This window comes from Flavobacterium denitrificans DSM 15936 (assembly GCF_000425445.1).
In the GTDB taxonomy this organism is placed as follows: domain Bacteria; phylum Bacteroidota; class Bacteroidia; order Flavobacteriales; family Flavobacteriaceae; genus Flavobacterium; species Flavobacterium denitrificans.
Genome location: NZ_AUDL01000016.1, coordinates 57,672 through 98,919, shown reverse-complemented (window position 1 = coordinate 98,919; position 41,248 = coordinate 57,672). Strand labels below are relative to the sequence as shown.

At 33.4% G+C, this 41,248-nt stretch carries 37 protein-coding genes and 1 pseudogene (1 of these 38 running past the window's edge); 33 read left to right on the top strand and 5 right to left on the bottom strand.

Annotation, left to right across the window (positions count from 1 at the left end):
• Positions 1–342 precede the first annotated feature (342 nt).
• The 9 genes from H600_RS0111110 to uvrB all read left to right on the top strand — a co-directional run bounded on the left by H600_RS0111110 (position 343) and on the right by uvrB (position 10,893).
• Positions 343–678 (top strand): helix-turn-helix transcriptional regulator, encoded by a 336-nt coding sequence (locus H600_RS0111110; RefSeq protein WP_245176553.1) that lies wholly within the window; start codon positions 343–345, stop codon positions 676–678.
• On the top strand, positions 675–3,791 hold the full coding sequence (locus H600_RS23110; RefSeq protein ID WP_209320123.1) for an N-6 DNA methylase: 3,117 nt from the start codon (positions 675–677) through the stop codon (positions 3,789–3,791). Before H600_RS0111110 ends, H600_RS23110 begins: the two co-directional genes overlap by 4 nt.
• Positions 3,792–4,084: 293 nt before the next feature.
• Positions 4,085–4,720, top strand: coding sequence for a hypothetical protein (locus tag H600_RS0111100; protein WP_026728851.1), 636 nt, complete (start codon positions 4,085–4,087; stop codon positions 4,718–4,720).
• Positions 4,721–4,921: 201 nt separating this feature from the next.
• Positions 4,922–5,503 carry a hypothetical protein gene (locus tag H600_RS0111095; protein ID WP_026728850.1) on the top strand — a complete coding sequence of 194 codons (582 nt, stop codon included), beginning with the start codon at positions 4,922–4,924 and terminating at the stop codon, positions 5,501–5,503.
• 169 nt (positions 5,504–5,672) lie between these two features.
• A complete protein-coding gene (locus H600_RS0111085) occupies positions 5,673–6,467 on the top strand; it encodes a hypothetical protein (RefSeq protein ID WP_026728849.1) in 795 nt (264 codons plus the stop codon).
• 96 nt (positions 6,468–6,563) lie between these two features.
• A complete protein-coding gene (gene rlmF, locus H600_RS0111075) occupies positions 6,564–7,514 on the top strand; it encodes a 23S rRNA (adenine(1618)-N(6))-methyltransferase RlmF (protein WP_026728848.1) in 951 nt (316 codons plus the stop codon).
• Positions 7,515–7,594: 80 nt separating this feature from the next.
• Positions 7,595–7,831: a hypothetical protein gene (locus H600_RS0111070; protein ID WP_026728847.1), complete on the top strand. Its 237-nt coding sequence runs from the start codon at positions 7,595–7,597 to the stop codon at positions 7,829–7,831.
• Positions 7,832–7,909: 78 nt separating this feature from the next.
• Positions 7,910–8,884, top strand: a complete 975-nt coding sequence (locus H600_RS0111065; protein ID WP_026728846.1) for an alpha/beta fold hydrolase — start codon at positions 7,910–7,912, stop codon at positions 8,882–8,884.
• Positions 8,885–8,901: 17 nt separating this feature from the next.
• On the top strand, positions 8,902–10,893 hold the full coding sequence (gene uvrB, locus H600_RS0111060; protein WP_026728845.1) for an excinuclease ABC subunit UvrB: 1,992 nt from the start codon (positions 8,902–8,904) through the stop codon (positions 10,891–10,893).
• Here the strand turns inward: uvrB and H600_RS0111055 are convergent.
• Complete coding sequence (locus H600_RS0111055; protein WP_026728844.1) at positions 10,890–11,291, bottom strand: TerB family tellurite resistance protein; 402 nt, start codon at positions 11,289–11,291, stop codon at positions 10,890–10,892. The two genes, uvrB and H600_RS0111055, sit on opposite strands and share 4 nt — an antisense overlap.
• Before the next feature lie 53 nt (positions 11,292–11,344).
• Between H600_RS0111055 and H600_RS0111050 the strand changes: the two genes are divergently transcribed.
• From H600_RS0111050 to H600_RS0111035, 4 genes are all read left to right on the top strand, one after another.
• The gene (locus H600_RS0111050; protein ID WP_026728843.1) at positions 11,345–12,148 is read left to right on the top strand and encodes an alpha/beta hydrolase; all 804 of its coding nucleotides are present in this window, start codon (positions 11,345–11,347) and stop codon (positions 12,146–12,148) included.
• Between the two features lie 30 nt (positions 12,149–12,178).
• Complete coding sequence (locus H600_RS0111045; protein WP_026728842.1) at positions 12,179–13,189, top strand: dipeptide epimerase; 1,011 nt, start codon at positions 12,179–12,181, stop codon at positions 13,187–13,189.
• A 1-nt stretch (position 13,190) separates the two neighbouring features.
• Positions 13,191–14,225: an aminotransferase class I/II-fold pyridoxal phosphate-dependent enzyme gene (locus H600_RS0111040; protein WP_026728841.1), complete on the top strand. Its 1,035-nt coding sequence runs from the start codon at positions 13,191–13,193 to the stop codon at positions 14,223–14,225.
• 110 nt (positions 14,226–14,335) lie between these two features.
• Positions 14,336–14,800: a DUF1456 family protein gene (locus tag H600_RS0111035; protein ID WP_026728840.1), complete on the top strand. Its 465-nt coding sequence runs from the start codon at positions 14,336–14,338 to the stop codon at positions 14,798–14,800.
• Between the two features lie 365 nt (positions 14,801–15,165).
• Here H600_RS0111035 and sucC read toward each other — a convergent pair whose 3' ends face one another.
• Positions 15,166–16,359, bottom strand: a complete 1,194-nt coding sequence (sucC, locus tag H600_RS0111025) for an ADP-forming succinate--CoA ligase subunit beta (protein WP_012024229.1) — start codon at positions 16,357–16,359, stop codon at positions 15,166–15,168.
• Positions 16,360–16,776: 417 nt separating this feature from the next.
• On the opposite strand from sucC, the gene gltB reads away from it, so the two are divergent.
• The 6 genes and pseudogenes from gltB (at position 16,777) to H600_RS0110995 (ending at position 27,146) form a co-directional block, all read left to right on the top strand.
• Positions 16,777–21,291, top strand: a complete 4,515-nt coding sequence (gene gltB / locus H600_RS0111020) for a glutamate synthase large subunit (RefSeq protein ID WP_026728839.1) — start codon at positions 16,777–16,779, stop codon at positions 21,289–21,291.
• Positions 21,292–21,384: 93 nt separating this feature from the next.
• Positions 21,385–22,839 (top strand): glutamate synthase subunit beta, encoded by a 1,455-nt coding sequence (locus tag H600_RS0111015; RefSeq protein WP_026728838.1) that lies wholly within the window; start codon positions 21,385–21,387, stop codon positions 22,837–22,839.
• 694 nt (positions 22,840–23,533) lie between these two features.
• Positions 23,534–24,760 (top strand): annotated as a pseudogene (gene lysA / locus H600_RS0111010) (diaminopimelate decarboxylase); the annotation flags it as partial.
• A gap of 129 nt (positions 24,761–24,889) precedes the next feature.
• On the top strand, positions 24,890–25,357 hold the full coding sequence (locus H600_RS0111005) for a DUF6934 family protein (RefSeq protein WP_026728836.1): 468 nt from the start codon (positions 24,890–24,892) through the stop codon (positions 25,355–25,357).
• The gene (locus H600_RS22870) at positions 25,354–25,509 is read left to right on the top strand and encodes a hypothetical protein (protein ID WP_157509904.1); all 156 of its coding nucleotides are present in this window, start codon (positions 25,354–25,356) and stop codon (positions 25,507–25,509) included. Before H600_RS0111005 ends, H600_RS22870 begins: the two co-directional genes overlap by 4 nt.
• Positions 25,510–25,640: 131 nt before the next feature.
• Positions 25,641–27,146 (top strand): hypothetical protein, encoded by a 1,506-nt coding sequence (locus H600_RS0110995; RefSeq protein ID WP_026728835.1) that lies wholly within the window; start codon positions 25,641–25,643, stop codon positions 27,144–27,146.
• Between the two features lie 133 nt (positions 27,147–27,279).
• Here H600_RS0110995 and H600_RS0110990 read toward each other — a convergent pair whose 3' ends face one another.
• A complete protein-coding gene (locus tag H600_RS0110990) occupies positions 27,280–28,488 on the bottom strand; it encodes an MFS transporter (protein ID WP_026728834.1) in 1,209 nt (402 codons plus the stop codon).
• A gap of 100 nt (positions 28,489–28,588) precedes the next feature.
• Between H600_RS0110990 and H600_RS0110985 the strand changes: the two genes are divergently transcribed.
• The 13 genes from H600_RS0110985 to H600_RS0110920 all read left to right on the top strand — a co-directional run bounded on the left by H600_RS0110985 (position 28,589) and on the right by H600_RS0110920 (position 36,697).
• Positions 28,589–29,407: an AraC family transcriptional regulator gene (locus H600_RS0110985; protein ID WP_026728833.1), complete on the top strand. Its 819-nt coding sequence runs from the start codon at positions 28,589–28,591 to the stop codon at positions 29,405–29,407.
• 68 nt (positions 29,408–29,475) lie between these two features.
• Positions 29,476–29,925, top strand: a complete 450-nt coding sequence (locus tag H600_RS0110980) for a hypothetical protein (protein ID WP_026728832.1) — start codon at positions 29,476–29,478, stop codon at positions 29,923–29,925.
• Positions 29,926–29,981: 56 nt separating this feature from the next.
• Positions 29,982–30,347, top strand: coding sequence for a hypothetical protein (locus tag H600_RS0110975; RefSeq protein WP_026728831.1), 366 nt, complete (start codon positions 29,982–29,984; stop codon positions 30,345–30,347).
• Positions 30,344–30,727, top strand: a complete 384-nt coding sequence (locus tag H600_RS0110970) for a hypothetical protein (RefSeq protein ID WP_026728830.1) — start codon at positions 30,344–30,346, stop codon at positions 30,725–30,727. The genes H600_RS0110975 and H600_RS0110970 overlap by 4 nt, the downstream gene beginning before the upstream one ends.
• Positions 30,728–30,766: 39 nt before the next feature.
• Positions 30,767–31,252, top strand: a complete 486-nt coding sequence (locus H600_RS0110965; RefSeq protein WP_026728829.1) for a hypothetical protein — start codon at positions 30,767–30,769, stop codon at positions 31,250–31,252.
• A gap of 43 nt (positions 31,253–31,295) precedes the next feature.
• Positions 31,296–31,667, top strand: coding sequence for a DUF5071 domain-containing protein (locus H600_RS0110960; RefSeq protein WP_026728828.1), 372 nt, complete (start codon positions 31,296–31,298; stop codon positions 31,665–31,667).
• 14 nt (positions 31,668–31,681) lie between these two features.
• Entirely contained in the window at positions 31,682–32,842 is a 1,161-nt protein-coding gene (locus H600_RS0110955; protein WP_026728827.1) for an acetyltransferase domain-containing protein, read from the top strand.
• Positions 32,843–32,871: 29 nt separating this feature from the next.
• Complete coding sequence (locus H600_RS0110950; RefSeq protein WP_026728826.1) at positions 32,872–33,339, top strand: hypothetical protein; 468 nt, start codon at positions 32,872–32,874, stop codon at positions 33,337–33,339.
• An 82-nt stretch (positions 33,340–33,421) separates the two neighbouring features.
• Positions 33,422–33,787 carry a hypothetical protein gene (locus tag H600_RS0110945; RefSeq protein WP_026728825.1) on the top strand — a complete coding sequence of 122 codons (366 nt, stop codon included), beginning with the start codon at positions 33,422–33,424 and terminating at the stop codon, positions 33,785–33,787.
• A 212-nt stretch (positions 33,788–33,999) separates the two neighbouring features.
• Positions 34,000–35,187 (top strand): hypothetical protein, encoded by a 1,188-nt coding sequence (locus H600_RS0110940; protein ID WP_026728824.1) that lies wholly within the window; start codon positions 34,000–34,002, stop codon positions 35,185–35,187.
• Positions 35,188–35,342: 155 nt separating this feature from the next.
• A complete protein-coding gene (locus H600_RS0110930) occupies positions 35,343–35,669 on the top strand; it encodes an ArsR/SmtB family transcription factor (protein WP_026728823.1) in 327 nt (108 codons plus the stop codon).
• The gene (locus H600_RS0110925; protein WP_026728822.1) at positions 35,659–36,159 is read left to right on the top strand and encodes an SRPBCC family protein; all 501 of its coding nucleotides are present in this window, start codon (positions 35,659–35,661) and stop codon (positions 36,157–36,159) included. Before H600_RS0110930 ends, H600_RS0110925 begins: the two co-directional genes overlap by 11 nt.
• A gap of 34 nt (positions 36,160–36,193) precedes the next feature.
• Positions 36,194–36,697, top strand: a complete 504-nt coding sequence (locus H600_RS0110920; RefSeq protein WP_026728821.1) for an SRPBCC family protein — start codon at positions 36,194–36,196, stop codon at positions 36,695–36,697.
• Positions 36,698–36,806: 109 nt separating this feature from the next.
• Here H600_RS0110920 and H600_RS0110915 read toward each other — a convergent pair whose 3' ends face one another.
• Complete coding sequence (locus H600_RS0110915) at positions 36,807–38,342, bottom strand: YifB family Mg chelatase-like AAA ATPase (RefSeq protein ID WP_026728820.1); 1,536 nt, start codon at positions 38,340–38,342, stop codon at positions 36,807–36,809.
• 78 nt (positions 38,343–38,420) lie between these two features.
• Positions 38,421–39,398 carry a Gfo/Idh/MocA family protein gene (locus H600_RS0110910; protein ID WP_026728819.1) on the bottom strand — a complete coding sequence of 326 codons (978 nt, stop codon included), beginning with the start codon at positions 39,396–39,398 and terminating at the stop codon, positions 38,421–38,423.
• 132 nt (positions 39,399–39,530) lie between these two features.
• Between H600_RS0110910 and H600_RS0110905 the strand changes: the two genes are divergently transcribed.
• A protein-coding gene (locus H600_RS0110905) for an amidohydrolase family protein (protein WP_026728818.1) crosses the window boundary here: on the top strand, positions 39,531–41,248 show its 5' portion. It continues 1,282 nt past the right edge of the window; only the first 1,718 of its 3,000 coding nucleotides appear in the window; it begins with the start codon at positions 39,531–39,533; the stop codon falls past the right edge of the window.

The window sequence follows — 41,248 nt, the reverse complement described above, 5'->3', positions numbered from 1 at the left end:
TTTTAGTGGAATTATCGTTTTAATTTGTATTTTCGTTTAGCCGAAAATACTCTCTTTCATAAGTTGCAAACTGCTTGTGGCGCGAGAACGTTATGCCTCATTGTAAAACCCAGACGGACAATGACAAAATTTCGACAGAAAATAAAAAATAATTGTCAACGCCCATAAAATTAAAAGGGGTTCAAGCCAACATCAAAAAATAGCGCTTTTGCACACATTTAATTTTATCCAAATGCACCAAATCCCACCCACCACCCTGACACTTTTTAAACAAATCATAGTGGATTATTTAAAAACTTTGTTAAATTTGCGAATTATGGGTCAAGCTAAAAAAATGCAGATATGAAAATGGCAAGTTTTGGACATTTTATAAAAGAAGAAAGAGATAAACACGGTTGGACACAAACCGAATTTGGTGCTAAAATTGGCATCAACGCTTTTGCTATTAGTAAAATTGAAAATGGGGCTCAAAAATTCAGTAAAACTAAACTGAAAGAACTTGCAGAACTTTTTGAAATGGAATTTCAGAAAGTAAATGACCTATTTTATGCTGATAAATTTGCTGTTGAAGCATATAAAAACCATTGTTCTGAAAATGTATTTGTAGTTGCAGACGACAATGTCAAATACCTAAAAAACATAAATGCTAAACAAGCTAAAATAACTTTTGACCAATGAGCGAAGAATTATTACAAAGAGATTTAATCAAAAATTGCGAAAAGCTTGGTAAATGGGATTTCTATAATATCGGTGCAACCTCTGTAAAGGCGTTAAAAGAACACGGTATTATTCGTAATGTAAATTACGGAGCTGAAGAAAGAAAAAAAGTTGATGGCTTAATAGTTCAAAAGAAAAATGTAATTGCAGTAATTGAATATAAAAAGCCTTCTGAATTTAAAACAGCCGTACAGAAAAATAAGGCAATAAAACAAGAATTAGAAGTTGCTAAAAAACTTGATGCACACATAATTATTGCAACTGATACGAAAGAAACAATTTGGGTAAATGTTTTAACAGGTAATAAAATTAAAGACGAAAGTGGAAAAGAAATAAAAACCAACTTTGACCCAAAAGACGAAAAACTCCCTGAATTTATTGAAAAAATTATATTTTCAATAAACGAACTAAATGACCAAATTAAACCAAAGCAATTAGTAAATCCAACTGACTTGGCGAAACAGATTTGGCAAGACATTTGGTCGGTAAGTGGTGCAACACCTGAAAACTGTCTTTATACATTTGTTGAACTTTTCATTTTTAAATATCTAAGCGATTTAGGCGTGTTGCAAGGAATGTTTAATTTCAATACGCTTTACGCAAGTTTTAGCGGAAATACAGAGGATGAAGTTTTAGAAACTTATGCAAGTGTTGTTCGTCCTAAAATTAAAACGCTGTTTCCTGAAAATCCAGCCGACAAAACAACCATCATCAACGGAACTATTTTTGTAAGTAAAGACCAAAAAGCAGTAAAAGGATATAGCACAGTTTTTAAAAAGGTATTAACCAAGTTTAAGGACTACGGAAAACTTGAGCATATCGATTACGATTTTAAAAGCCAACTTTTTGAAAGTTTCTTAAAGGAAAGTATTAGCAAAAAAAATTGGGGACAATTCTTTACACCTTTAAAAGTAGTTAGAGCCGTTGTTGAAATGGCAAAAGACGACATAAAAGTAGGTGCGAAAATTTGTGACCCAGCTTGTGGCGTTGGGAAATTCTTATTAGAACCTGTAATTACTAAACTTGACCAATTCTACGAAATTAAGAAAGGAAAATTAATTCCAAAAATTACCATTCACGGTTACGACAAAGGTTTTGACAAAGACGAACAAAAAACAATCATATTGGCTAAAGCCAATATGTTAATTTATTTTTCTGATATTATCAAAGAAAACCCAGGAATTACAACCGAATTTGCTCAACTTTTCAATGATAGTTTTCTACTTAAAACAAATTCTATTTTAGGAACTCTTTCTGAACCAGTTGAAAACGAGTATGACCTTATCGTAACAAATCCGCCTTATGTAACAAGTGGAAGCAGTAATTTAAAAGAAGAAATAAAAAAAGACGGAACTCTTGTAAACTATTACAAAATCAATGCTATCGGTGTTGAGGGTTTGTTTATGGAGTGGATTATTCGGGCTTTAAAACCAAACGGAAAAGCATTTGTTGTTGTGCCTGATGGAATTTTTAATCGTCAAAACGATAAAAACTTAAGACAATTCATAATAGACGAATGTTATATTGATGGTATTGTTTCATTACCATTAAACACTTTTTTTACAACAAATAAAAAAACTTATATTCTTTGCTTAACTAAAAAAGCCAACAAAAAAGAAGTTCAAACAGACCCAGTTTTCACCTATTTGGTAAGTGAAATGGGAGAAAGTAGAGATGTTTATAGATTTGATATTGACCAAGACGATTTAAGTGAAGCTGTTACTTTATATTCATTTTTCAAAGGTAATAAAGCAAGTTTTGCAAAAATCAATACCGATAAAAGATGTAAAATATTTCCATTTACAGATTTCACAAGTTCATTAGAAAATTCTTGGATAATAGATAAATGGTGGAGTGAAGATGAAAAAATTGAACTTGGTATTAGTGAAAAGAAAGATAAATTAGGATTGCTTGACTTTTCTTCTTTGGTTGAAGATATGTCAATTTCTTTAAAGACTTTTCAAGAAGGCATTAAAGAATTGTCTGAAAAAAAAAAGTCTGAACTAAATAAAAAAACTTATAAACTCAAAGAGCTTTTTGATATTGAAAAAGGGAAATCTCTTTATACCAAAAATTTCGGTAATCTAAATAAAGGAGATAATCCTGTTTATTCTGCATCTAACAATGCACCTTTAACCTACATCAATACTAATGATTATGATGGTCAATTTCTAACTTGGGCAACAAATGGTTTTGCAGGTTATATGATGTTAATTGATGGCAAATTTTCAATTAATGGAGATAGAGGATTGCTGAAACCTAAATTACCAAATATAAATTTACTTTATGTAAAGAACATCGTTGAACCTAAACTAAGAGAATTAGCAAAAGGAAGAAAAGGCGAAAACGGCTCTGATGAATTTACAAAAGTTTATCCAAAAATGGTTGAAGAGGTTGAAATTGTTATGCCTATTGACGAAAAGGGAATTTTCGATATAGAAGCTCAAAAGGACGTTGTTGACAAAATATTATATATAGAAGATATTAAAAAATCTATCGACGAATATAAATCACAGATTGAAAATCTAATTATTGAAATAAAGGATAATTCCACTCTGAAAATCTTTAGTGTGGACAACCTTTTTGAAATATTAGGAGAAGATAACCTTACCAAAAAATTCATAGATAAAAATAAAGGCGAATACCCAGTCTACTCAGGTCAAATTGAAAACGGAGGTGTTTTTGGTTATATAAAATCATTTAAATATGATGAGATTTTACTTACTTGGGTAACTTATGGTAATTCTGGACACATTAAACTTAGAAGCGGAAAATTTAATATTGGTAGAAATAATTGCGGGTTAAGACCATTAACAAAAGATATTGATTTAGAATATGTAAAATATATAGCTGAACCGATTTTCATTGAAAATGTCAAAGGCGAAAAACAAAAAAGTCTACCTCAGAGCATTGTAAAAAAGTTACAAATTCCATTTCCAGTAAAACCAAATGGGACAATTGATTTAGTTGCTCAAAAAGAATTATCCAATAAACACAAAAAAATAGAACTTATTAAAAAAAGTATTTTAGACGAGCTAGACAGAATTTCAAAAACGGAAATAGACTTTGAATAGCCACTCTTTCAGTAGCACATTTACATTTTTAGCCAACATAAAATACCAAAAAAAAATGCAAAGGAGTTACCAATCCAACGCATCAAAGCAGAAGTTTTAACGGATAAACAGCAACCGAAAAAAACAACGAGGCATAACACACGCTACAACGGATTTAGGCAATTGGCTTAATGGGAAGTTGGTTTTGTATTTGGGAAGATTTGGCAAATTCGAAAAATGGTCTTAATTTAACCCTAAATCCGATGTAGTGCCAGAACATTAGCAGTGATTTTTGAGAAAACTTAATTGTACAAATGGAAAATAATATTGGAAGTTATTATATTGAAAGAACTTTGAATGGCGATTTAAGAATTGACTATAAAAGAAGCCAAAAAGATATCTTTTATATTTTAGTTTACTTTTTAATATCATTGCCAATTTTATTTTTTGATTTCAAGTTAGCTTGCTATTTATTAAATAGAAAAACTGACTTAAATGTAATAATTGGATATTTTTTTTCAACTGGATTATTACTAGCTGGATTATATTTTCTAATTGTTTCGATTGAAACTTTTATCAAGCCAACAAAAAGTGTATTTTTTATAAGCGAATCCAAAAAACAGTTAGTCATAAAGTTAAACTTATTCAGAAAGCTTCAATTTAATTTTATCGAAATCAAACAATTTCACTTAAGAGCCAACGATATCACATTTATTAACTATCATAGGGGAAAAACATATAAGAGACAGCTGTTCTTAATTCATATGAATATTGAATTACTGAATAGCAAAACTATAAAAATACATCAATTTGAAGGTTCACAGTTATTAATTTCGTTCTTTAAAAGTAAAAAAAATAAATCTTTAAAAGACATCAGTAAAAAAATAACCGCAGTTATTTCAAAAGAATGTGGCAAAGAATTTTATTGGAAAACAACTCAGAAAGAATAAAAAACCACTGCTAACGGCCACTACAACGGATTAGGAAAATTGGCTTAATGGAAAATTGGTTTTGTATTTGGGATGATTTGCTTCGCTTGTTCGCTATCACTCGGGTGGCAAATCCGAAGAATGGGTTTAATTTAATACCAAACCCGCTGTAGTAACAGAACGTTTGTGGTACCCCTCGCAACTAAACACTAAAAGATAATAATGACCAAAAGACAAGCAATCAAATATTCATTCCTTAACTCACTACTAATTATAATTGGTACTTTCATTGTTTATAAAGTTTGGTGGACACACGATGGTGCAAAATACTTAGGTCTTATTGGTTATTTCATTGTTGGTTTTGGCTCAATTCTTTTAAGTATTTCATTAACACGAATTATTGTTTCAACCAAAACAGACTTTGATTTCACAACGCTTTCTAACCCAAAAAAATATCAAATTCTAAAAGAAACAATTGGTTTCTCTAAGGTGAAAATTATAAATACAATTTACTGTTCTTTGTCATTAATAATATTTGGAAGTACTGCGTATGGTTTGTTTACTTTTCTAAATAAATATGAAAAAGAACAATTAAAAAACTTTGGGCGTTTACAAAAAGTGAGGATTTATGACATTCATTACAAAGGAAAAGGAGCTAAATTCGCATTTTTTGAATTTTACTTGAATGGTAAAAAATACACTAACGATTTAGATCCTAAAAATTACAAAGTTGGTGACAGTGCGACAATTATATTTTCAACTCATAATACTGATATTGTAAAATGGGCTGATGATGTTGAATGAATTAGAACCTAAAGAGCCAGCAACCAACAGCCACAACAACAATTGGCAAAATTTAATGATGGATTTGTATTTAAAAAATAGGTTTGTAACCAAAAGTTTTGGCTTTCTTTATACCAGCCTGCGTGTAGCGCCGGGACGTTAACTTTTATTTTACCACAAAACAATAAAAATGAATCAATTAAAAATATTTGACCAAACATTTACCGATAAAAAGAATTTTGTTTTTTTAATTCTATTTGAATTATTAATCAATCCTGAATTTGAAGAAATGATGCCTATTGAATATAATAAATTATTATCTGAATTTAATCAAAACATTAAGTATAACAGTTTTAGTAAATTAGATTTGAACATTGTTTTGAATCACGAAAATAAAGCTTCTTTCATAAAAATTTTTGAATCAATTAATTCTAATAGATTTAAGTTAACATCAAGCGACCTTAACCAAGTAATAAAATCAAAATTATTTTTAAATCAAGATTATAGAAGATTGGGGTCAATAATATATAAAGAACTTGATAATAAAATTTACGTCACAGATCTTTTTAATACAATTTTGAATGGTTTAAAATTCGAAACTTTTTATGAATTAAGTATCGTTGATGCAAACGAATTGTTAGACGAATGGGTTTCAATTAGAGAATCAGGACAATTAAGAATAAATTACAATATGACAGATTGGACTCCAATTGGGTCGAAAATAGAACTAAAAATAGAGAAGTTCAATGTTGATTTTTATAAATTTATTTGTTTAGCAACAGTCAGAAATTATAATTCGGAGGAAAGTTTTTTAATAAATGTATACGAAACAAATGTTCAGATAAAAGATGGATTTTTTTATCATTTTCATTTTCAAACAAATGCTTTTTTATATAAAAAACCAATTTACGAATTTGAAAATGATACATTTAAAACTATAATTGCTGATTATGAATTTGTATTCAAAAGAAAAAACAAAAACTAACAGCACTACAACGGATTTAGGCAATTGGCTTAATAGAAAGTTTTACAAAATATTTTCTAAAAAAGGAATGACTATCTTTGCTTGAAATCTATGAAAATGAAAGCAAACGACAATTCTCAAAAAGAAAATTTACACCCAAGAAATCTGCATCGTTCACGATATGACTTCGAACTTCTTATTTCAAATTGTCCCGAATTAAACGCTTTTGTTTCCATAAATAAATACGGAATCGAAACCATTGAATTCAGCAATCCGCTTGCTGTTAAAGCTTTAAACAAAGCTTTACTACAAACCTATTACGATATTCAAAATTGGGATATCCCTAAAAATTACCTATGCCCGCCAATTCCTGGACGCGCCGATTACATTCATTATATCGCCGATTTATTAGCCGAAACCAATAACGGAATTATTCCGAAAGGAAATTCAGTTTTAGGTTTAGATATCGGAACGGGTGCAAATTTGATCTATCCGATATTAGGAAATGCTGTTTATAACTGGAGTTTTGTTGGAACAGACATCGACAAAAAAGCAATTGAAAACTGCAGTAAAATAATAGAAAACAATCCAAAATTAAACGATTCTATAAGCTTACAGCAACAAACCGAATCTCGATTTATTTTCAAAAATATTATTATTCCCGAAGATAAATTCACTTTCACCATGTGTAATCCGCCATTTCATGCATCGGCACAAGAAGCAAACAAAAGCGCTTCAAGAAAAGTTTCTAATCTAAATCCAAAAGAAAAAAGAAGTACAAATCCTGTTTTAAACTTTGGTGGTCAAAATGCCGAATTATGGTGCAACGGTGGCGAAATTGCATTTATCACTCAAATGATTTACGAAAGCGCAAAATATGCTTCGCAATGTTTATGGTTTACCACTTTGGTTTCTAAAAAAGAAAATCTTTCTTCGATTTATAAAATTCTGAAAAAAGCAAACGCCGTTTCGGTCAAAACAATTGATATGGCGCAAGGCCAAAAAAATAGCCGTATTGTTGCTTGGAGTTTCTTAAATGAAGCTGAACAGAAAGTGTGGAAACTTTAAAACACTGATTTTCAACATCAACTCTTGATAATATAATTTCATTTTACTACATTTAGTGTAAACAATTAAATATCAAGACTATGGCAGAATATATTGGTTACCTCGCATCTGTTTTTATTGTTGGAGGTTTTTTACTGAAAAACCTCAGAACAATTCGATTCATTAATATGTTTGGCTGTATCTGTTTTGTCATTTATGGTATTTTCTTAAATGACTATCGAGATTTTAATCAATGGCTTTGGCCCGTAATTATCCCGAATGCCATTTTAGCATTTGTACAGATTTATTATCTGACTTCCAAAAATGATAAATCTTAAAATTATGATAGTTTCAGATAAAATTCTGAAATAGCTTCGAAATTGGATTGTTGTACCTTTCAACGTAAATTTAATTTTATGAGTACTTCAAAAATATTCGTTCGGTTATTCTTTATTATTTTACTGACGGCCTGTGCCTCTTCGAAAAAAACTAAATTCGAAGATTATGTTTTTAAAACCGAAAGCGACAAACAAAATTATACCGCATCTTATAACAAAGCCTTAAAGCTTTGGGATGTTCCTTATACAGAAGAAAATGTAAAAACCAGTTTTGGAACAGCGCACGTTATTATCGCTGGTCCAAAAAACGGAAAAGATTTAGTCTTACTTCACGGCATGGACGCAAGTTCCACTATGTGGTATCCAAATATTAAAACATTGGCAAAAAATCACCGCATATACGCCATTGATTTTTTAATGGAACCAAACAAATCGACATTAACTGCTAAACCACTTTCAAAAGAAGAAATTGTCATTTGGTACAATGAAATATTCAATCATTATAAATTAAAGAAATTTGATATGATTGGCGCTTCACGCGGAGGCTGGATTGCTACCCTATTAGCTGTTCAAAAAAATAATTCTATTGATAAAATTGTTTTACTGAGTCCTGCGCAGACCTTTAAATTTATTGATAAACCAAGAAAAACATCATCAGCTTTGCTTTTAAAACTTTTTCCAAGCGAAAAGAAATTCAGCAAAACCTTAAAAACATTTTCTACTCATCCTGAAAAAATCAGCCCTGTTTATAACAGACAATTTTATTTGGCGAATAAATATGCAAAATCAAATTCCAGCATGCTCAAAATGACACCTTTTTCAGATGATGAATTAAAATCGATTCAGAATCCGGTTTTGGTTTTAATTGGCGATAAAGACGTTATAAATTCAGAAGAAAGTTTAGAACGCGCAAAAAAAAATCTGCCAAACGCCAAAACAATAATGATTAAAGATGCCGGACATTTTTTAAGCATCGATCAATCAAAATTTGTAAATGACGCTATGATTAATTTTCTCGAAAAGCCTTCAAACTTCGTATCTTTACAAAACTAATTTTTCATCAATAAAAAATGAATTTTCAAGTAGCTTCAGAATATAGTCCGAAAGGAGATCAGCCACAAGCCATACAAAAACTTGCACAAGGTGTTGAAGATGGCGAAAAATATCAAACTTTATTAGGAGTTACGGGATCCGGAAAAACCTTTACGGTTGCAAATGTTATTCAGGAAGTACAGCGACCAACATTGGTTTTGGCACACACCAAAACTTTGGCCGCGCAATTGTATTCAGAATTCAAGCAATTTTTCCCAAATAATGCGGTTGAATATTTCGTTTCTTATTACGACTATTATCAGCCTGAAGCTTTTATGCCTGTTACAGGCGTTTTTATTGAGAAAGATTTATCTATCAATGAAGAATTAGAAAAGATGCGTTTGAGCACGACTTCTTCCCTACTTTCTGGGCGTCGAGATGTTTTGGTTGTCGCTTCGGTTTCTTGTTTATATGGTATTGGAAATCCTGTGGAATTTCAGAAAAACGTAATAGAAATCACTAGAGATCAAGTTATTTCCAGAACCAAATTATTGCATAGTCTAGTTCAAAGTTTATACGCCAGAACGGAAGCCGATTTTAATCCGGGAACTTTCAGAATCAAAGGAGATACTGTTGAAGTATATCCAAGTTATGCTGATGATGCGTATCGAATTCACTTTTTTGGAGATGAAATTGAAGAAATAGAATCATTTGATGCTCAAACTTCCAAAGTAATTGAGAAATTCAAAAGATTGACGATTTATCCTGCCAATATGTTTGTGACTTCTCCAGAAGTTTTACAAGGCGCTATTTGGCAAATCCAGCAGGATTTAGTAAAACAAGTTGATTATTTTAAAGAGATAGGAAAACATCTGGAAGCAAAACGTCTTGAAGAAAGAACGAATTTCGATTTAGAAATGATTCGTGAATTAGGTTATTGCTCTGGAATTGAAAATTATTCTCGTTATCTTGACGGACGTGAAGCTGGAACGCGTCCTTTCTGTCTGTTAGATTATTTTCCAAGCGATTATTTAATGGTTGTTGACGAAAGTCACGTTACAGTTTCGCAGGTTCATGCCATGTATGGAGGCGACCGAAGCCGTAAAGAGAACTTGGTTGAATATGGTTTCCGTTTACCAGCTGCAATGGACAACCGACCTTTGAAATTTGAGGAATTCGAAGCTTTACAAAATCAGGTAATTTACGTTTCTGCAACTCCGGCCGATTACGAATTGCAAAAATCGGACGGAATTTATGTGGAACAAATTATTCGTCCGACTGGACTATTAGATCCAATAATTGAAGTTCGCCCAAGTTTGAATCAGATTGATGATTTGATTGAAGAAATTCAGGTGCGATGCGAATTGGACGAAAGAGTTTTAGTAACGACTTTAACCAAAAGAATGGCCGAAGAATTAGCCAAATATTTGACAAAAGTAAATATTCGTTGCCGCTATATCCATTCTGAAGTTGATACTTTAGAACGTATCGAAATCATGCAGGATTTGCGAAAAGGTATTTTTGATGTTTTGATTGGAGTAAACTTGCTTCGTGAAGGTTTGGATTTGCCTGAAGTTTCATTAGTAGCTATTCTTGACGCTGATAAAGAAGGTTTTTTAAGAAACCACAGATCTTTGACACAAACCATTGGTCGTGCAGCGAGAAATTTAAACGGAAAAGCTATTATGTATGCCGATAAAATTACGGCAAGTATGCAACGAACAATCGATGAAACTAATTATAGAAGAACCAAACAAATCAATTTCAACGTTGAAAATAATATTGTTCCTCAAGCCTTAAACAAGAAAATTGAAAGCGCATTTACTAAAAATCCTTTAGTTGAATACGAATTAGGGCACACATTGCCTGTCGCTGCCGAGCCAGAAACAGCATATATGTCAAAAACTGATTTGGAAAAATTGATTCGCGAAAAACGAAAATCAATGGAAAAAGCGGCTAAAGAATTAGATTTTATGCAAGCCGCTAAACTACGTGACGATATCAAAAAACTTCAGGAACAATTGCCTTAATTGTGCTGTTCCTGAAAAACTTTCAATAATTTATTTGGATCAATAATAGCATTTGGCGCCTTTTTCATCAATTCCAAAACACGTTTTACTGCACTTGGATTTAATCCCATTTCCAGTGCAATTTGATGAATTGCTGTAGCTTCTTTTTCGTGCAAAATTCCATCGCAATGCATTATCAAAGCCAGTCTGTAAAATTGTTGTATGCGTTGAAACTCCGATCTATTTATTTTGACCGTATGCTCTTGATGAAATAAATCTTTAAATTCTTCTTTGCTAATATTCAATTCCTCGGCAACAATCCAAAGAAAATCAACCTCGCGTTTGTGCAAATGTCCATCAATCGTAGCAAACGCAATCATTTCTAAAAGTAAACTTCTTTTTTCTTCTTCGGTGTTCATCAAATTATTATTTTTAGCTAAATTATTACATTAAATTTAAAACACAATAAGGAATGATTCGCGGATTTTTCTATTTTATATTTTTGCTGACGTTTACGGCTGGAAATGCTCAGGAAAGCACGGCTTCAAAAAACGTTTCTACTTTTACCATTGAAGCCCCTCAGCTTAAAACGACTAAAAAAATCTGGCTGTATTTGCCCGAAGGCTATTCAACTTCAACAAAAAAAAGATACAGCGTGATTTATATGCACGATGCACAAAATTTATTTGATGCCAAAACTTCCTTTGTCGGCGAATGGAATGTCGATGAAAAACTAGACAGCTTAAAAGCTCCTGTAATTGTTGTAGGAATTGAACACGGGAATGAAAAACGAATTAATGAACTTACGCCTTTCAAAAATGAAAAATACGGTGGCGGAGAAGCCGACAATTATGTTGATTTTATCGTAAACACTTTAAAACCATATATAGACAAAAACTACAGAACCAAAACAAAAGCCAAAAACACGACAATTATGGGAAGTTCACTTGGCGGATTGGTTTCATATTACGCAGCGGTAAAATATCCTCAGGTTTTTGGAAATGCTGGAGTCTTTTCACCTTCATTTTGGTTCTCAAATGAGATTTATACGTTTACCGAACAATCACCCAAAATTAAAACGAGATTTTACTTTTTATGTGGTGATAAAGAAAGTGATGAGATGGTAAAAGATCTGGAAAAAATGGAGCGTTTATTAGATAAAAACCGCTGTTATTGCCTTCACCTCAGCAAAACAAAAATTGTAAAAGGTGGAGAACACAATGAAAAATTGTGGCGCGACGGCTTTGTAAAAGCTGTTTTATGGCTTGGTTATTGAGATTAAAATAGAAAGAAAAATACACCTACAATGAAACTAATTCTAAGAGAATATAATCTAAAACTCAAACACACGTTCACTATTTCCAGAGAATCAATTGATTTTCAGCCTTCACTAATTGTGGAATTACAAAGCAATGGTTTTTCTGGTTTTGGCGAAGCGACTTCAAATCCTTATTACAAAACTACGGTTCCGATGATGATGGAAGATTTGGAGAAAATCAGAACTGTTATTGAAACTTCAGAAATTGAAACTCCTGATGTTTTTTGGGCAAAAATTCATCCGTATTTAAAAGATGACATGTTTGCATTGTGTGCCTTAGATTTAGCCTATAACGATTTGTATGCACGAATAAAAGGTAAAAAACTCTACGAATTGTGGAATTATACCACAGAAAAAAATCCGATGACAGATTATACAATCGGAATTGCTTCGATTGAAAAAATGGTTTCAAAAATGCAGGAACTTCCTTGGCCTATTTATAAAATCAAATTGGGAACAAAAGAAGATATTGCTATTGTAAAAGAACTTCGAAAACATACTAATGCCATTTTTAGAATTGATGCCAATTGCGGCTGGGGCGTTGAGGAAACGATCAATAATGCTGTAGAATTGAAAAAACTTGGTGTGGAATTTTTAGAACAGCCGATGAAAGCGGATAATTGGGAAGCACACAAAGAGGTTTTCAAACATTCTGTTTTACCAATTATTGCTGATGAAAGCTGTATTATAGAAGAAGACGTAGCGAAATGCTTCAATCATTTTCATGGCGTGAATGTGAAATTGGTAAAATGTGGCGGATTGACTCCAGGAAAACGCATGATTGAAGAAGCCAAAAAACTAGGTTTAAGGACAATGGTGGGTTGCATGACGGAATCTACCGTTGGAATTTCAGCAATTGCGCATTTGCTTCCTCAATTGGATTATGTTGACATGGATGGCGCACTGCTTTTGGCTGAAGATATCGCAACTGGTGTAACGATCAAAAACGGCATCGTAAATTATTCAAGTCTTAACGGAACCGGAGTTACATTGCTATAAAATGATAGTCGAAAAATTTCCAGACCGTATTATTGAAGTGGGCCAAAAACAATATTTATATTATGGCGGTACTGCTTATCTCGGACTTCCAACCAATGCAGCTTTTCAAGATTTGGTTATCCAGAATATTTTGAAATGGGGAACAACGTATGGAAGCTCTAGAACAGCAAATATTCAATTAGATGCTTATAGTGCTGGAGAAAACTTCATGGCTTCACATATTGGGTCAGAATCGACGGTTACGGTTTCTTCTGGAATGTTGGCTGGAAAATTGGTTATTGAAAAATTAAAAAAGCAAACCGATTGTTTTTATCATTTAAATGAAATTCATTCAGCAATTCAAACAAAAGAAAGCCTTTCTGTTTTTGTAAACGAAAAACTGAATAATCGTTTATTAGATTCAAAACCAGAAAAGATAACGATTTTGACTGATGGTATTCCTTCATTCCAAACAAAACCTATTGATTTATCTTTTATAAACGATATTTCAAATCATAAAGAAATTACGTTGGTTATTGACGAATCTCACTCTTTAGGAATTGTAAACAATAATGGTTCTGGAATTTATGCCACAGTTCAATTTCCAATTAAAAGAAAAATTCTTGTTTCGTCTCTCGGAAAAGCTTTCGGATTAACAGGCGGAGTAATTGCCTCTGATTCTGATTTCATTACAGAAATAAAAGAACTTGAAACTTTTACAAGTGCTGCCGGAATGAATCCTGCTTTTGTGCAGACACTTTCTGATGCTTCAGAGATTTATAAAATACAACATCAAAAACTGCTTGACAATTTAAATTATATTGATTCGATTCTAATTCAGAATGAGAATATTAAGTTTGACAAAAGTTATCCTCTAATTTATTTATTGTCAAAAGAATTAGTTGACGCATTAAAAAATGAAAATATAATTATTGCAAGCTTTAAATATACTAAAGAAGCCGAACCTCTGAACCGAATTGTAATTACAGCAAATCATCTCAAAGAAGATCTAGATAAATTAGTTGGTGTTTTAAATGAATTTAATTCTCAATTTTAATCAGTTTAAAAAACTACCTTTGCAAAATAAATGATGCGTTTTAGTTTCAAGCAAAGATTAGAAAAACTTGAAACCTGAAACTTAAAAAAGAAAAATAGGAAACAAATATTATGACAAATAACGATATACTTAAAAAACTTCGCGTGGCTTTGATGCTCCGTGACGACCAAATAGTTGAAATTCTAGAATTGGTTGATTTCAGAATTTCAAAATCTGAATTGGGTGCATTTTTTAGAGCTGAAGATCATCCCAACTATATGGAATGCGGCGATCAAATCTTACGTAATTTCTTAAATGGATTGGTTATTCATTTAAGAGGGACAAAAGAAAACCCTAAAAACCCAAATGACGTTTTAACAAAACATAGAGCTGAAATTCCTAAAAAAGAAACTTCTAAAGAAAGACCTGAATTCAAAGCGACTCCAAAAGACTCTGAAAAATACAGAGGTGATAAAAGTCCGTCAAAATCAGGTTCATCAACTGGAAAACCTAAGAAGAAATCATTCCCAAAAGGAAATGGAAAACCAGTTGTGGTAGAAAAAGTGGTTTTCAAAAACGGGAAAAATAAAAAATAATTTATTTAACCGCTAAGAACGCTAAGAATTACGTAAGGTTCGCAAAGATTTATTTATTAAAGCTTTGCGAACTTTGTGTTTTAAAAAGACCTGTAGCTCCTATTTTCAAATATAGCCCGTGGTTTCAACCACGGGGACACAATGCATATCGTGTAATTTGAATCTCCCGAGCGTCCCCGTGGTTGAAACCACGGGCTATGTCGAAATAAATTCCTTAAAAATTTTATTGATTTTGCTTTGCGAACTTTGCGTTTATATTGGCAATCCTTGGTAAAAAAAACTTTGCGTGCTTTGCGGTTAAATCACAAAAAAAAATCCACACCTTTCGGAGTGGATTTTCTATATAAATTGATTTCTTATTTTAATTAAGAAAGAGCAGCTTTAACTTGGTCAGCAGCTTCTTGGAATTGAACTGCAGATAAGATTGGCATACCAGAGTTGTCAATTAATTCTTTTGCAATTTCAGCATTTGTTCCTTGCAAACGAACGATAATTGGCACTTTAATAGCGTCTCCCATGTTTTTGTAAGCATCAACAACACCTTGAGCAACACGGTCACAACGAACGATACCTCCGAAGATGTTAATTAAGATAGCTTTTACGTTTGGATCTTTCAAGATAATTCTGAAAGCTGTTTCAACACGTTTTGCGTCAGCAGTTCCTCCTACGTCAAGGAAGTTAGCAGGCTCAAAACCAGCGTATTTAATTAAGTCCATAGTTGCCATTGCAAGACCAGCTCCGTTTACCATACATCCTACAGTACCGTCAAGGTCAACATAGTTTAGACCAACTTCTTTAGCTTCAACTTCGATTGGATTCTCCTCACGGATATCTCTCATTTCAGCATATTTAGGTTGTCTGTATAAAGCGTTGTCGTCGATGTTAACTTTAGCATCAACAGCTAAGATTTTGTTATCAGAAGTTTTAAGAACTGGGTTGATTTCAAACATAGAAGCATCAGAACCAATGTAAGCATTGTAAAGTGCATCGATGAATTTCACCATTTCTTTAAAAGCATTTCCAGAAAGACCTAAATTGAAAGCAATTCTTCTAGCTTGGAAACCTTGTAATCCAACAGTTGGATCAATTTCTTCAGTAAAGATTAAGTGTGGAGTGTGCTCAGCAACTTCTTCAATATCCATTCCACCTTCAGTAGAATACATGATCATGTTGCGTCCTGTACCTCTATTCAATAAAACAGAAACATAAAACTCAGAAGTTTCGCTTTCTCCAGGATAGTACACATCTTCAGCAACTAATACTTTGTTAACTTTTTTACCTTCAGGCGGTGTCTGAGGTGTGATCAATTGCATTCCGATGATTTGTTCTGCTAACTCTTCAACTTGCTGTAAGTTTTTTGCTAACTTAACTCCACCACCTTTTCCACGACCACCTGCGTGAATTTGTGCTTTTATTACGTGCCATCCTGTACCAGTTTCGGCAGTTAATTGTTTTGCAGCAGCTACAGCTTCAACCGCATTGTTAGCCACAATTCCGCGTTGCACGCGTACTCCGTAACTTGCTAAAATTTCTTTTCCTTGATATTCGTGTATGTTCATAATATAGAATTTGTCTGGTTCTGAATTTATTTCAGAATAAAAGTGCGACAAAAGTAGCAAAATTCAACTTAAAAGTAAAATCTTTTTCGAATTAAAAAATGACCCAATTTGTTATTAATTTGGATATTCTTTTTGAAAGCAAACTTATCGTTAACGAATTGCATCGAAAAAGTTAACACAAAATCACTATATCGTTTGAGATTTAACAAAAAACCCTATTGAATTCTAGGCCTGACGACGATTTTTCCTAATATTATTTAATTGTTATTATGATTTTATCATTTCGCAATGCTTTAAATAATATTATTATCATTTAAGAACCCTTTTTCTAATATTACGACAAAAATGAAAGCAAAAGAACAATTTCAATACATTATGTTTAATGAAATCTTTATTTTTGTAGAAAAAATATCAAGAATGAAAGTTAAAGAACAAGGGCTCTATTTGCCTGAATTTGAACACGACAATTGTGGTGCAGGATTTATTTGTAATTTGAATGGTATTAAGTCAAATGATATTATTCACAAAGCATTGGACATCTTAATAAAATTGGAACATCGTGGTGCCGTTAGTTCTGATGGAAGAACTGGAGACGGGGCTGGAATTTTGTTTGATATCCCACATGCGTTCTTTAAGAAAGTGTGTGACTTTGAAATCCCTGAAGCGCGTGAGTATGCAGTAGGAATGGTTTTTTTACCAAAAAGCAAAAACCAGGTTTCTTTTTGTATTAATGCATTTGAGGCAACTATTAAAGACCAGAACTTAAAAGTTTTAGGTTGGAGAGATGTGCCAGTTGACGTTGAAAATTTAGGTGAAATCGCCGCAGAAAAAGAACCAACAATTAAACAAGTTTTCGTTTCTAAAAACGGACAGGATTTAACTGAACAAGAATTTAATGCAAAACTTTTTGCAGCTAGAAAAATTGCTGAACATGCCGTAAGAGGATCTAAAACCTCAGAAAGCCACATGTTTTATTTTACTAGTTTATCGACAACTACTATAATATATAAAGGTCTATTGATGCCGGAAGACATCAGCCGTTATTATATAGATTTGAAAGATCCAGACTTGGTGACACGTTTAGCACTTGTACACCAGCGTTTCTCTACAAATACATTCCCATCTTGGGACTTAGCTCAACCGTTTAGATACATGTGTCACAATGGTGAGATCAATACACTTCGTGGAAACGTAAGCCGTATGCGTGCTCGTGAAGAGCTTATGCAAAGCGCTGTTTTTGGCGATGATATCAAAAAATTATTCCCAATTATCTTAGAAGGAAAATCAGACTCTGCTTCTATGGATATGGTAATTGAGCTTTTATTAATGACTGGACGTTCTCTTCCAGAGGCAATGATGATGGTAGTTCCTGAAGCTTGGGAAAAACACCAAACTATGTCTGCAGAAAAAAGAGCTTTCTACGAGTTCAACGCTTGTATTATGGAGCCTTGGGATGGTCCTGCTTCTATTCCGTTTACAGATGGTAATGTTATTGGTGCATTATTAGACAGAAACGGATTGCGTCCTTCTCGCTATACTTTAACGCATAGTGGTTTCGTAATTATGTCATCTGAAATTGGTGTATTAGACATCGATCCAGAAGATGTAATTCAGCACGGTCGTTTAGAGCCAGGAAAAATGTTCTTGGTTGATATGAACGAAGGCCGTATCATCGAAGACGAGGAAGTTAAGAAAGCGATAGTTACAAAACGTCCATACAAAGAATGGGTTGATGCTAACTTATTGCCTTTGGCTAAAATACCTTATACTAATAATCCAACTCCTGTTGAAAAATTAGATTTCTTAACAAGACAACGTTTGTTTGGTTATACAATTGAAGATTTAAAAACGATCATCAACCCAATGGGTAGCGACGGAGCTGAGGCAATTAGTTCTATGGGTAACGATACGCCTTTGGCAGTTCTTTCAGATCAGCCTCAGTTGTTGTACAATTACTTCAAACAATTATTTGCTCAGGTTACAAACCCGCCGTTGGATGGTATTCGTGAAGAAATTATTACTGATATCAGTTTAGCGATTGGTGGAGATTTCAATATTTTCGAAATCGAATCTAAACAATGTAAAAAATTAAAAATCCAAAATCCTGTTATTTCTAACGAGGATTTGGATAAAATCAGAAATATCGATCACGCAGATTTCAAATCGGCTACTATTTCTACTTTATACAAAATAGAAAAAGGAGTTAACGGTTTAGAGCGTGCGCTTGAAAAATGTGTTCAGGCCACTTTTAAAGCGGTTGAAGAAGGATGCAACATCATTATCTTATCTGATAGAGGTGTAAGCGAAGAATTAGCTCCAATTCCAATGTTATTGGCTTGTTCTTACATTCACCACTCTTTGAACATTCTACAGGTTCGTTCTAAATTCGGAATCATCATCGAATCTGCTGAACCGAGAGAACCTCATCATTTTGCTTTATTGTTCGGATATGGTGCAAGTGCAATCAATCCTTACATGGTAAACGAAATCATTCACGATCAAGTTGAAAAAGGTTTCATTACAAAAGTAAAAGCTGATTATGCTGTTGTAAACTACAACAAAGCGATTGCAAAAGGAATCGTGAAAATCATGAACAAAATTGGTATCTCTACTTTACATTCTTATAGAGCTGCTCAAATTTTCGAGATTTTAGGTTTAAACAAAACATTTACATCTAAATACTTCCCTTACACTCCGTCAAGAATTGAAGGAATTGGTTTAATGGAAGTAGAAAAAGAGGTTAAGAAACGTTTCCAAAAAGCTTTCCCAAATTCAAAAATCGCAAACTTGCTTTCTCTTGAAATTGGAGGTATTTACAGATGGAGACGTGGTGGAGAAAAACACATGTTTAACCCAACCACTATTTCTAAATTACAACAAGCAGTTCGTTTAAACAGCCCAGAAAGCTATAAAGAATACGCAAATGCTGTAAACGAGCAAAGCTCAAACTTAATGACGATTAGAGGTTTATTTGAATTCAACAATTTAGATCCAATTTCTATTGACGAAGTAGAACCTTGGACAGAAATTGTGAAGAAATTCAAAACCGGAGCGATGTCTTATGGTTCTATCAGCCAGGAAGCGCATGAGAACTTAGCGATTGCAATGAACAGAATTGGAGGAAAAAGTAACTCTGGAGAAGGTGGAGAAGATCCAAAACGTTTCCAGAAAGAAATTAACGGAGATTCTAGAAACTCCGCAATCAAACAAGTTGCTTCTGGACGTTTTGGAGTTTCGATCAACTATTTGACAAACGCCAGAGAAATCCAAATCAAAATGGCTCAGGGAGCAAAACCTGGTGAAGGTGGACAGTTGCCTGGAGAAAAAGTTGTGCCTTGGATTGCTGAAACTAGAAACTCTACACCTTATGTAGGTTTGATTTCGCCTCCTCCTCACCACGATATTTACTCAATTGAGGATTTATCTCAGTTGATTTACGATTTGAAAAACGCAAACCGTGAAGCTCGAATCAACGTAAAATTAGTTTCTGAAGTTGGAGTTGGAACCATCGCAGCCGGTGTTGCCAAAGCAAAAGCTGACGTTATCTTAATTTCTGGTTATGACGGAGGAACTGGAGCAGCTCCATTAACATCTTTACAGCACACAGGTATTCCATGGGAACTTGGTTTAGCTGAAGCACAACAAACTTTGATTCTAAACGACTTAAGAAGCCGTGTAGTTTTAGAATGTGACGGGCAGTTAAAAACAGGTCGTGACGTTGCTATCGCCGCTTTATTAGGCGCTGAAGAATTCGGTTTCGCAACGGCTCCGCTTGTAGCTTCTGGATGTATCATGATGAGAGCTTGTCACTTAAATACTTGCCCGGTTGGTATTGCCACTCAGGATCCAGAATTGAGAAAAAATTTCAAAGGAACTCCAGAGCACGTAATCAACTTCATGTATTTCATTGCTGAAGAGTTAAGAGAGATCATGGCACAGTTAGGTTTCAGAACTTTAAAAGAAATGGTAGGTCAGTCTCAAAAATTAAACGTGGACAAAGCGATCAAGCATTATAAAGCTAATGGTTTAGATTTATCGACTATTTTATACAAACCGGAAAAAGCGAAAACAGTTCCAAATCACAACACAACAACTCAAGATCACGCTCTTGAAAATGTATTGGATTTCGACATCATCAAAGAAGCTATTCCATCTATTTATAGAAAAGAGAAAACGAGAGTTACTTTCAAAATCAAAAATACAGACCGTTCTGTAGGTGCGATTTTGAGTAACGAAATCTCAAAAATTTATGGCGCACAAGGATTACCAGCTGACACTATTTTAGTTGATTTTGAAGGTTCTGCCGGACAAAGTTTTGGTGCTTTTGCCACAAACGGATTGTCATTTAAAATTCACGGAAACTGTAATGATTACTTAGGAAAAGGTCTTTCTGGAGGAAAACTAATTGTAAAAGTACCTCCTACTGCGACTTTCAAACCTGAAGACAACATCATTATCGGAAACGTTGCCCTTTACGGAGCTATTACCGGAGAGGCTTATATTAATGGTATCGCAGGAGAGCGTTTCTGTGTGAGAAACTCCGGAGCAACAGCAGTTGTTGAAGGAATTGGAGATCACGGATGCGAGTACATGACTGGTGGTACAGTAGTAGTTTTAGGAAAAACAGGAAGAAACTTCGCAGCTGGTATGAGCGGTGGTGTTGCTTATGTTTACGATCCAAACAAGAAATTCGATTCTACAGTTTGCAACATGGAAATGGTTGCATTCGATCCTATGGAAGAAGAAGATCTTACGAAACTAAGAAAACTGATCAAAAATCACTCGTTGTACACCAGCAGTCCATTAGCAAAAAGAATTTTAGCAGACTGGGAAAACCAACAACAGCACTTCGTAAAAGTAATGCCAACTGATTACAAAAAAGCATTGAAACGAATTGCAGAAGAAAAACAAATAGAAGAATTAATAGCTTAATTAAAAGGTTTTGAGATACAAAAGTGCAGAGGTGCTAAGTTTTTAACTCACCTCTCGCATTTTACAACTCACAACTAAATTTATTTAAATGTCATGGGTAAAATAGGCGGATTTAAAGAATATAACAGAGCCGATGAAAGTAATTTAGCAGTAGCAGAACGTGTTTCGAACTACAACGAATTTACTATTCCGGTACCAAAAGATAAATTAAAAGAACAAGGATCAAGATGTATGGACTGTGGAATTCCTTTTTGCCACAGTGGTTGTCCGTTAGGGAATTTAATTCCTGACTTCAACGACATGGTGCATCAGGAAGAATGGCAAAGCGCGTTAGAGATTTTACAATCTACTAATAACTTCCCAGAATTTACAGGACGTCTATGCCCTGCTCCATGTGAGAAATCATGTGTATTAGGAATCATCAAAGATCCAGTTTCTATTGAAAACATCGAGAAAAGCATTGTCGAAAGAGGTTTTGCTGAAGGATGGATCAAACCACAAGCGCCAAAAACTAGAACTGGTAAAACAGTTGCTGTTATTGGTTCAGGACCTGCAGGTCTTGCGGCGGCTCAACAATTAAACAGAGCTGGTCATACTGTAACTGTTTTTGAAAGAGACAACGCAATTGGAGGTTTATTACGTTACGGAATTCCAAATTTCAAATTAGAAAAAGGAATTATTGACCGTCGTGTAGTGGTTCTAGAAGCAGAAGGAATCACTTTCAAAACGAATGTAAATGTTGGTGTAAACTTCAGCGTTGAAGAATTAAACGCATTCGATTCTATCGTTTTATGCGGAGGAGCAACTGAAAGAAGAAGCTTGCCAACTAAAGGAATCGAAAGCAAAGGCGTTGTTCAGGCAATGGATTTCTTAACACAACAAACTAAAGTTTTATACGGGGAATCAATTCCAGATCAGGTTAAAGCAACTGGTAAAGATGTAATCGTTATTGGTGGTGGAGATACTGGTTCTGACTGTATCGGAACTTCAAACAGACACGGAGCAAAATCAGTAACAAACTTTGAGATTTTACCAAAACCTCCAGTTGGAAGAAGCGAGTCAACTCCTTGGCCTTTCTGGCCGTTGCAGTTGAAAACATCGTCTTCTCACGAAGAAGGTTGCGACAGAAACTGGCTAATCAACACAAAAGAATTCATTTCTAACGATAAAGGCGAATTAACTGGATTAAAAACGGTGGAAGTTCAATGGAAAATGACTCCAGGTCAGCGTCCTGAATTAATCGAAAAAGAAGGTTCTGAGAAAATCTGGCCTTGCGATTTAGCTTTATTGGCTCTTGGATTTACAGGTCCGGAGAAAACGTTAAGCGAGCAATTAGGAATCGAAACTGATTTTAGAAGCAACTACAAAGCGCATAACTATCAGACAAACGTACCTCACATTTTCACTGCTGGTGATATGAGAAGAGGACAATCATTAATCGTGTGGGCTATTTCAGAAGGTCGTGAAGCAGCAAGAGAAGTAGATTTGTTCCTTATGGGATCTACAAACTTGCCTACTAAAGGAAAAGGAGATTTACCGAGCTTATAATTTTTTAAGACTCTAAGTCGCTAAGGTTCTAAGATGCTGAGTTTTTTTCTCAGCCCTAAACCTTAATTTCTATACAACATAACTACTAACAAACCCTTGAATTTATATTCAGGGGTTTTGTTTTTTTTAGCCACGAATTACACAAATTTCCGCAAATTTTTATTCTTTGATCGATTTCTATTTCAAATATAGCCCGTGGTTTCAACCACGGGAACGCATTACGTTCAATCCGTAACGTTTCCCGTGGTTGAAACCACGGGCTATGTTTTGAGCATTTTGCGAAAAATTTTAATTTGTGAAAATTTGTGCAATTTGTGGTTAATTTTTTTTGATTTTAAAGCATCACAAAAGGCATTTTAATAAACATCATTCCCGCTTTCGGCTATATCTCTCCACTCCGTTACGAGGATATCGCCTCAAACGAAGTTCATTGAACACCAATTAAAATATATTATAGTGAAGTAATCGGGGCTAAATCCAAACATTAGGCTTCCTTTTAAAAATTGATAAAATCCTTTAAATCTGTACAATCTGTGGCAAAAAAACTTAGTATCTTAGCATCTCAAAAAAGGTTATAAAAATCCAAAACAAGCAACTTTTTGTTTAAAAACAAACAATTTGTTACAATTTGTTATTTTTCTGCAATTAATTTGCAGTTACTCAAAAGTGTAATAACTTTGCCCAAAATAATTTAAAAATGCAAGCAAAAGATTTACTGCAGTTAGCAGACCAATTTGGAAGTCCATTGTATGTTTACGATGCTGAAAAAATCCAATCACAGTACAACAGATTAACTAAAGCTTTCTCTAAGGTTGAGAACTTAAGAGTTAATTATGCCATGAAGGCATTGTCTAACATTGCGATTCTACAGTTATTAAAGAACATGGGGTCTGGCTTAGACACTGTATCAATTCAGGAAGTTCAGTTAGGGCTTCATGCTGGCTATGATCCTGAGAAAATTTTCTTTACACCAAACGGCGTTTCTCTAGAAGAAATAGAAGAAGTTGCCGCAATGGGTGTACAAATCAATATCGACAATTTATCTATTTTAGAGCAATTCGGAACAAAACATCCTCATATTCCGGTATGTATTCGTATCAATCCACACGTAATGGCGGGTGGAAATGCTAATATTTCTGTTGGACATATCGATAGTAAATTCGGAATCTCTGTTCACCAAATTCCGCATATCTTGCGAATTGTCGAAAATACAAAAATGAGTATTGTAGGTATTCACATGCACACAGGATCTGATATTTTAGATATCGAAGTATTCTTGTATGCTGCTGAAATCTTATTTGACACAGCTAAACATTTCAAAGATTTACAATTCTTAGATTTCGGAAGTGGCTTCAAAGTGCCTTACAAAAAAGACGATATCGAAACAGACATCGAAGAATTAGGTAAAAAATTATCTAAAAGATTCAACGCTTTCTGTGCTGAATATGGCAGAGATTTGACTCTTATTTTCGAACCAGGAAAATTCTTGGTGAGCGAAGCAGGTCATTTCTTAGTAAAAGTAAACGTAGTAAAACAAACAACCTCAACAGTTTTCGCTGGAGTTGACAGTGGTTTCAACCACTTAATTCGTCCAATGTTATACGGATCTTCACACCATATTGAAAACATCTCAAACCCAAAAGGAAAAGAGCGTTTTTACTCTGTTGTGGGATACATTTGCGAGACTGATACTTTTGCAAACAACCGTAGAATTCAAGAAATTACCGAAGGTGACATTTTATCTTTCAGAAACGCTGGCGCATACTGTTTCTCAATGTCTTCGAACTACAATTCAAGATACAAACCAGCCGAAGTTTTATGGATGAACGGTCAAGGAATCTTGATTCGCCAAGCTGAAACATTTGAAGATTTACTTAAAAATCAAATTCCGTTGCCACAAGAAATTGCTGCAACAGTTTAAAAATAAAAAAAAGAGAATATCACCGAAGTCCCGTTTCTTAATTGAGGCGGGATTTTTTATCCATTTTTTTCTCAAAAAATATTAGATCAGATTATAAAAGCTTTAATTTTGTAAGAAATTTATGCGTTAATGAATTACAGAAAATATGCTCTTATCAAAAATGAATTATCTACAGTATTTCATTTTATAAGTATTGGTCATAAAGGAAATTTCAGAAAAGTAGTTGTTTACTCTCCTACTACAAATCCAAATGTCTATAATCTTGGTTTTGGAGATTTAAAATATGATTCTTTAAAAAAGAAATACATTATAGACGATCAAATCATAAATGATAATGGAGATATAAGAATGATTTTAGCAACTGTAGTAAAAACTGCCTATGAATTTACAAGTATTAATCCCCATGTAACCATCTTTTTCAGAGGGAGTGATATTAGAAGAACAAATACTTACAAAAGAGCTATAATGTTAAATCAAGAGGAATTATCAGAAACTTTTGATATATTTGGTGCAAGAATGATTGATAATAATAAAATCATAGATGAGCCATTTGATTATAAGAAAGACTATGATGGTTTTTTAATTAAAAGAAAATGAAAAATATAAAAAAAATAATCAAGACAAAAAGATCAACAACTAAGGACTCAAAAATTATTGTTGATTCATCTCTCGATAATCTTAAAAATATCGAATTTAAGTCTGGAAAACAAGATGAAATAAATAAAATTGAGTTTAAACTTAGTTTTTAATCTTAAATTAAAATATCACCGAAGTCCCGTTTCTTAATTGAGGCGGGATTTTTTTATTGTATACGATTGAAAATAGATAACATTGGAATTGTTTGTATATTTAATGAATTTCAAAACTTAAAATCTCAAATATGATAAAAATATATGTTGATTGGAATATAATGTCAGGAATGAAAAATGATCAATTTTCAGATTTGTTATCAATTCTTTCTGATAAGAAAAAATTTTTATGTTTATATTCAACATCACACATTAGTGATATTTTTAGAAGTTATTCGGATGATGAAAAACAAAAACTACAAATTCAAAATGATTTAGAATTCATCACACAATTGACTAATGATTTTTGCCTTTTTAATGATGGTAAAAATATAAATCTACAACAATATGATCCACAAGAATTGCTTAATAGTAGAATTGAAGAATCAGATATTTTCTCAGATTTATCTATAGATAATTTGTTAAAAAGCGATTCAGATGACCCTACTCTAAATACATTATTAGAATCTTTAAAAACAATGCTAAAATCTTTAGAACTAGACTCTGCTTTTAAAGAAGCATTCGAAAATCCAGAATCAGCAAAAATCCTAAATGATATATTTCCTGGGTTAAAAGACGATCTAACTATGAATGGCTTTTTTAATAGTTTTAGTAAAATGAACTATAATTTAAATGAGACAGAGAGTTATAAAGATCTTAGGCAAGTAGTTCAAAAAATAGGCATCAATAGTGGGCATTTTAACGAAAATAAAGATCCATTTGAGCTTATTGACAATTCATATAAAAAGAAAGGGTTTGAAAGCTTTAAATCTAATGAATATTTGCCAAAAGGAAAGAACGCGCCAGAATGGTTTGATGAAATTACGAATGAATATCTTTACCTTGATATGCATGGATATAAAGCTGACAAGGTTAAAGTATCTGAAAAAGAGAAAAATACATTTTCGAATACTACAGATGATGCATCTCATACAGCTTTTGCATCAATTTGCAGTTTTTATTTAACTAACGATGACAAGAATTATCAAAAAACAAAAGCTGTATATAAAAAACTTTCTATAGAAACAAAAGTTTTAAAACCAGCAGAATTTATCGAATACTATAATAAATATCTAAATCATCATTCAATCTCTGATCATTTCAAATCACTATTCGAAATTTTCACGAAACCAATTTTTTATGATACAGATAATGATGAAGGGCAATATTTTGGAAAAGTTGCTTATCCAAATGAATATTTCTTCAACTTTTTTAATAAAATTTGGGTACCAATTAATAAGGAAGAGAGTTATTTTTATTTTACATTAAGTATACTTCCTCCCAATACAAGTAAAACATATACTGCATTTCAAGAAATTGAATTACTAATTAAAATGTTTTTTGAGGCTTTAGGTCCTGATAAAAATGGAATGGAACTTTTTGATATCTCGGAATTAGAAAATGAAATTTGGATAGGTAGGCATTGGAATTCAGATGTTGGGGAGATAAAACTAGTTCGAATGAATGGATGGTTTCAATTGTATTATAATAATGAAGAAATTAAAAAGAGGATTGCAAATGAAAAATTAGCTAACAGCGATTCTTTATTAAAAAGATTTTTAAAAACATCTCTGAAATTCTTTAAATCTAAAATTTAGTTCTCACAAGTTGCTTCCAGTTTTAACTGGAGGAATATGTCAAGTTTAAAAAAGGCTTTAGCCAAATTATTACAATTTGGCTAAAGCCTTAAACTCCTTTATCATTTTCTCATCCAGCTAAAGCTGGACGCAATTAAATCTTCTTCCTCCCCTCAATATTCGGCAAGAAACCAGTAATTACCCCAATCAAAGGCAGAAACGCACAAATTTTAAAAACATATTCTATACTTGTTGCATCGGCGATTTTTCCTAGAACTGCTGAACCCAAACCTCCCATTCCGAAAGCGAAACCGAAGAAAAGACCGGCAACTAAACCAACTTTCCCAGGCATTAATTCGGTTGCATAAACCAGAATTGCAGAGAAAGCAGAAGAAAGAATCAATCCGATAATTACAGATAAAGTTCCGACCCAAAATAAATCTACATACGGCAACATCAACGTAAATGGCGCAACTCCAAGAATTGAAACCCAGATTACATATTTTCTTCCGAAACGGTCGCCAATTGGACCACCAATCAAAGTTCCCGCTGCAACAGCACCTGAAAACAAGAATAAATAAACTTGTGATTGCTGAATCGAAATATGGAATTTATCAATTAAAAAGAATGTATAATAACTCGTAATACTGCTCATGTAAAAGTATTTAGAGAAAATCAAAACCAACAAAATAATCAACGAACCAATCACTCTGTTTTTTGACAAATGATGCGTTTCGATTTTAAGCGCGGCTTTGTTGGCATTTCTTTCAGACAAATGTTCCGTGTACCAAATCGCAATTTTATACAAAGCAAAAATTCCGATTAAAGCGATAATACAAAACCACGCCACATAACTTTGTCCGTGTGGAATGATAATAAAAGCTGCCAACAAAGGCCCGATGGCGCTTCCTGCATTTCCTCCCAATTGAAAAATAGATTGTGCCAATCCTCGTTTTCCACCTGAAGCCAAATGCGCCACTCTTGAAGATTCCGGGTGAAAAATCGAAGATCCAATTCCGATTAAACTTACTGATAACAATAGAAAAGTGAAATTTGTAGCGATCGAAACCAGAAATAATCCGGTCATGGTGAAACACATTCCAACAATAAGTGAATACGGTTTCGAATTTTTATCGGTATACATTCCGACGAACGGTTGTAAAATAGATGCCACGATTTGATACGTAAAAGTGATAATTCCGATTTGAGTAAAACTCAGACCGAAATTTTCTTTAATAAGCGGATAAATAGACGGAACTACAGCTTGTAAAAGATCATTGATTAAATGCGAAAAACTGATTATAAAAAGTATTGAATACGTTGTTTTTTTAATTACTTCTGGTTGTACTTTAACGGTTTCCATGAGTTGTTTTTAGGTTAATCTTCATTTTAAAAATAACAGCTGTATTATTTTTTTACAAAATTGAAATAAATTACAATGTCAAAATTGCTATATTTGGACAATGAATAATCAGATTCGGACATATCGAATGGCGCAGGATTATGGATATCAAATTGATCCATTAATTCCTGTTATTGGTTATACCGAAACGGTAAACAATGAAATGTGCATTTCGCATTCGCATCCTCGCGGGCAATTGATTTATGCTACTCGCGGCGTAATGAACGTTGTTGTTGGAAATCATATTTGGGTTGTGAATCCGTTGCAGGGATTGTGGCTTCCGAGCGGTGTCGAACATCAGGTTACTTTTCAGAAAGACGTTAATTACTATAGTGTTTTTATAGATCCATCTGCGACTAAAGGATTGCCAACAAACAGTTTTTCTTTTGATATTCCAATGTTCTTGAAACAACTGGTTTTTAAAATTATTTCTTTTGGAACAAACGGAAATTTAACCGATTCTCAACTCAGAATCATTGCAGTTTTTCTAGACGAAATGGCGATGATTACTCCAAGTGCTACTTTTTTACCGACAACAAACAATGAAAGACTTCAAAAAGTCGTTGAACTATTAATGAACGACGTCGCAAGCAAACATACGATTGATCATTATGCTGAACTTTCGTTTATGAGCAGTCGAACTTTATCTCGTTTATTCATTAAAGAATTGGGAATGAATTTCAGTGATTGGCGTACGCGTTTAAAATTGCTTGAAGCGATTAAACGTTTGGGCGAAAAACAATCCATCAAAGAAATCGCTCTAGATTTAGGTTATGAAACCGCCAGCGCTTTTATTTTTATGTTCAAAAAACATTTAGGAAAAACGCCTTCTAATTATATTTTAGAAGATGAAAATGATTCAGATAAAATCTCAGCTTAAAGTTTTTTGACTGTTTTAAACTCAAATAAAAAAACTATTTTAGCGTACCAAATCAAACCCAAAAACCCATGAAAATTACGATTCCACTGTCGGTATTATTCCTGTTCCTCACTACTAACCTATTCAGTCAAACTCTAGCTGATTTAAAATTAAAGCCAAAAGAAATTCCGAAAGCTTACACTTTCAACGACGGCAATATTTGTATTACGCCACAAGCCTGTACTTTTTACAATGATATTGAAACCTACAGCAATATTGTTGGAACTGTAAAAAGCAAAGCGATTCAGAATTTTAGAAGCAAAGGCGATCGCGGTTCGATTATGTATTTTGAATTTGAGCACGTTTTCAAAGGCGACAGATTTCTGCAAGGATTGCTTTGGGGAAAAGCAGGCGAGCCAACTGATGAACATCCAGAAGAATATCTTGCAAAAGGAAAATTTCTAATCATTTGGAGTTTTCGTCCTGATAGCGCTTTAAAGGAAAAATCAGAAGCTAAAGTGGAAGCTATTTTGGAATAAATTCCTAATCGAAGCTTCATTTTAAATGAGTAATTTTGTTTGATAAAAAATAAAAAATGAAACCACAAATTAGAATTCTATCCTATTCAATACTTTTCTTCTTATATTTAATTTCAACACCAATTATTTTAAAAATCGGTGAAAAATTAAAAACCGATCCTTTTACCACTTTAGGTTTTGGTTATGCGATTTTCAATATTATTTATGCTTTTATAGCTTTAAAATGGAGACCAATGCTAAATATACTCTATGCAATCGCAATTGCAACATTGGCGTTATTTCTAGCTTTAAAGTTTACCAATTTGCATTTGTTTTTTGAGTATGATCCGTACCAGGTTAAAACGGCTATTCTTGCTAATGCTGTTTTTGCTATTATCTTTTGGGAAATTGCTTATCAGCTGAAAAAGAAATTGACAAAATGAGCGTTAAAAAAATTGGTCGCAGATTTTTTTATCTTCATACCACAGGGCATGATACTCTTAAAGTTACCGCTGGACTGACTTCGATACTGGCATTCGTATCATTGGCAATTCTTTCCATTATAAAAAAATCGCTATTCCCTAAATTGCAAGTTTCATTGCTTGTGGTATTTTCTTCGTTTATGATCCTTTCATTTGTAATAAATCATTTCAATTATAAATTTTATAAAAAACATATTGTTGATTTTACTGCAGAATGGAATAATGAAACAAGAAAAAACAAAAATATTTACCGAATTTGTAATGTCGCCTTTACGGCTTCTGTTTTCTTAATTCTCATTTTCATTCTGAAATACTTAGACAATAAAAATGGATTTTTATAATTTAGAAGCAACTGCAAACAAAATACCAGCTAAATCGAAATGAATAGAATAGAATCCCCGATGACAAATCTTGAAATCGAAATTATAAAAACCAAGGTTTTCAAAATGAAAGTTTTTATTTTAGTTTTTCTCGCATTCTTAATATTTTGGGCTTGGGGTTTGAGCGATAATGACGAAATATTCACATTCCTTAACGGTATCATTTTATGTGTTTTAATTCTATTTTCAATATTTGTTGTACTCGCATTAAAAAAGCTATGGCTTACAAAAAATGACATTAAATCAAAAATCAAGATTTTGGATGAATTGCTTGTAATTGAAAAACATACCACAGGAACAGACAACAAAAGATATACACTTCAACTGGATTCAGATGACATCCACCGCTATATTATTACGAAAAAAGCATATGATGAAATCAGTATTGGAGACACCATTAAGATTGAATATTCAAAATGCGCTTTTTGGATTCTTAAAATTGAACATAATGGTGTAAGTATTGAAAACAAGAATATGATTGCATAGTGTATTCGCTTTCTTTTTAAGTACTTCTAAAAACCAAAACAGTGTGAACATTAAAACTTTAATTCCTCAACATAAATCTGATTTTGAAACAGTTGAAAAACTGAAAAAATATTCTTTTGAAGAAATAGAGCCAATAATTCCCGAATTACTTGAATGGCTACAAGATGGAAACTGGCCCATAAGCAAAGAGATTGCTGGTTTTCTAATTCAATTTAGCGAACAAATTTCAAATGAGTTGGTTAAAATACTGAAAGGTGATGATGAAATTTGGAAATATTGGATTCTGTTTACTTTTAGAAAAAGCATAAAAAATCAACTTTATCTCAATGAAATTGAACGAATTATACAAAATCCCACTCAAAGTGAAATAGAAAATGATATTTTTGAAATGGTTAAGAAAATAAGTACTAACTAAATTTTCAGATAATTATGAAACGACAACTCTCAATAGACATCACTCGTGGCATTGTAATGATTATTATGGCGCTCGATCATGTTCGAGATTTGATGCATGTCGATTCGATTACACAAAGTCCAACTGACTTGGCAACTACTTCGCCAATATTATTTTTCACACGTTGGATTACCCATTTATGTGCGCCAATTTTTGTTTTTCTGGCAGGTACTTCGGTTTATCTTTCGCTTCAGAACAATACCAATTTTATCGAAAAAAAGCACCATTTAATCAAAAGAGGATTTTGGTTATTATTGTTAGAATTTACCCTTGTCAATTTCGGATTATTCTTTGATATTGGTTTTCATACGATTCTATTTGAAGTTATTGCTGCAATTGGTTTTGGATTTATTATTTTAGGATTACTATTGAAAATTCCTTCTAAAATATTAGGGTTTATTGGATTGCTTATTCTGTCTTTGCAAAATCTTTTACCACTCATTCCATTTGCAGAAAACGCTCTTTTAAAAGTAATTTTAACGCCATTTTTTAGTCCCACTGTAATTCCGTTTGCCGAGAAAGCTTTTGTAATGGCATATCCGCCAATTCCTTGGTTGGGTATTATGCTTGTTGGTTTCTCAACGGGAAAATTCTTTGAATTGGAAAGCGAACAAAGAAAAAAACTATTTCTCAAAATCGGTTTTAGCGCTTTAGCACTATTTACTGTTATTCGTCTTCTCAATATTTACGGTGATCCGGCGCTATGGGCCACACAGAAGAATTCGGTTTTTACCTTTTTGTCTTTTATGAATGTGACCAAATATCCGCCTTCCCTATTGTTTTGTCTGGTAACTTTGGGTATATTATTTTTACTGCTCGCTTTCGCAGAACAGTTTCATAACACAATTAAAAAAGTGACTTTAGTTTACGGAAAAGTGCCTTTGTTTTATTTCATTGTTCATTTTTATGTCATTCATACTCTAACTTTAATTATGCTTTTGATGCAAGGTTTTGATTGGTCACAATTCGAATTTGCATCAGGAACTTTTGGAAGACCAAAAAATGCTGAAAGCGGTTTGCCTCTTTGGGGAATTTATTCCATCTGGATTTTTGTTGTGGCAATACTTTATAAACCTTCAAAATGGTTTGGAAAATATAAAGCAGAAAATAAATATTGGTGGCTGAAATACAGCTAAAATTGTAACTATTCTGAAATTATTTGAATATGAAAAGTACAACTGAAATTGCAAATCGCTTTAGAGAAATTATTTTAAACGGAACTTGGGTTGCCAATACCAACTACAAAGACCAGCTTGAAAATCTGGATTGGAAAATTGCGGTTACTCCTATTCAGAATTTAAATACGATAGCCGTTTTAGCACAGCATATTCATTATTACATCAACGGAATTAATCAGGTTTTTAAAGGCGGAACTTTGGATATAAAAGACAAATTCAGTTTTGACTTTCCTCCTATTCAATCTCAAGAAGAATGGGAAACTTTTCTAAATAAATTTTGGAAAGCATCTGAAGAATTTGCTTATTTAGTAGAACAAATGCCCGATGAAAAATTAGACGAAGGTTTTGTTGATATTAAATATGGTTCTTACAGACGAAATATCGACTGCATGATCGAGCACAGCTATTATCATTTAGGGCAAATTGTGTTGATTAAGAAATTATTATCAAACTAAAAAACTACAGACTTAACGTTTAATATTTTTTCAAAACAAACAAAAATCATTAAATTTAGAATTCAACTTTAAAACTTTCGTAATGAGAAAATTATTTTTAGCATTTGTGTTTTTAATGGGATTATCTGCCACAGCTCAAACATCTAAAGAACTTATTGGGAAATGGCAATTGGTAAAATGGACCAAAAACGGTAAAGAAAAAGATATCAAGAAACGCTTTAAAACAGACCAGGTTTTTCAAGTTTTTAAAGAAAATGGGGATTTCGAAAGCGTAATTGGCGAGGAATCACACAAAGCAAAATGGAAATTATCTAGCGACAATTCGCAGTTGACAATTATTTCTGTTATACTGCCGGTTGTATTCAAAATCAATTCTTTTGACAGCGAAAAACGCAGTATCTCAAATCCTGAAGTGGGCACTTTTGAGTATAAAAAAGTAAGCGAGTAAATTAACATCGGTTTCCTGTTCCTTGAAAAAACCAAAACTTGTATTCTAGCCCCGATAGAGCCGATATCCTCGCAGTGGAACGGAGAGATAAAGGCGAAAGCGGGACTGGTCTTTCTTAATGAAAACTGCTCTTTTTGCTCCTTAAATAAATTAGAAAAAGGCATAGTTGTTGAAAGTTTAAAAAGATATATTTACACCTTCAAAAACATACTATGCAAAAAATTACTTTTCTATTTTCTATATTATTTTTAGCTCTTTCTTCTTGTGGCGTAAAAACAACACAATCAATGCTTAGCGACGGAAATTATGACGGAGCAATAGATCGCGCCGTTGAAGCCCTTCGCACAAAAAAAGATTCAAAAGGCAAGCAAGATTACGTTTATTTACTGGAAGAGGCTTTTGCAAAAGCGAAAGATCGAGATCATCGTGATTTGGAATTACTCAACAAAGAGAACAATCCGGCAAATGCAGAACGTATTTATACTATTTATGTACAGCTAAATAATCGCCAGGAAAAAATCAGGCCAATTTTGCCATTGCCTTTATTGAAGCAAGGAAAAAATGCTTATTTCCCTTTTGATAATTATTCTGATGAGCTCGTAAATAGCAAAAATGCGCTTTCTAAATATTTATATGAAAATGCTTCTGCCCTTTTGAAATCGAGTAACAAATTGGATTTCAGAAAAGCATATGATGATTTTGCTTATTTGGAAAGTATAAATCCTAATTACAAAAACACCAAAAAATTAATGGAGGATGCTCTTTTTAAAGGAACTGACTTTGTGGATGTTTCTGCTAAAAATGAAACCAATATGGTGATTCCGAAAATGCTTCAAGACGATTTATTGGATTTTAAAACCTACGGTTTGAATGATAAATGGACGGTTTATCATAGTGCCAAACAAAAAAATGTAAAGTACGATTATAGCCTGATTCTGAGTTTTAAACAAATTGCTATTTCACCTGAGCAAATTAAGGAGAAAGAATTTATAAAAGAAAAACAAGTTAAAGACGGCGTAAAAACACTTTTGGACAGTCGCGGAAAACCTGTAAAAGATAGTCTAGGCAAAGAAATTAAAGTAGATAATTACAAGACGCTTCGTGCGACAGTTTATGAATTCAGGCAATTTAAATCTTGTTTGGTGACGGCAAAAGTGGATTATGTTGAACTGAAAAGCAACCAGCTGGTGCAGACATTTCCAGTTAGCAGTGAATTTGTTTTTGAGAATGTTTATTCTACTTACAAAGGAAATAGAAATGCTTGTGATGATAATTATTTAGGATATTTTGACAAACGCGCTGTCGCATTTCCAAATAATGAACAAATGGTCTACGATACTGGTGAAGACCTAAAAGCTAAATTAAAAGACATCATTGTAAAGAATAAATTTCGAAAGTAATTATATAACACGATTATAAAGAAAAAGGCGCATTTTTGATGCGTCTTTTTTTGTTTAGGTATTTTTCTTCAAAAAAAAAATATGCTTTTTTGAATTGCGCAACCAAAAAGTTGCATATATTTGCAACTGATTAGTTGCGTAATTCTATTTTTAAAATGAAACGAGATATTTTTCAGGCAATCGCCGATCCGACACGAAGAGCGATTTTAGTTTTGGTTTCGACAACGGCATTAACACCAAATGCAATTGCAGAACAATTTCAAACTACTAGACAAGCAGTTTCTAAACACATTAAAGTTTTAAACGAATGTGATTTATTGGAAGAAAAAAAATTGGGCAGAGAAATTTATTATCAGCTCAAAATTGACAAAATGAAAGAAGTAGATCAATGGATGGAACAGTTCAAGAAAATCTGGGAAAGCCGTTTCAGCCAATTGGATCAAGTATTATTAAACTTAAAATCTAAAGAAAATGAAATCTGATCTTGAAATGCAATTTTCTATTGATAAAGAAAATATTGCTGTAAATGTAAAGCGTGAATTCAATGCGTCATTGTCAAACGTTTGGTCGGCTTGGACAGAGGCCGATATTTTGGACCAATGGTGGGCTCCCGCTCCTTTCAAATCCAAAACAAAAAGTATGGAATTTAAAGAAGGCGGACGCAGATTGTATGCGATGGTTGGTCCTGACGGCAGTGAACGTTGGAGCTTTTTTGACTATTCTTCCATTTCTCCAAAAACAAATTTTAAACATTCTTCTACTTTTTGCGATGCCGATGCGAATCCCGTTGCTAATATGGGAAGTTCGTATTGGGATGTTTCCTTTTCTGAAAATGGCGATTTGACTGTTGTTGATATTGTAATAAAACGTGATAGTCTGGCCGAATTAGAAAAAGTGGTAGAAATGGGGTTCAAAGAAGGCTTTACAAGCACGCTGAAAAGTTTGGACAAACTTCTTGAATCGAGAAAATAAATTTTTAAGTACTAACACACTAAATTAAAATATCATGAAATCAAATCTTTTAATGAATTTTACTGTAGACAAAGAATCGAGTACGGTAAATGTAAAACGAGAATTCAATGCGCCATTGTCTGATGTTTGGTCGGCATGGACGGAAGCTGAAATTTTGGATCAATGGTGGGCGCCAGCGCCTTGGAAAGCCAGAACAAAAAGTATGGAATTTAATGAAGGCGGACGCCGATTGTATGCAATGGTTGGTCCTGAAGGCGAAGAACATTGGGCAATTGCCGATTTTACTTCCATAACGCCAAAAACGAATTTTAAATATTTAGATGCTTTCTGCGACAGCGAAGGAAATTTAAATACCGAATTTCCGAGGTCTAATTGGAATGTGAACTTTTCTGAACAAGGCGATTCGACTTTTGTTGACATTGCTATTAAACACAAAAATTTAGAAGATCTTGAACAAATTATTGCAATGGGCTTCAAAGAAGGTTTCACAATTGCAATGGAAGGATTGGATAAAATTTTTGAAGAAAGAACCAAATAATTCTTTTTTATTATATGTTGAAAATCCTGCTTTTAAAAAGCAGGATTTTTTGTTTAAGCAATCCTATTTCACTGATTGAATTAACTTTGCTGTTAAAAATCTAAAATTATTACCCTAACCAACCCTCACGATCCAAACTCCTATATTGAATAGCTTCGGCGATATGTTGTGAAATTATTGACGGAGCATTATCTAAATCAGCAATAGTTCTGGCTACTTTCAGAATCCTGTCATAGGCTCGCACCGAAAGATTCAGTCGTTCCATAGCGGTTTTCAACAATTCTTTTGATTGATCATCTAAAGCACAAAATTCACGAATCAATTTACTGCTCATTTGAGCATTGTAATGTATGTTTTCTATTTCCTGAAAACGCTTGGTTTGAATTTCGCGAGCGACGGTTACACGTTTGCGAATTTCTACACTGCTTTCGGCTTTGCGGTCGTCTGCCAGTTTTTCAAAAGGAACGGGAGTAACTTCAATATGAATATCAATTCGGTCTAAAAGCGGACCCGAGATTTTGCTCATATAACGTTGCATTTCATGTGGCGAAGAAGTATTTGGCATACTTGGATCATTAAAAAACCCACTCGGACTCGGATTCATGCTCGCCACCAACATAAACGACGATGGATACGTAACTGTAAATTTTGCTCTCGAAATCGTCACTTCACGATCTTCGAGCGGTTGACGCATTACTTCTAAAACATCACGCTTAAATTCTGGCAATTCATCCAAAAATAAAACGCCATTATGCGCCATCGAAATTTCGCCTGGTTGCGGATAACTTCCGCCTCCGACTAAAGCAACGTTCGAAATGGTATGGTGCGGGCTTCGAAACGGTCGCTGATTCATCAAACCAACTTCTTTCAGTTTTCCGGCAACGCTATGAATTTTAGTGGTTTCGAGTGCTTCGCGCAAAGTCATTGGAGGCAAAATACTAGGGACTCGTTTTGCTAGCATTGTTTTTCCGGCTCCCGGTGGTCCAATCAAAATGATATTATGCCCTCCAGCGGCTGCAATTTCCATACAACGTTTGATACTTTCTTGCCCACGAACATCTGAAAAATCGAATTCGGGAAAATCAAGGCTTTTGTAAAATTCTGCGCGAGTATCGATTACTGTCGGTTCAAGCGTACCTTTTCCTTTAAAAAAATCTATTATTTCCTGTAAATTCGAAACACCATAAACATCAAGTCCGGTAACAATTGCGGCTTCTTTTACATTTTGAATGGGAAGAAAAAATCCTTTATAACCTTCTTCTTTTGCTTTAATTGCAATTGGCAAAGCACCGCGAATGGGCTGTAAACTTCCATCTAATGAAAGTTCGCCCATTATGATATATTGTTCGATTTCAGGAGCTTTTATTTGGTCGGAACCTACCAAAATTCCCATTGCGAGCGGTAAATCGTATGCCGAACCTTCTTTTCTCAAGTCGGCGGGCGCCATATTGATGGTTATTTTTTTTCCGGGAAAACTTAATCCGTTGTTTTTTAAAGCTGCCGCAATTCTAAAACTGCTTTCTTTTATGGCATTATCTGGAAGTCCAACTAAATGATAACCAATCCCTTTATCCATATGAACCTCAATCGTAATTGTGGTTGCCTCTACTCCAAAAACGGCGCTTCCGTAAACTTTTACTAACATAATTATTCTTTCATTTAATGATTTTTAAATCTAATGAAAAAATACTTATTGTAAATATTTTATTACAAAATAATTATACTAAAAAGACAATTTAATTTGATTTTTAATCTCCTCCACAATCCCACTCAAATCCAAGCTATTCTGATGCGACCAATACTTGCTTTCAATCTGATTATTTCGAATACAATTATGACATTCGATAATTTCATGCGAATATCCTTTTCCTAAAACTGGCAAACTGATAACAGCTTCTTTTTCTTCATTAATAAATAAAGAATATCCATCGGCAACAAACCAAGGGGAATTGAGTTCGATTCTTCCTTTGCTTCCGGCAATTACTGCTTTCATATCTGAATTGGAAACAATGGAAGCGTGCAAAATCGATTGTGCCGATTCGTATTGCAAAATCATCGAAGTCTGCAAATCAATATCGTTTTTATGCATTATAGCTTTTGCAACAATCTCATTTGGTTTTCCTAATAGTATATAGGACAGAAATAATGGATAAACGCCAATATCGAACAACGCACCTCCGCCAAGATTCTTATCAAAAAGCCTTTGATTTTCTGTTTCGCTTCCGCGGAAAGCAAAATCGGCATTGATGTATTTTATATCGCCTATTACTCCATTTCTAACTTGTTGTAAAACTTCTTTTACTGACGGATTAAATCGCGTCCAAAATGCTTCCATAAAAAATCTATTATTCTTTTTTGAAGCTTCAATCATTTGAATTGCATCTGAATACGAAAGCGCCATCGGTTTTTCGCATAAAGCATGTTTTCCGTTTTCTAATGCTTTAATTGATAATGTCGTGTGCGAATTGTGCGGTGTAGCTATATAAATAATTTCGACTTCTTCATCTGCAAAAAGTGCTTCATAAGAATCATATGCTTTAGTGCAATTGAATTTTTGGGCAAAATCATTGGCTTTGGCCAAATCTCTAGAGGCAACTGCTGTCAATTCAGCATCTTCTAACAGCATTAAATCATTCGCAAATTGATTTGCAATATTTCCCAAACCAATAATTCCCCACTTTATTTTATTTATTTTCTTCATAAACGTGCTTTATACACTATTCATCAGTGTTTTAGTCAAATCATCATCTAAAATAGTGAAAAAACATTTTAAAAAAATAATAGCCGCATAACATATATTTCATATTTTTAGCAACAAATTAGCAAATACCATATGAAAAAAGCCCTACTACTACTCTTTTTGAGCGTTTTTTTAACAAAAATGTATGCTCAAGACTATTTCCCTGTTAATGAAAGTGTGCACAACAAAAGTAAAAATTACACTGTTTTTACGAACGCCACTATTTATGTTACACCAACTCAAAAAATTGAAAAAGGAACATTGCTGATCCAAGACGGAAAAGTAGTTTCTGTTGGAACTTCGATTTCAATTCCTAAAAACAGCATCACTATTGATCTGGCTGGAAAAACAATTTATCCATCATTTATTGATGTATATACTAATTTTGGAATCGAAAAACCAAAATCTAATTTACCTCCAGGACGCAACCGCAACCAGATTTATGATACAAAAAGAACGGGCTATTATTGGAACGAAAGCGTTAGACCTGAAGTAAACGGTTACGAAACTTTCAAATATGACCAACCAAAAGCGGAAGAATTTTTGAAAGCTGGTTTTGGAGTTGTCGGAACTCACACAATTGACGGAATCGCTCAAGGAACTGGAGCTCTAGTTGCTCTTAATAATGAAGACAACAGCAAACAAATCATTTCAAACAAACTAACAAATCACTTTGCTTTTACAAAAAGTGCTTTGACAAATCAGGCATATCCAAGCTCTTTGATGGGTATGATGGCTTTATTGCGTCAAATGTATCTGGATTTAGATTGGTACAAAAAAGGAAATTCTGAAACTAAAGATTTATCATTAGAAGCTTTGGCTAGCAATGAAAAATTGGTTCAGATTTTTGCGACAGAAGACAAATTAAACAGCTTAAGAGCTTCGAAAATTGCAAAGGAATTTGGCTTAAACTACATCTTAAAAGGAAGCGGAAACGAATTTGAAAGAATTGAAGAAATCAAAGCTACGAATGCAAAATTCATTATTCCGATAAGCTTCCCAGACGCTTATGATGTTTCGAACCCATATTTATCGAACCAAATTGAATTGGCTGATATGCGTTTCTGGAATCAGGCGCCAACAAACTTAAAAGTGCTTTCAGAAAACGGAGTTGTTTTTGCTTTGACAACAGACAAATTAAAAAAGATTGAAGATTTTAAACCTAATTTATTGAAAGCAATAAAATATGGTTTTGACAAAACAAAAGCTTTAGAAGCATTAACTACAATTCCGGCTGCGATTTTAGGAAAAAGTGACGAAGTTGGAAGCCTGAAAGCTGGAAGTTTTGCGAATTTCATTATTACTTCTGGAGAAGTTTTTGACGAAAAAACAGTTTTATATGAAAACTGGGTTCAAGGAAGCAAATATATCGTGAATGATATCAATGCAAAAGATATTCGTGGAAACTACGACTTGATAGTTGGAAAAGACACTTATAAATGGAAAATCGACGGAACAGCTGATGCGCAAAAATCTGAAATTACAACCGTTGATGCTAAAAAAGTAAAAAGCACTTTTGCTATTGCTAAAAACTGGGTTTCTCTTGTAATTAAACCAGCAGACACCATCAAATCAAGTTTTACACGTTTAACTGGTTTTGTTGAAAAAGCAGATGCTTTATCGGGAAAAGCAGTTTTATCAAATGGAGATGAATTGGTTTGGAATGCCGTTAAAACGAGCCCGTTTGTGATGGTTAAAGATACTGTTAAGCCAGAAAAACCAAACAGAGTTATACCTGTAACGTATCCAAACGTTGCTTTTGGAGATACTAAAAAACAAACGGCTCAAACTTTATTGTTCAAAAATGCTAC

Coding starts and splice junctions, on each gene's coding strand:
- H600_RS0111110 (WP_245176553.1), top strand. CDS start 343: ATGAAAATGGCAAGTTTTGGACATTTTATAAAAGAAGAAAGAGATAAA.
- H600_RS23110 (WP_209320123.1), top strand. CDS start 675: ATGAGCGAAGAATTATTACAAAGAGATTTAATCAAAAATTGCGAAAAG.
- H600_RS0111100 (WP_026728851.1), top strand. CDS start 4,085: ATGGAAAATAATATTGGAAGTTATTATATTGAAAGAACTTTGAATGGC.
- H600_RS0111095 (WP_026728850.1), top strand. CDS start 4,922: ATGACCAAAAGACAAGCAATCAAATATTCATTCCTTAACTCACTACTA.
- H600_RS0111085 (WP_026728849.1), top strand. CDS start 5,673: ATGAATCAATTAAAAATATTTGACCAAACATTTACCGATAAAAAGAAT.
- rlmF (WP_026728848.1), top strand. CDS start 6,564: ATGAAAGCAAACGACAATTCTCAAAAAGAAAATTTACACCCAAGAAAT.
- H600_RS0111070 (WP_026728847.1), top strand. CDS start 7,595: ATGGCAGAATATATTGGTTACCTCGCATCTGTTTTTATTGTTGGAGGT.
- H600_RS0111065 (WP_026728846.1), top strand. CDS start 7,910: ATGAGTACTTCAAAAATATTCGTTCGGTTATTCTTTATTATTTTACTG.
- uvrB (WP_026728845.1), top strand. CDS start 8,902: ATGAATTTTCAAGTAGCTTCAGAATATAGTCCGAAAGGAGATCAGCCA.
- H600_RS0111055 (WP_026728844.1), bottom strand. CDS start 11,291: ATGAACACCGAAGAAGAAAAAAGAAGTTTACTTTTAGAAATGATTGCG.
- H600_RS0111050 (WP_026728843.1), top strand. CDS start 11,345: ATGATTCGCGGATTTTTCTATTTTATATTTTTGCTGACGTTTACGGCT.
- H600_RS0111045 (WP_026728842.1), top strand. CDS start 12,179: ATGAAACTAATTCTAAGAGAATATAATCTAAAACTCAAACACACGTTC.
- H600_RS0111040 (WP_026728841.1), top strand. CDS start 13,191: ATGATAGTCGAAAAATTTCCAGACCGTATTATTGAAGTGGGCCAAAAA.
- H600_RS0111035 (WP_026728840.1), top strand. CDS start 14,336: ATGACAAATAACGATATACTTAAAAAACTTCGCGTGGCTTTGATGCTC.
- sucC (WP_012024229.1), bottom strand. CDS start 16,359: ATGAACATACACGAATATCAAGGAAAAGAAATTTTAGCAAGTTACGGA.
- gltB (WP_026728839.1), top strand. CDS start 16,777: ATGAAAGTTAAAGAACAAGGGCTCTATTTGCCTGAATTTGAACACGAC.
- H600_RS0111015 (WP_026728838.1), top strand. CDS start 21,385: ATGGGTAAAATAGGCGGATTTAAAGAATATAACAGAGCCGATGAAAGT.
- H600_RS0111005 (WP_026728836.1), top strand. CDS start 24,890: ATGAATTACAGAAAATATGCTCTTATCAAAAATGAATTATCTACAGTA.
- H600_RS22870 (WP_157509904.1), top strand. CDS start 25,354: ATGAAAAATATAAAAAAAATAATCAAGACAAAAAGATCAACAACTAAG.
- H600_RS0110995 (WP_026728835.1), top strand. CDS start 25,641: ATGATAAAAATATATGTTGATTGGAATATAATGTCAGGAATGAAAAAT.
- H600_RS0110990 (WP_026728834.1), bottom strand. CDS start 28,488: ATGGAAACCGTTAAAGTACAACCAGAAGTAATTAAAAAAACAACGTAT.
- H600_RS0110985 (WP_026728833.1), top strand. CDS start 28,589: ATGAATAATCAGATTCGGACATATCGAATGGCGCAGGATTATGGATAT.
- H600_RS0110980 (WP_026728832.1), top strand. CDS start 29,476: ATGAAAATTACGATTCCACTGTCGGTATTATTCCTGTTCCTCACTACT.
- H600_RS0110975 (WP_026728831.1), top strand. CDS start 29,982: ATGAAACCACAAATTAGAATTCTATCCTATTCAATACTTTTCTTCTTA.
- H600_RS0110970 (WP_026728830.1), top strand. CDS start 30,344: ATGAGCGTTAAAAAAATTGGTCGCAGATTTTTTTATCTTCATACCACA.
- H600_RS0110965 (WP_026728829.1), top strand. CDS start 30,767: ATGAATAGAATAGAATCCCCGATGACAAATCTTGAAATCGAAATTATA.
- H600_RS0110955 (WP_026728827.1), top strand. CDS start 31,682: ATGAAACGACAACTCTCAATAGACATCACTCGTGGCATTGTAATGATT.
- H600_RS0110950 (WP_026728826.1), top strand. CDS start 32,872: ATGAAAAGTACAACTGAAATTGCAAATCGCTTTAGAGAAATTATTTTA.
- H600_RS0110945 (WP_026728825.1), top strand. CDS start 33,422: ATGAGAAAATTATTTTTAGCATTTGTGTTTTTAATGGGATTATCTGCC.
- H600_RS0110940 (WP_026728824.1), top strand. CDS start 34,000: ATGCAAAAAATTACTTTTCTATTTTCTATATTATTTTTAGCTCTTTCT.
- H600_RS0110930 (WP_026728823.1), top strand. CDS start 35,343: ATGAAACGAGATATTTTTCAGGCAATCGCCGATCCGACACGAAGAGCG.
- H600_RS0110925 (WP_026728822.1), top strand. CDS start 35,659: ATGAAATCTGATCTTGAAATGCAATTTTCTATTGATAAAGAAAATATT.
- H600_RS0110920 (WP_026728821.1), top strand. CDS start 36,194: ATGAAATCAAATCTTTTAATGAATTTTACTGTAGACAAAGAATCGAGT.
- H600_RS0110915 (WP_026728820.1), bottom strand. CDS start 38,342: ATGTTAGTAAAAGTTTACGGAAGCGCCGTTTTTGGAGTAGAGGCAACC.
- H600_RS0110910 (WP_026728819.1), bottom strand. CDS start 39,398: ATGAAGAAAATAAATAAAATAAAGTGGGGAATTATTGGTTTGGGAAAT.